General features: G+C 46.9%; 44 protein-coding genes, 1 tRNA gene and 1 pseudogene. 29 read left to right on the top strand and 17 right to left on the bottom strand.

Annotated elements, in window-relative coordinates; all coding sequences use genetic code 11:
- The 3 genes from Q0200_RS06675 to Q0200_RS06665 form a co-directional block, all read left to right on the top strand.
- On the top strand, nt 1-384 hold a 384-nt coding region (locus tag Q0200_RS06675; RefSeq protein ID WP_297939315.1), incomplete at its 5' end, for an SMI1/KNR4 family protein.
- Nucleotides 385-590: 206 nt separating this feature from the next.
- Nucleotides 591-1,493: a 1,4-dihydroxy-2-naphthoate octaprenyltransferase gene (menA, locus tag Q0200_RS06670; RefSeq protein ID WP_297939312.1), complete on the top strand. Its 903-nt coding sequence runs from the start codon at nt 591-593 to the stop codon at nt 1,491-1,493.
- 135 nt (nt 1,494-1,628) lie between these two features.
- A complete protein-coding gene (locus Q0200_RS06665; protein ID WP_297939308.1) occupies nt 1,629-2,198 on the top strand; it encodes a YceI family protein in 570 nt (189 codons plus the stop codon).
- Nucleotides 2,199-2,461: 263 nt separating this feature from the next.
- On the opposite strand, the gene Q0200_RS06660 is transcribed toward Q0200_RS06665, so the two are convergent.
- From Q0200_RS06660 to miaA, 15 genes are all read right to left on the bottom strand, one after another.
- The gene (locus Q0200_RS06660) at nt 2,462-3,604 is read right to left on the bottom strand and encodes a glycerate kinase (protein WP_297939305.1); all 1,143 of its coding nucleotides are present in this window, start codon (nt 3,602-3,604) and stop codon (nt 2,462-2,464) included.
- Between the two features lie 136 nt (nt 3,605-3,740).
- Nucleotides 3,741-3,872 (bottom strand): hypothetical protein, encoded by a 132-nt coding sequence (locus Q0200_RS06655; RefSeq protein ID WP_297939302.1) that lies wholly within the window; start codon nt 3,870-3,872, stop codon nt 3,741-3,743.
- Nucleotides 3,845-5,311 carry a GntP family permease gene (locus Q0200_RS06650; protein ID WP_297939299.1) on the bottom strand — a complete coding sequence of 489 codons (1,467 nt, stop codon included), beginning with the start codon at nt 5,309-5,311 and terminating at the stop codon, nt 3,845-3,847. Before Q0200_RS06650 ends, Q0200_RS06655 begins: the two co-directional genes overlap by 28 nt.
- Nucleotides 5,312-5,720: 409 nt before the next feature.
- Nucleotides 5,721-6,143, bottom strand: a complete 423-nt coding sequence (locus tag Q0200_RS06645; protein WP_297939296.1) for a Sua5 YciO YrdC YwlC family protein — start codon at nt 6,141-6,143, stop codon at nt 5,721-5,723.
- A gap of 13 nt (nt 6,144-6,156) precedes the next feature.
- The gene (locus tag Q0200_RS06640) at nt 6,157-7,062 is read right to left on the bottom strand and encodes a DMT family transporter (RefSeq protein ID WP_297939294.1); all 906 of its coding nucleotides are present in this window, start codon (nt 7,060-7,062) and stop codon (nt 6,157-6,159) included.
- 52 nt (nt 7,063-7,114) lie between these two features.
- Entirely contained in the window at nt 7,115-7,633 is a 519-nt protein-coding gene (locus Q0200_RS06635; RefSeq protein WP_297939292.1) for a hypothetical protein, read from the bottom strand.
- Nucleotides 7,623-8,897 carry an AAA family ATPase gene (locus tag Q0200_RS06630; RefSeq protein WP_297939289.1) on the bottom strand — a complete coding sequence of 425 codons (1,275 nt, stop codon included), beginning with the start codon at nt 8,895-8,897 and terminating at the stop codon, nt 7,623-7,625. Before Q0200_RS06630 ends, Q0200_RS06635 begins: the two co-directional genes overlap by 11 nt.
- A gap of 41 nt (nt 8,898-8,938) precedes the next feature.
- On the bottom strand, nt 8,939-12,226 hold the full coding sequence (carB, locus tag Q0200_RS06625) for a carbamoyl-phosphate synthase large subunit (protein ID WP_297939286.1): 3,288 nt from the start codon (nt 12,224-12,226) through the stop codon (nt 8,939-8,941).
- The gene (mreC, locus tag Q0200_RS06620) at nt 12,226-12,981 is read right to left on the bottom strand and encodes a rod shape-determining protein MreC (RefSeq protein ID WP_297939284.1); all 756 of its coding nucleotides are present in this window, start codon (nt 12,979-12,981) and stop codon (nt 12,226-12,228) included. The genes carB and mreC overlap by 1 nt, the downstream gene beginning before the upstream one ends.
- On the bottom strand, nt 12,971-14,008 hold the full coding sequence (locus Q0200_RS06615; RefSeq protein WP_002947212.1) for a rod shape-determining protein: 1,038 nt from the start codon (nt 14,006-14,008) through the stop codon (nt 12,971-12,973). Before Q0200_RS06615 ends, mreC begins: the two co-directional genes overlap by 11 nt.
- A gap of 8 nt (nt 14,009-14,016) precedes the next feature.
- A complete protein-coding gene (gene clpX, locus Q0200_RS06610; RefSeq protein ID WP_297939280.1) occupies nt 14,017-15,249 on the bottom strand; it encodes an ATP-dependent Clp protease ATP-binding subunit ClpX in 1,233 nt (410 codons plus the stop codon).
- Nucleotides 15,249-16,037, bottom strand: a complete 789-nt coding sequence (gene lpxA / locus Q0200_RS06605; protein WP_297939278.1) for an acyl-ACP--UDP-N-acetylglucosamine O-acyltransferase — start codon at nt 16,035-16,037, stop codon at nt 15,249-15,251. The genes clpX and lpxA overlap by 1 nt, the downstream gene beginning before the upstream one ends.
- An 8-nt stretch (nt 16,038-16,045) precedes the next feature.
- A complete protein-coding gene (gene fabZ / locus Q0200_RS06600) occupies nt 16,046-16,492 on the bottom strand; it encodes a 3-hydroxyacyl-ACP dehydratase FabZ (protein ID WP_297939275.1) in 447 nt (148 codons plus the stop codon).
- 137 nt (nt 16,493-16,629) lie between these two features.
- Nucleotides 16,630-17,706, bottom strand: coding sequence for an epoxyqueuosine reductase QueH (locus Q0200_RS06595; protein ID WP_297939273.1), 1,077 nt, complete (start codon nt 17,704-17,706; stop codon nt 16,630-16,632).
- Between the two features lie 412 nt (nt 17,707-18,118).
- Nucleotides 18,119-19,009 carry a tRNA (adenosine(37)-N6)-dimethylallyltransferase MiaA gene (gene miaA / locus Q0200_RS06590; RefSeq protein ID WP_297939270.1) on the bottom strand — a complete coding sequence of 297 codons (891 nt, stop codon included), beginning with the start codon at nt 19,007-19,009 and terminating at the stop codon, nt 18,119-18,121.
- A gap of 90 nt (nt 19,010-19,099) precedes the next feature.
- Here miaA and mqnP point away from each other — a divergent pair, with 90 nt between their 5' ends.
- From mqnP to Q0200_RS06485, 21 genes are all read left to right on the top strand, one after another.
- Nucleotides 19,100-19,966, top strand: coding sequence for a menaquinone biosynthesis prenyltransferase MqnP (gene mqnP, locus Q0200_RS06585; RefSeq protein WP_297939268.1), 867 nt, complete (start codon nt 19,100-19,102; stop codon nt 19,964-19,966).
- A complete protein-coding gene (locus Q0200_RS06580) occupies nt 19,963-20,481 on the top strand; it encodes a hypothetical protein (protein WP_297939266.1) in 519 nt (172 codons plus the stop codon). Before mqnP ends, Q0200_RS06580 begins: the two co-directional genes overlap by 4 nt.
- Nucleotides 20,474-20,986: a hypothetical protein gene (locus Q0200_RS06575; RefSeq protein WP_297939264.1), complete on the top strand. Its 513-nt coding sequence runs from the start codon at nt 20,474-20,476 to the stop codon at nt 20,984-20,986. Before Q0200_RS06580 ends, Q0200_RS06575 begins: the two co-directional genes overlap by 8 nt.
- A gap of 140 nt (nt 20,987-21,126) precedes the next feature.
- Nucleotides 21,127-22,095, top strand: a complete 969-nt coding sequence (gene moaA, locus Q0200_RS06570; protein ID WP_297939261.1) for a GTP 3',8-cyclase MoaA — start codon at nt 21,127-21,129, stop codon at nt 22,093-22,095.
- 205 nt (nt 22,096-22,300) lie between these two features.
- A complete protein-coding gene (locus tag Q0200_RS06565) occupies nt 22,301-23,065 on the top strand; it encodes a 7-carboxy-7-deazaguanine synthase QueE (protein WP_297939259.1) in 765 nt (254 codons plus the stop codon).
- A gap of 61 nt (nt 23,066-23,126) precedes the next feature.
- On the top strand, nt 23,127-23,708 hold the full coding sequence (locus Q0200_RS06560) for a 6-carboxytetrahydropterin synthase (RefSeq protein ID WP_297939256.1): 582 nt from the start codon (nt 23,127-23,129) through the stop codon (nt 23,706-23,708).
- A gap of 5 nt (nt 23,709-23,713) precedes the next feature.
- Nucleotides 23,714-23,896: a hypothetical protein gene (locus Q0200_RS06555; RefSeq protein ID WP_122872841.1), complete on the top strand. Its 183-nt coding sequence runs from the start codon at nt 23,714-23,716 to the stop codon at nt 23,894-23,896.
- The gene (locus Q0200_RS06550) at nt 23,893-24,306 is read left to right on the top strand and encodes a hypothetical protein (RefSeq protein ID WP_297939252.1); all 414 of its coding nucleotides are present in this window, start codon (nt 23,893-23,895) and stop codon (nt 24,304-24,306) included. Before Q0200_RS06555 ends, Q0200_RS06550 begins: the two co-directional genes overlap by 4 nt.
- Entirely contained in the window at nt 24,303-24,959 is a 657-nt protein-coding gene (locus Q0200_RS06545; RefSeq protein ID WP_297939249.1) for a 16S rRNA (uracil(1498)-N(3))-methyltransferase, read from the top strand. Before Q0200_RS06550 ends, Q0200_RS06545 begins: the two co-directional genes overlap by 4 nt.
- 83 nt (nt 24,960-25,042) lie before the next feature.
- A complete protein-coding gene (gene rpmE, locus Q0200_RS06540; protein ID WP_002947184.1) occupies nt 25,043-25,243 on the top strand; it encodes a 50S ribosomal protein L31 in 201 nt (66 codons plus the stop codon).
- 4 nt (nt 25,244-25,247) lie between these two features.
- A complete protein-coding gene (rsmI, locus tag Q0200_RS06535; protein WP_297939245.1) occupies nt 25,248-26,060 on the top strand; it encodes a 16S rRNA (cytidine(1402)-2'-O)-methyltransferase in 813 nt (270 codons plus the stop codon).
- A gap of 82 nt (nt 26,061-26,142) precedes the next feature.
- The gene (gene rlmB / locus Q0200_RS06530; RefSeq protein ID WP_297939242.1) at nt 26,143-26,823 is read left to right on the top strand and encodes a 23S rRNA (guanosine(2251)-2'-O)-methyltransferase RlmB; all 681 of its coding nucleotides are present in this window, start codon (nt 26,143-26,145) and stop codon (nt 26,821-26,823) included.
- Nucleotides 26,816-27,841 (top strand): phosphatidylglycerophosphate synthase, encoded by a 1,026-nt coding sequence (locus Q0200_RS06525; protein ID WP_297939240.1) that lies wholly within the window; start codon nt 26,816-26,818, stop codon nt 27,839-27,841. Before rlmB ends, Q0200_RS06525 begins: the two co-directional genes overlap by 8 nt.
- A complete protein-coding gene (locus Q0200_RS06520; RefSeq protein ID WP_297939237.1) occupies nt 27,835-28,632 on the top strand; it encodes a hypothetical protein in 798 nt (265 codons plus the stop codon). The genes Q0200_RS06525 and Q0200_RS06520 overlap by 7 nt, the downstream gene beginning before the upstream one ends.
- 10 nt (nt 28,633-28,642) lie before the next feature.
- Nucleotides 28,643-29,851, top strand: coding sequence for an LL-diaminopimelate aminotransferase (locus tag Q0200_RS06515; RefSeq protein ID WP_297939234.1), 1,209 nt, complete (start codon nt 28,643-28,645; stop codon nt 29,849-29,851).
- Nucleotides 29,848-31,110 carry a homoserine dehydrogenase gene (locus tag Q0200_RS06510; RefSeq protein ID WP_297939232.1) on the top strand — a complete coding sequence of 421 codons (1,263 nt, stop codon included), beginning with the start codon at nt 29,848-29,850 and terminating at the stop codon, nt 31,108-31,110. Before Q0200_RS06515 ends, Q0200_RS06510 begins: the two co-directional genes overlap by 4 nt.
- Nucleotides 31,111-31,113: 3 nt before the next feature.
- Nucleotides 31,114-31,452, top strand: a complete 339-nt coding sequence (locus Q0200_RS06505) for a YraN family protein (RefSeq protein WP_297939229.1) — start codon at nt 31,114-31,116, stop codon at nt 31,450-31,452.
- 70 nt (nt 31,453-31,522) lie between these two features.
- Nucleotides 31,523-31,837, top strand: a complete 315-nt coding sequence (trxA, locus tag Q0200_RS06500; protein WP_295147737.1) for a thioredoxin — start codon at nt 31,523-31,525, stop codon at nt 31,835-31,837.
- Entirely contained in the window at nt 31,837-32,286 is a 450-nt protein-coding gene (locus Q0200_RS06495) for a hypothetical protein (RefSeq protein WP_297939225.1), read from the top strand. The genes trxA and Q0200_RS06495 overlap by 1 nt, the downstream gene beginning before the upstream one ends.
- Nucleotides 32,287-32,297: 11 nt before the next feature.
- The gene (locus Q0200_RS06490; RefSeq protein ID WP_297939223.1) at nt 32,298-33,236 is read left to right on the top strand and encodes an FAD-dependent oxidoreductase; all 939 of its coding nucleotides are present in this window, start codon (nt 32,298-32,300) and stop codon (nt 33,234-33,236) included.
- A gap of 196 nt (nt 33,237-33,432) precedes the next feature.
- A complete protein-coding gene (locus Q0200_RS06485; RefSeq protein ID WP_297939220.1) occupies nt 33,433-34,638 on the top strand; it encodes an ankyrin repeat domain-containing protein in 1,206 nt (401 codons plus the stop codon).
- A gap of 176 nt (nt 34,639-34,814) precedes the next feature.
- Here the strand turns inward: Q0200_RS06485 and Q0200_RS06480 are convergent, their stop codons facing one another.
- Nucleotides 34,815-37,658 carry a M16 family metallopeptidase gene (locus Q0200_RS06480; protein ID WP_297939216.1) on the bottom strand — a complete coding sequence of 948 codons (2,844 nt, stop codon included), beginning with the start codon at nt 37,656-37,658 and terminating at the stop codon, nt 34,815-34,817.
- 141 nt (nt 37,659-37,799) lie between these two features.
- Here Q0200_RS06480 and dapB point away from each other — a divergent pair, with 141 nt between their 5' ends.
- The 5 genes from dapB to Q0200_RS06455 all read left to right on the top strand — a co-directional run bounded on the left by dapB (nt 37,800) and on the right by Q0200_RS06455 (nt 45,435).
- Nucleotides 37,800-38,567, top strand: coding sequence for a 4-hydroxy-tetrahydrodipicolinate reductase (gene dapB, locus Q0200_RS06475; protein ID WP_297939213.1), 768 nt, complete (start codon nt 37,800-37,802; stop codon nt 38,565-38,567).
- Nucleotides 38,568-38,876: 309 nt separating this feature from the next.
- Nucleotides 38,877-40,214 carry an amidophosphoribosyltransferase gene (gene purF / locus Q0200_RS06470; protein WP_297939211.1) on the top strand — a complete coding sequence of 446 codons (1,338 nt, stop codon included), beginning with the start codon at nt 38,877-38,879 and terminating at the stop codon, nt 40,212-40,214.
- A gap of 271 nt (nt 40,215-40,485) precedes the next feature.
- A tRNA-Met gene (locus Q0200_RS06465) sits at nt 40,486-40,562 on the top strand.
- A 370-nt stretch (nt 40,563-40,932) separates the two neighbouring features.
- Complete coding sequence (locus Q0200_RS06460) at nt 40,933-43,032, top strand: TonB-dependent receptor (RefSeq protein WP_297939208.1); 2,100 nt, start codon at nt 40,933-40,935, stop codon at nt 43,030-43,032.
- Between the two features lie 312 nt (nt 43,033-43,344).
- On the top strand, nt 43,345-45,435 hold the full coding sequence (locus Q0200_RS06455) for a TonB-dependent receptor (RefSeq protein WP_297939205.1): 2,091 nt from the start codon (nt 43,345-43,347) through the stop codon (nt 45,433-45,435).
- Nucleotides 45,436-45,526: 91 nt separating this feature from the next.
- Here the strand turns inward: Q0200_RS06455 and Q0200_RS06450 are convergent.
- Nucleotides 45,527-45,751, bottom strand: a pseudogene (locus Q0200_RS06450) (DNA helicase RecQ); the annotation flags it as partial.

Genomic DNA, 45,751 nt, shown 5'->3' with positions numbered 1-45,751 from the left:
TTTGAAATTTGCAATATCAGTTTTGGCTCTAGAGGCGACTACGCGAGCGAGTTAGTGCGCCTAAACAGCGTAGATGAGTTTGGTGGCAAATGGTGGCAGGGTGAAGCTCGCCCAGCAAATTTGATAGTTTTTGCCGTGGGCGATCCGTGGATTTTTTTGCTTGATTGCGCGGACGGCGCGATTTATGCGTGGCTGCTCGGAGACGAAGAGCTTTGCGGTAGGCGCGTTGCGAGCGATTTTGAGAGATTTTTTAGAGCGCTTGCCAGTATCGGTATCGCGCGACTAAGCAAAAAGGGCGTACCGAGCGCGGAAGAAATCGTCAAATTCGTCCAAGCTGGCGATGATAAAGCGCTTGAGTTTTGGCGAGAAATGGCGGAAATTTGATAAATTTAAGCATAGACGGCTTTGGCGGCAAATTTAACTAACCTTAAAACTCTAAATACGGCTATAACCGCTGCAAATTTTAACTCCTAATTTACAAATTTTACCCATAAACCAGCTCAAATTTATATTATTTTTTGCATTCGGGTGCTAAATTTGAGCTCAAATTTGTCGTAAATTCGGCTCTAAAAATCAACAAAAGGCAAAAAATGATAACCGCAAAGGCTCTTTACGCATCAGCTCGCCTTAGATCGCTGCCGCTTAGCGTCTCGGGCGTACTGCTCGGTAGCGGCGCGGCATACGGCGCGGGCGCGTTTAGAGCGGATATTTTCGCGCTGGCGCTGCTTACGACGCTTCTGTTTCAGGTACTAAGCGACTACGCTAACGACTACGGCGACGCGGTAAAAGGCACCGACGACGATGGCAGGCTGGGGCCGCGTCGCGCGATCCAAACGGGACAGATGAGCGCCGCCGAGATGAAACGCGTCATAGTCGTTACGGCGCTGCTTTCGGCACTTTCGAGCCTCGCGCTAAGCGTTTTGGCGTTTGGCGAGCGGTTTTATCTCGTACTACTGTTTTTAGCGCTAGGCGGTGCGTCGATATACGCTGCGATCCGCTACACCGTGGGCGCCGGCGCATACGGATACCTGGGGCTTGGCGACGTTTTCGTGTTTTTGTTTTTTGGACTTTTGAGCGTGCTGGGTTCGTACTTTTTATACGCGCGTTCGCTCGATGCGGCGCTACTGCTGCCTGCGTGCGCGTGCGGGATGCTAAGCGCCGCCGTGCTAAATCTAAATAACATGCGAGATATCCAAAACGATGCACTCAAGGGCAAGCGCACGATCCCCGTTCGTATCGGGCTGCGCGCGGCCAAGCGCTACCACTACACGCTGATAGCGGGCGGAGCGGGATTAATGCTTTGCTACTCGCTTTTGCGCGGAGACTCAGGCGTAAAACTACTCTACATAACTAGCTTTGTGCCGCTTATTTGGCATCTCTTTTTCGTTTCGAAAGTTCGGGAATGTCGCGACTTCGACGGACAGCTAAAGGTAGTCGCGCTCTGCACGTTTGCGATGTCTGCGCTGTTTTTCGTCGGGGAGATTTTGGGCTAAATTTAACCTGATTTTTTATCGTACGATCTTAAAGCGGCAAGCCAAGTAACTCAAATTTTTCTCAAAATATTGCGAAAAAGTTATATATTTACTTTTTTAAAATACACTTTCAAACCAAAATCGTAAGGAGTAAAAATGAAAAAACTAATCAAATTTTCGCTAGTCGCAGCGCTAGCAGCGAGCTTCGCAAACGCCGCAGTTTACGAGATCGACCCGGCGCACAGCAGCGTCGGCTTTAAGGTCAAGCACCTAAGCATCTCGAAAGTGAACGGAAATTTCGGCAAATTTGACGCCGTGATCGACTACGACAAAAACGCCAAGGAGCTAAAAACGCTCGAGGCCACCATCGAGACCGCCTCGGTAAATACGCAAAACGAGAAGCGCGACGAACACCTGCGAAGCGCGGATTTTTTCAACGCGGCAAAATTCGACAAAATCACCTACAAAATGGTCAAATTTGAGAAAGAAAGCGACACGGAAGGCAAGGTCGTGGGCACGCTCACGATGCACGGCGTAACTAAGCCCGTGGTGCTAAAATTCGAGCTTGGCGGCTTTACTGCAGATAAAAACGGTAAGGAAAAAATCGGCTTTAGCCTAGAGGGCGAAACCAAACGCAAGCTCTTTGAGATCGGGTTAGATACCCCGGAGATCACGCTATCTGACAAAGTCGAGCTAGAGATCGAAGTCGAAGCCAAAGAAAAATAAACCCAAAATAAGCCTAAAGCCTTTTTTCGGGCTTTAGGCTTATTTTTAAATTTTAAGTTTTCGTAAATTTGATAAACCGCGTGGCATAAAAACCTGAACGGCAAAAACCAAAACTAAAAGACGCGTCAAAGCATGATGTCAAAATTCGAAAAATCCGCCAAACTGCCGCACTGAAAGGCAAATTTGCGGCAAAATACAAAGCACCCGCTCAAGCCGGCAAACCGATAAACTCGCCAACCAAATCACCGCAACAAAGAGTAAATTTACCCCTTGCGCCCTAGCAAATATAGCCTCAATGCCTGCTCTGCCGTCATTTTGAGGTTGCGCATCGCGGTTTGCTTATCCATCGCCTCTTCTAGGCTCACGGGCTCGTTTAATACGCTAAAAAACGCATCGATGCCGTTCTCGTTACAGCCGCCCACGCACGGCGACACGCTACCGGCTAGCGCGATGACGGGTTTGCCGTATTTTTTGGCGATTTTTGCCACTCCGGTCGGTGTCTTACCCATCGAGCTTTGAAAGTCCAGTCGCCCCTCGCCGGTTATGATCAGATCGGCGTTTTTCACGTCCTCTTCGAGGCGGATTTCCTCCATGATGATGTCGATGCCGGGCTTTAGTTTGGCGTTTAGGTAGCTAACAAACCCGTATCCTAGCCCGCCTGCCGCGCCCGCGCCCTTAAAGTTCCAAAATTCGCTCGAAAAGTGCTCGCTCGTGGCGCTCGCAAAGCTTATAAGCCCAGCGTCTAGATCCTTTACCATCTGCTCGTCCGCACCCTTTTGCGGGCCGTAGACGTAGGCCGCGCCGTTTTTGCCAAAGAGCGGATTATCCACGTCGCAAGCTACGAGGAATTCGCACTCTTGCAGCTCGGGCGCCACGTTTTTGTTTGAGATTTTGGTGATTTTTATGAGGTTTTCGCCTTTGCCCTCGAGCAGCTCGCCGTTTTCGTCAAAAAACTCGTATCCCAGCGCGCTTAGCATACCCGTGCCCGCGTCGTTCGTCGCGCTACCGCCGATACCGACGATAAATTTACGCGCACCCTTGCTAATAGCATGCAAAATCATCTGCCCAAAGCCGTAAGTGCTCGTCTTCATCGGGTTTCGGCGCTCTTTTTCCACCAGCATGAGCCCGCTAGAAGACGCCATCTCGAGGATGCCCAGCTCGCCTGCTAGCGCGTATCTGGCGGGGATCTTTTCGCCGAGAGGATTTTGCACGATGACGTCGATAAACTCGCCATCTAGCGCGTCTGCTAGCGCCACCACGCTACCCTCGCCGCCGTCCGCGATGGGCTTAACCGTCACCTCATCGGTCTCACCGGCTAGGGCTTCGATGCCCTCTTTTACGGCGTTGCCGGCCTCGAGAGAGCTCAGAGAGCCTTTAAATGAGTCGATTGCTATTAGTATTTTCATCTGTTTTCCTTTTTGAGAGCTCGCGTCTTGGACGATTTTGACGGAGCTAGTAAAAATTTCGCTCGATAGACCAAGCGTCTTATCTTCGCTCATTTTTACGTCGCAACCCTCAAACTCGCCTCAAGCCGCTTTGTATCTACTTTTCTATTTTACGAGCGCTAAATTTAACCAAATCAAATTTAGCATTTTGCGGCACAGGTCTCGCCGTACCGAAACCACACTCAAATTTAGCCGTCAAATTTACAGTAAAATAAGCGACGCTACCCAAACCGTCACCATGCCTACGATACCCATTATAAATGTAAGCATCGTCTGAGTCTTGTAGCCCTGCTCCGGCGACATCTTGCTAAAGTTCGTAACGACCCAGAAATAGCTATCGTTAGCGTGCGAAACCGTCATCGCGCCCGCAGCGATCGCCATCACCGTTAGCACCGCGCCCATCTCGCTAGTTAGCCCCAGCGCGCTCATCATCGAGCCACTATCGGTGAAAAGCCCCATGATAGAGGCCGTCGTCGTAAGCGCCACGGTCGAGCTGCCCTGAGCGGTCTTAATGATAGCCGAGATAACAAACGGGAAAAATATACCAACGGTGCCGATAAGATGGGCGTTTGCCTTCATAAACTCGACAAAGCCCGCTTTAGCGATGACGTTGCCTAGCACGCCGCCCGCAGCCGTGATGAAAAGGATCGGTCCGACGATCTTTAGCGTTTCATTGGTCATGAGGTTAAATTCGCCCAGCTTGCCCGTTTTAGCCAGCAATATAACAGCAAATAGCACACCCACGCCAAGCGCGATTACGGGATCTCCCATAAATAATATAACCTTTACGAACCATGCCGTCGCCGATGGATCTTTTTCTAAAATGTCCGGAGCGACGAAGGCGACGAAAAACCCCTTTTTATTTAAAATATTAAAAAGAGAACCGCAAGCCATCAGCAAAATCGGCATAAAAATCGGCGCCAAGCTCAAGAACGCGCAAGGCAGCTTGCCGTGCTCTTTGATGATCTCGTCGTAGCTCTTGCCGACGTCTGCGAGATCCTCTTTTAGGCTCACTTTTGCGCCGATAGTCTTAGCAAAAAGATAGCCCGCGATGAGAACCGGTATCGAAACTACCGCGCCCACGGCGATGACTAGCAGCAGATTGTGCCCTACGCCCACGAGTCCGGCGGCCGCTATCGGGCCCGGCGTCGGCGGTATAAACACGTGCGAGGTGTATAGGCCGCACGAGAGCGCGACGGCCATAGCTACGGGGTTGGCGCCGATTTTTTCCTTTATCGCGCGGCGGATCGGATCTAGCACCACAAAGCCGCTATCGCAAAAGACCGGGATACCCACGATCCAACCCATGATGAGCATGGCTAGCTCGGGGCGCTTGTCTCCTACGCAGCGCACGACCATATCGGCCAGCTTTAGCGCCGCGCCCGTCTTTTCTAGCGCCATACCGATGAGCGCGCCCAGGATGATGACGATGCCTATGCTTTTAAATATCCCGCTAAATCCCTCTCCGATGATCGCGGGAACCTTGACCAGATCGATACCCGCATTGACGACGCCTTCGATTTCGACCGGCTTAATGCTCGCGATCACGGCTAGAGCGAGCGAGACGAACATGATCGCTATAAAGGGGTGAACCCCCAACTTTGAAATCAGCACGATCATAACGACGACCGCGACGACGAAGCAGACGATGAGAGCAATACCGCTCATAACAGCTCCTTTCGGATAAAATTTTTGCCTAACGCAATATTACCGAAATTTGTTTTTAAAATATCTAAATTAGATTTGAAATTTTAGTTTTATTTTATATAACAAAGACCGAATTTGACGACTCGGCAGCGATTGATTTGAGTAAATCTAAGGAAGGTATTTGTATGGCTTTTACTGCTGTCTGCTACAGCAATAAAAACTAAAATTTAGCAAACAAGCCGTACTTATCGGCCAAAAGATAAAGTCCTAAAAATAGAGCGGCGTATAAAACGGTTTTAAATATTTTTAGCAAGACATGCAAATTTGATCCTTTTTGCTTCGTTAAATTTGCGAAATATTAGCCAAAGGGCGGTTAAATTTGAGTGAATTTGGGGCGGAGAGTTGAAAAATGAGAGTAAATTCGGGCGGGTTACCTCAATCTTTTTAGTCGAGTTTTTGAAATTTTATAAATTTTCGAGCTTGCGTTTTGGCTGAAATTTTGATCTACGACCTCGTCCGCCGCTGCTTTCGCCCAGGCTTCGTCGAAGTTTTGCCCGTTTAAATTTGCGCTGCTGGAGTAGAGCCAGTCAAATTGCCTCAAAAACTCCTCGTGAGCACACCCTTTTACGACGCGCACGGCGGTGCCGTTCGGATATAAAAAGGTTGTTTTCCTCGCGCGGCGCACTAAATTTTTAAATTTAGCGGGCACGCGAGCGAGATTTTTTAGCTCGCTAAGCTTTGCCGTCGTTATGAGGCAGGGTTTGTCCGCCGCTCGGCGTTTGAGTGCGTTTATCTCGCGAAAATCCTTACTCAAAAATCCCGCCGTCGTATCGGTCTGCGCCAAATAGATCATCTCTCCTCCAAATTTACGCCTTTTTCCTATCTTTGGCCAGCAAAAATATGCACGAGATAATGAGCGTAAAGCCCGCAAAATCAAGAAATACGAACTCCGTCCCCAGCCAAAAATAGGCAAACGCCGCCGCGCTCACCGGCTCGATGCACGCTATCATGCTCGCCCTGCTCGCGCCTATTATCTTTAGCCCAGTCATATAAAAGCTAAACGCGCATATCGTGCCTAAAATCACCACCGCGACAAGCGCCGCAAAGCCGTCTGCGTCGCTCACGCCGCCCAGCTGCCAAACCCGCGTGTAAAGCGCAAGCGCGCCGCCGCCGATGACCATGCCCCAGCCTAAATTTAACGCGACGGGGTATTTTTGATTTAGCTTCGTGGGGGTGAGGCTGTAAACCACGACGCCAAGCGCGCTAATGAGGCACCAAACCAGCGCCTCTGCGCTGATAACGAGCGAGCCAAGATCGCCGTGAGTGGCGAGCAACACGACGCCCAGCACCGCGAAAATGAGCGCGATGAGCTCGACCTTTTTAGGCACGCGTCGTTCTAAAAAGCAAACGACGGCAAGGATGAGCGCGGGCGCGGAGTACTGGATCACGGTCGCGACGGCGGCGTTTGAGAGCTCGACACCGCAAAAGTACGAATACTGTGTCATCATAAGCCCAAAAAACGCGTAGATGAGCAGCTGCGGCAAAAGCACGCGATCTTTTAGCGGAGCGAGGGCTAGGCGCGGCGAGCGAGCGATGTAATACGCTACCATCGCAAGCCCGGCGAGGCCTAGGCGGTAGGGCACGAGCCAGTCGGCGCTGACGCCCTTTTGCGTGAACAGATACTGCCCGCAAACACTGCTAAATCCCCATAATACGCCGCCAAGAAGCGTGATGAGCACACCGAACGAGTTAGTTTGCAAATTTGGTTTCATTTGGTTTTAAAGATAAATTCCCTCTAAATTTCACGTAATTTTATTAGAAAAATTATTTTAAGAAGGTCTCAAATTCATTTTTGTTAAAAAGATCAGTTTTGCTAAAGAATACATTATTATATCCTGATAAATCAAAAGATTTATTTTGCTGTTTTGCATCTTTATTCAAATTTATAGACAGGTTAATATCTCCATTTTTTTCCTGATTATAAACCAAAATAAACTGACAAATATTTTTTAGATATGATATTTTATTGTCGGTAATAGCTGATAATATCAAAACGCTATTTAGCATTTTACATCGTATGTCCCGTTTTGCTTTGGATGTTATCTCACCATTTTTAAATTCTATGAAAATAATATTGTTATCTTTATGCTGGCATCCATCTGCTGACTTTGGCTTATTGTCGTCTGCGATACCATGTTTTTTAGCAAAATTATCTTTTACTTTATCGAAATTAAAGATCTCTAACTTGGAATTTGACATATACTCTTTGTTTTCTTTATCGTATGATATATTTTCTATGGTATCTTTTATGTTTTTAAATTCATCAAACTCATCAAGCTTCATCAATTTTATTTTCCGTTTCATGAAGGGCGTTATAAGGCTCAGCAAGAAGTTTATAAATTTCATAAGTTTTATCCGTTACATTTTCTACTTCTATACTCTTTTTTTCATTATCAAGACTTTTTGTTAAATAATACTTGCATTTATCAGAAATTTCATGTTTTTTAGAATAAACTTCGATAGCCTTAAGAAAATACGGACTGTGAGTACTAAGCAAGATATGTAAATTAAATTCTTTTTGTAAAAGCACTATAAGCTCAGCAAAAACAAGTTGTAGTTTTGGGTGCAAGTGTATTTCTGGCTCGTCAAGTATTAGAATGCCGTTTTCTTTAATATAACCGTTTAAGAAAAGTGTTTTTATTATGATAAATGTCTTTAATCCAGCCGATACATTTGTCATGCTTAGAGTTATGCCATCTTTATTTTTATAGACACAATTGTCGTCATCATTTATATCAAGTTTTCCTGAAACAACAGAATTCATTAGTTCATATATATCTTGAAACTGCTCAGTAAGTATAATGCTTCTTGCAATATTATCATTTTTGTTTAGTAACATCATCTCTAGCATATCTTTATGATCTTTTTGATAGGTATTCTCCATAAAATATGCACCTATATTATCCACTATAAGACTATTGTCTATATATATAGCATTTGCAAAAATATTTGGCTCTGCTTTTTTTACATTTACAACATTATTTTTGACATAAATTTCAATAAGCATTGCTTTTAGATTAAGTTGTAAAATTCCAGGGTCATCAGAATATGCATTATTGATTTCACCTGAAAATTCTAAATCAAACTGTTTTTTCACAGTTTCATTTTGCATTTCTTTATTCGATATTGACATAATCTGATTTATCTTTTTTATATATTTATCTACAATTTCACTATTTGCCTCTATACCATTTTCTAGCGATTTATCAACAATGATATTCTTTAGTGTATTAATATTTTTTATATTTTTTGAAAAATCTTTTTTTAAAGCCTGATATATTGCTCTATGGGCTAAAATACGCCTTCGTGTCGTGCTTGGCAAGCCACTAAGTAATTCATAAGACATTTCTCTTACAACTTCGTCTAAAATATCGAATTTATCCTGTTGTATTTTCTCATCTATGTCATAAAAAGCATTAATAATAGAATATAGGCTTTTGGCGATTGTGCTTTTGCCAGTATCATTTTCGCCTGCTATTACGGCTATACCGCCTATCTCTATATCTGCGCTCTTTATCTTTCCTATATTATTTAAAGATATTTTCATAACAAAGCCCTTTTTGTTTTGCAAAATTTTCTATCTAGCATTTACCCCAAAAACTCCTGCAAGCTTTTGACTTCGAGCGCGCTGCCGTCCTGCACGCTTTTTAGCGATTTAGCCGCCGCTAGAGCCGCCGACATCGTCGTGAAATACGGGATCTTAAATCGCATGATGTTTTGCCTGATTTTCTTGCCATCCTCGCTGTTTGATTTGCTGTCGCTGGTGTTGATCACAAGCGCGATATCGCCGTTTTTGAGCCTATCCTCGACGTTTGGTCGACCTTCGCTGATCTTATAGACGAACTCGCTCTCTACGCCCGCGTCATTTAAAATTTTATACGTTCCGCCCGTGGCGATGATTTTAAAGCCGAGATTTATGAGCTCGCGCGCCAAATTTGCGGCGTATTTCTTGTCTGCATCAGCTAGTGTTAAAAAGACTAGGCCACTAGTAGGAAGCGAGTTGCTCGCGGCGATCTGGCTTTTTGCAAAGCTCTTTGCAAAATCGCTTGATATGCCCATGACCTCGCCCGTACTTTTCATCTCAGGCCCCAGGATTAGATCCGCGCCAGAGAGCTTGTTAAACGGAAAGACCGCTTCTTTGACGCAGACGTGGTTTTTCACGCGAGGCTTGAGTATGCCGCGCTCCTCGTAAACCGCGCCGTAGTTATCGTAAAATTTAAGCGCTTCGCGCAAATTTCCTTGCCACATCACGCGCGTGGCGACCTTTGCCATCGGCACGCCGGTGGCCTTGCTAACAAACGGCACGGTGCGGCTGGCGCGCGGGTTTACCTCTATTATAAACAGCTCGTCCTCGTAGATGGCAAACTGGATATTCATAAGCCCCACGACGCCCAAATTTAGCGCGATGTCGCGGGTTTGATTTTCTACCTTTTCGATCATCTGCGCGGTCAAATTTAGCGGAGGCAGTATGCATGCGCTGTCGCCGCTGTGGATGCCCGCCTCCTCGATGTGCTGCATCACGGCGCCGATATAGACGTCCTTGCCGTCGCTGATCGCGTCCACGTCAAGCTCCACGGCGTCTTGTAAAAATTTATCGATTAGCACGGGCGAGCGGTTGCTGACCTTGACCGCTTCGCTCATGTAGAGGCGTAGCTCCTCATCGCTATGCACCCGTCTCATCGCGCGGCCGCCTAGCACGTAGCTAGGGCGCACTAGCACAGGATAGCCGATAGCGGCGGCCTTTTCTAGCGCCTCTTTTTCGCTTGTCGCAGTGTCGTTTCGCGGCTGTTTGACGCCTATTTTTGAGATAAATTCGCTAAATTTCTTTCTATCCTCGGCGACGTCGATCGTGCGTGCGCTGGTGCCGATGATTTTCGCGCCCGCTATGCTTAGGCGTTTAGCAAATTTTAGCGGAGTCTGGCCGCCAAAATGCACTATCACGCCGTCCGGGTTTTCGTGCTCGATCACGGCTCTAACGTGCTCAAAATCGATCGGCTCAAAGTACAAAATATCGCTCGTATCGTAGTCGGTGCTGACGGTTTCTGGGTTGCAGTTGTACATTATGGTTTTGACACCCATGTCGCGTAGCGCGTAGCTGGCGTGCACGCAACAGTAGTCAAACTCTATGCCCTGGCCTATGCGGTTTGGACCGCCGCCGATGATCATCACTTTTTTCTCTTTTTGCGCCGAATTTGCGTTTACATTCGGCTCCGCGAAATTTGACGAAAGATGCGGTAGCTTCGTGATATTCGTCGTCGAGTAGAGGTACGGCGTGAGCGCCTTAAACTCGCCCGCGCAAGTATCAACCTCGTTGTATTCGAGGTTTATGCCCATTTTCTCGCGTGCGAAATATATATCGTTTTGACCCAGATCGAGATTGTCTTTTAAATTTATCAGATGCGCGATCATCTTGTCCGAAAAGCCCATCGTTTTGGCCTCTCTTAGCAGCGGCTCGTCGTTTAGGATGTCCATGTCGATGCGCTCTTCAAATTTAACTATCTGCCAAATTTGATCCAAAAACCACGGGTCGATCTTGCTCATCTCGTGCACTTCGGCCACGCTAAGCCCGTCGCGAAATGCCTGCGCGACGTATAAAATGCGGCTTTCGTTCGCGTTTCTAAGGCCGTAAACTAACGCGTTTTTCTCCAAATTTACGAAATTAAATCCGTAATAGTCCTTTTCCATCGAGCAAAGCGCCTTTTGGATACTTTCCTTAAACGTCCTACCGATCGCCATCACCTCGCCCACGCTCTTCATCGCGGTGCCTAGATACGGGTTCGCGCCCGGGAATTTCTCAAACGTAAAGCGCGGGATCTTAGTCACGATGTAGTCGATGACGGGCTCAAAGCTAGCAGGCGTGCCAGTGATGTCGTTTTTGATCTCATCTAGGCTAAAACCAACCGCTAGCAGCGTCGCAACCTTGGCGATCGGGTAGCCAGTAGCCTTTGAGGCGAGCGCCGAGCTGCGGCTCACGCGCGGGTTCATCTCGATCACGATCATGCGGCCTGTTTTTGGATTTATGGCAAACTGTACGTTGCTGCCGCCCGTATCCACGCCGATCTCGCGTAAAATTTTAAAGCTAGCGTCGCGCATCGCCTGATACTCTTTATCAGTTAGCGTAAGAGCCGGCGCAACCGTAATGCTATCGCCCGTATGCACGCCCATAGGATCGAGGTTTTCGATCGAGCAGACGATGATACAGTTGTCGTTGCGGTCGCGGATGACCTCCATCTCGTACTCTTTCCAGCCTAGCAAGCTCTCCTCGACCAAAATTTCATGTATCGGGCTGGCGTCCAGGCCGGTTTGGGCTAGTTCTTTAAATTCATCGATATTATACGCTACGCCGCTGCCTGCACCGCCAAGCGTATAGCTAGCGCGGATGATGAGCGGAAAGCCTATGTTTGCGGCTGCGGCTAGCGCCTCGTCCATGTCGTAGGCGTACTGGCTTTGCGGCAGATCCATGCCGATCTTTTGCATCGCCTTTTTAAACTCCTGCCTATCCTCGCCCTTTTTAATCGCTTGCGGGTTCGCGCCTAGAAATTTGACGCCGCCAAGCATGTCTGCTTCGTATAGCTGCATAGCGACGTTTAGCGCGACCTGGCCGCCCATCGTAGGCAGTATGGCATCGACTTTTTCCTTATCTATGATGCGCTTAATGCTCTCTTTGGTTATCGGTTCGACGTAGGTCGCGTCGGCGAAATCGGGATCGGTCATGATGGTCGCCGGATTTGAGTTTATGAGCACGACGCGGTAGCCTAGCTGCTTTAGCGTCTTTGCGGCTTGCGTGCCGCTGTAGTCGAATTCGCACGCTTGGCCTATGACGATAGGGCCGCTGCCGATGAGTAAAACGGTGTTGATGTCGGTTCTTTTTGGCATTATTTTTCCTTTGTTACGACGTATAGATACGAGGGGATGGTTATGCTTGCGTAGGGCTTTACGGCCGCGCTTTTATATAGGCTCTCTTGGATCACGCCCGTGACCTTGCCCACTGAAATCCCGCTGAAAAATATCCCGTCAAGCCCGCTAGTTACGACCTCGTCGCCCTCTTTGGGACTCAGCCACTGGGGGATAAATTTCACCGTTATTCCGTCTTTGCTCCCGTGCGCTATGCCCGGGATTTTTTCCTCGCCGATTGATACGGCAAATATACTTTTTGGATCGTTTTGTAGCAAGGCCATTGGATTTCCGTCCTTGCTCACGACGATACCCGCGCTCTTACCTTGGTAAATCAGCCCGTAAATTTTAGACTCGTCGTAGCCGTCAAATTTATCTAGCCACACCTTGTCGTAGTCGCTGATATTTACGTAGCTTAGCGCCCGCACGAGCTGTACTCTAGGCTCGTAGGCGGTCGAGTTTTTGTCAAGCAAAATTTCATTTAGCTCCTTTGCGAAGCTTGAAAGCAAAGCCGCCGATTTTTCCAACTCGGCATTTTGAACTCGGAGTTGCTTTATCTCCTCGCGCTGCCTAAAATGCTCGTTTACGGTATCTTTTATAAATTTGACAGCGTCGTCGTAGGCGGCGACTATGCGACTGTTTAAATTTACGACGTATCCCGAGATGAGCGCGCCCCTATCAAGCGAAAAAAATACCAGCGCGCCTATAAGAGCGACGAATAAAATTTTACTCTTCATTTACGAGTTGTTGTAAAAATTTAATCTCCTCAAGAGCCTTGCCGGTACCTCTAGCCACGGCTAGCAACGGATCGTCCGCGACGAAAACGGGAAGTTTAACGATATCGCTTAGATATTTATCAAGGCCGCGGATCAGCGCTCCGCCTCCGGTTAGCACGATGCCGTTTTCCACGATATCTCCGGCAAGATCGGGCGGCATCATCTCAAGCACGGTTTTTAGGGCGTCTGCGATCTCTTTTAGCGGTTCGCGCATAGCCTCGCGTACGTCCTCGCTCGTTAGCTCCACGCGGCTTAGTAGGCCGCTGATTTGGTCGCGACCTTTTACTACGATGCTAAGCTCCTCAGGAAGCTGAATCGCCGAGCCGACGGAGATTTTGATATCCTCGCCCGCGCGCTCGCCGATTAGGAGGTTATATTTTTCTTTTATGTAGTTTACGATGCTCATATCGATTTTATCGCCCGCAGTGCGGATAGACTTGCTGATAACTAGACCGCCTAGAGACACTACGCCGATCTCGGTCGTACCGCCGCCTATATCGACGACTAGGTTTCCTTGCGGTTCTCGTACCGGCAAATTTGCTCCGATAGCCGCGGCCATAGGCTCCTCGATCAAAAACACCTCTCTAGCTCCCGCGCTTAGCGCACTCTCTCGCACGGCTTTTCGCTCGACTTGAGTTAGGCCGTAAGGCACGGAGATAATGATACGAGGGCGTAGGAAGCTCTTTCTGCGGTGAGTCTTTTCGATGAAATAGCGGATCATCTTTTCCGTCATATCAAAATCCGCGATAACGCCGTCTCTCATCGGACGGATCGCCTCGATGTCGCCCGGAGTTTTACCCACCATCTCTTTTGCTTCGTGGCCGACGGCTAATATTTTTTGCTTGCCGTATTTTTCGCGTTGCACCGCGACGACGGAGGGCTCGTTTATGATGATGCCTTTATCTTTTACCAAAACTAGCGTATTTGCCGTGCCTAGGTCGATACCCATATCGCTTGAAAAAAATCCTATTAACTGGTCTAAAATCATCTGTATCCTTATGCGCTTATTTTATTGTTTTTTACGAAAATCGGCTTTTCTTTGCCGCTTACGACCTCTTTTGTTATCACCACGTCGTAGCCCGCAAGCTCCGGTAGCTCATACATTATATCGGTCATTACCTCTTCCATTATGCTTCGCAGTCCCCTAGCTCCCGTTTTTCGCTCGATAGCTAGTCTTGCGACCTCTTTTAGAGCTTCGTCGTCAAATTTTAAATTTGCCCTATCTATCGCGAAAAGCTTTTGGTATTGCTTTAGTATCGCATTTTTAGGCTCGGTTAAAATTCGCACCATATCGTCTTCGGTGATTTTATTTAACGTAGCGACCACGTGAAGTCTGCCGATTAGCTCCGGGATTAGTCCAAAATGCACCAAATCGTCGCTCTCAAGCGCATCTAGCAAATTTTCCCTATCGTCTTTAGAGCGTTTATCTTGACCAAAACCCAGCACGTTTTTACCGATCCTGCGCTCGATGATGTCGGCCAGACCGTCAAACGCGCCGCCGCAGACAAAGAGGATGTTTGAAGTATCTATCTGGATAAATTCCTGATTAGGGTGCTTTCTGCCGCCTTTTGGAGGGATATTTACGAGGCTTCCCTCGATAATTTTTAAAAGTGCCTGCTGTACACCCTCGCCGCTCACGTCGCGCGTGATCGAGCGGTTTTCGCTCATCCTGGCGATCTTATCTATCTCATCGACGAAAACTATGCCCTGCTCGGCGCGCTTTACGTCGCCGTCTGCGGCCTGTAAAAGACGAGTCAGGATATTTTCCACGTCTTCTCCGACGTAGCCGGCCTCCGTTAGACTCGTAGCGTCGCAGATGGCGATAGGCACGTCTAGAAATTTAGCCAGCGTCTGTGCCATCAGCGTCTTGCCGCTACCGGTAGGGCCGACGAGCAAGATATTTGATTTTGATATCTCCGTATCGTCCTCGATCTCGCCTTTTCTAAAAATTCTTTTGTAGTGGTTATAAACGCCGACGCTAAAGACCTTTTTGGCCTTATCTTGACCGATGACGTAGTTATCTAGCACCGCCTTTAGCTCTTTTGGCGTCAAATTTTGATAGTCTCTAGTTCGCTCTTCTTTTTCCTGCTCGCGGTTTTCTTCGCCGTAAAGCACCTTGTAAGCGGCAGTGATGCAGTGCTCGCATATAAACGCAGTCCCGTTTATATCGGCCAGTAGCCTCCTATCGGCAGACTCTACCTCGCTGCAAAAATTACATTTTCTCGCCATTATTCTCTTCCTTTTGCTAATGGGATACCGCGCTTGGTGCTTAGGATAAATTCACACATTTTTCGCACCTGTTCGTTCACTGCGCCAGCTAAAAGCTCGCTAGCTGCGGCCTTTAGATCCCCGCTTTTTCTAAATAAAAATTTATACGCTCTGTTTATCTCTTCGACCGTGTCTTTATCGAACCTGCGCCTGATACCGACCAAATTTAAGCTTCTGATATAGGCTCGGTTGCCTTCTGCTAGGCAAAACGGCACGACGTCCTGAGATAGCGCGCTAGCACCCGCGATCATGCAGCTCTCGCCGACTCTCACGAACTGATGTATCGGCGTCATACCGCCCACGACGCTGTAGTCTCCTAGCTCCACGTGACCGGCTAGTGTCGCGTTGTTTGCCAGGATGACGTTATTTCCTATGACGCAGTCGTGCGCGACGTGGCAGTAGGCCATGATAAATGCGTTATCGCCGATACGCGTGATCCCGTCGCCTTTGTGCGTACCCGAGTTTATCGTGCAAAACTCGCGGATCGTCGCGTTTTTGCCGATACGAACGCCCGTATTTTCCTCGGCGCGGTAGCTCACGTCCTGCGGGATATCGCCCACGATGGCGTAGCTGTAAATTTTACCGCTCTCGCCAATATGCGTGTCGCCCACGATCCTAGCGCCTTGTTTTACGAGTACGCCGTCGCCTAGCACGGCGTCTTTGCTGACGTAGGCGTAGGCCTCGATCGTTACGTCCTCGCCGATCTTCGCGCCGTCCTCGACGACGGCTTGCGGATGGATATTTCTCATTTTCGCGCCTACTTATCGACGATCATAGCTTTTAGCTCAGCCTCGCACGCTAGTGCGCCGTCCACGTAGGCTTCGCCTTTTAGCACCCAGATATTACCCTTGTGCTTTAGCACCTCGAGGCGGTATTCGAGCCTGTCGCCGGGGCGTATAGGATGGCGAAATTTAGCTCCGTCGATGCTCATAAAATAAACGACTTTATTTTCGATACCCGCTTGATGTTCGTCGCTCATGCTCTTAAATGCGAGTACGCCGCCTGCTTGCGCCATACCCTCGATGATCATGACGCCGGGATATATCGGGTGGCCCGGGAAATGCCCCTGAAACACGGGCTCGCCGATAGTTACGTTTTTATACGCGACGATGTGTTTGGCGGGCTCGAGCTCGGTTACTCGGTCGATTAGCAGAAATGGATATCTGTGTGGGAGTATTTTTTGGATTTCAACGATGTCGATCACTTTAAACCTTGTGAGTAAAATTTAGAGCCGATTTTAGCCAAATTTTGCTAAGAAAAAGATTATTGATTTGGCCGGGGGCAAAATTTAGCCTCTAAATTTCCACGCCCGTTTTTTATCTCGAGCACGCTAAATTTGGCTCAAATTTGCTCCACCAAAACCTCGCGACTATCGTTATAAAGCTCGTCTTTAGCGTAGATCTCGTATCTGCCGGCGCGAATTTCGTCCAGCACGATTATGGGGTTTTGGCTAAATTCTCCGCACAGCTCGCGGCGGATTTCCAGCTCGCGAGATACGGCGATAGGAGCGCGGCAAAGCTCGTTTACGCTAGCGAATTTTTCACCCGAGAGCTCGTTAAATTTAGCTAAATTTAATAGCGTCACGCCGTCTCGCAACTCGTCGCAAATTTGAGCCGCCTCGCTCACGCTAAATTTGACGTTTTCGCGCTTAAAATGCGAGTAGAGCAAAAAATACGACGGCAGGGCGGCACCGCCAAATTTGACGTAGGCGCGCAGCAAGCGGTAGTTTAAAAAATACTTGCGCGATAGATGAAACGGCGCGCCCGCAGCCTCGCACTCTCGAACCTTTTCATAAAGCTCCAGCCGCTCCTCGATTCCGCCCGGCATCACGCGCCCGCTAACCTCGCTCATAAGCTCGCTAAGCGGCAGTTTTTGCGCCTCGCGCTGCTTGCTAAGCCCGAAAATGCAACCGCAGTAGTTTTGATGATAGAGTTTATCTTTTTTAGCAAGCTCAAACTGCACGTTAGTACCACCGCCAGCGCGGTAGTCCACGGCAAATGTTTCAAGGCCGTATTTGCCGGCTGCTTTATCCAGCGCGCTTTTTAGCTGCGAGAAGTCCTTTTTAGGGCTCATCAGCAGCGTCGTGGTGATGGATTTTTCGCCTAGTTCGCGCGCTTTTTGGGCCGAATTTCCCACGCGAAAATCAAAGCAATACGCGCAGCGCTTGCCCTTTTCAGGCTCGTTTTCAAGGCCCTTTGCGCCCTCTAGCCACGCCTCGTATTCGTATTCGCCGCAGATGAGCTCGACGCCTAGCTTTTCGCAGCTCCTTTTTACGTCGCGAAACCTCATCAAAAACTCGCTGTACGGGTGGATATTGGGGTCGTAAAAATAGCCGATGAGACGTTCGTGCGGGCGGTCGGCGCGCAGGCGTTGCAGAAAGTAGTGGCTGTCGACCGAGCAGCAGATATGAACTAACATTATAATTCCCCATAAACGACGGATTTTAGAATAAATTTTTCTATACCCGCCGCAGTCACGGACGACCGGTCCGCTCCTTTGCGGGCAAGAAAAATTTATTTAAACTACGCCTATTTTGTCTTGAATATTTTTGCCGATTTTACTAAATTTAACTGCAAATTTTATTAAAGCTAGCAGCGTGCTAAATTTGACTAGACCAAAATTTAGCGCCGTCAAGATGCAGGTCTCGGTGCGTAAAATTTAGAGTTAAATTTGCAAATTTAAGCGTAAAAAGTCAAGGCAAAGTATTTTGAGATGATTTTTGGGGTTGCGTAGATAAAATTTAGCGCAGGCTGGACAGGTAGTCCGCTGGGCTAAATTTTAGCAAGCTCCGCAAAAAGCACTCAAAAGACGAGCCACCAAATTTGCAAATTTATCCCTTTAAAAATTCTATTATTTTTCCTTCACACCCTTTAACCGAACCGCTAAATTTACTCTCAAACTGCGATCTATTAAACGTCCGCTGACGCTTGGCTAGCTGCGCCGTATGCGTGCAGATGAGCTCCTCCAGCTCGGTCTGGGTTTTGATCTCGCCTCGCAAAAACTCGCCGCACTCTTTTAGACCGACCGAGTTTAGCGGCTTTGGTCGCTGCGGATACCGAGCAAATAGCTCCCGCGCCTCGTCCAGCAAACCCTGCTCAAACATTGCTCGCGTGCGCTCTTTGATGCGCGCTCTTAGCTCGTCACGATCCCAGCTAAGCTCGAAAATCGCCAAATTTGACGCGACGGGAGCTAGAGTGTTTTCGCGCAGATACGCGCTCACGGCCTCGTCTCGCCCGCTAGAGCGCAAAAACGAGTAGATATCAAACCACTTTTGCAAGCGGTAGGTATCGTTTGCGCTAAATTTGGCGGCAAATTCGGGATCGAGGCTTGAAACGAGCTCATAAATTTGAGCGTTGCTTAGGCCGCTTTCTACGCGCTCAAATTTAGGCGTGAGACCCGACAGCAGCGCCTTTAGATAAAATCCGCTGCCACCGGTTATAAATAAATTTTTTCCGTTTTTTTGCGCAAATTCGCGAGCCGTTTTATAAACATCAAAAAACATCCCGACGTCAAAATGCTCGTCAGGCATCAGCAAATTTACCCCAAAATGCGGCACCAAGGCTAGCTCGTCCGCACTGGGTTTAGCGCTTGCGATATCGATAAATTTATAAACGCAAAGCGAATCAAGACTCAGAATCACTCCGTTAAATTCGCTTGCAAGCTTTAGCGCGAGCGCCGTTTTTCCACTAGCGGTGGTGCCGATGATGGCGAGTTCTTTCATAAAAATGCCTTAAAATTCGTGAATCTGCTCAAATTTTATCACAATTTACGCTTTTATAAGATAAAATAAAGCAAAAATTTCAGGAAGATTATGCAAAAATTTATAAATATTTTAAAAGATATTAACGAACTGATCGTCTTTAAGCACTCGATTTTCGCGCTGCCTTTTATATTCACCGCGATGATAACGGCGAGCGCGCAGGTAAACGGCACGTCTTGGTTTGGCTGGAAGTTGCTTATTTTGGGCATTCTTTGCGCGGTTTCGGCGCGAAATTTCGCGATGGCTTTTAACCGCTACAAGGACGAGGACATCGACAAACTAAACCCGCGCACGGCAAATCGACCGAGCGTGGACGGGCGTATCGGCAGGACGAATTTGCAAATTTTTATCGTAGCAAACGCCGTCATCTTCGTGCTAGTCGCCTATCTCGTAAACGAGCTTGCGTTTTGGCTGAGCTTTCCGATCCTAGCCGTGCTTGGCGGATATTCACTTTTTAAACGTTTTAGCGAGCTAGCGCACTTAGTCCTTGGCCTCTCGCTAGGCCTTGCGCCCATCGCCGGAGCCGTCGCGGTCACCGGCGAGATACCGCTTTTTAGCGTGTTGCTCTGCCTTGGCGTGATGTTTTGGGTGGCGGGATTTGACCTGCTTTATTCGCTCCAAGATATCGAATTTGACCGCGAGCACGGGCTTTTTAGCATCCCTAGCGTTTACGGCGAAAAGGCTACGATGTTTATCTCGGCGATCTTTCACGCCACGGCCGTGATCTTTTGGCTACTTTTTGCGTGGGCGGGAGGGCTCGGCACGGCGGCATATGTGGGCATTTTGCTCTGCGGGGGTATCTTAGTGGCCGAACACCGCATCGTTAGGCGAGATTTTAGCAAGATCGACCGTGCGTTTTTCACGCTAAACGGCTATCTTGGCATACTTTTTTTCATTTTTGTTTGGGTTAGCTTATGAGACTGGTTCCGGCAAATTTAGACATAGTTTTTGAGGAAGTCGGCGACCGCGAGAGCGAGTTTTTGCGCGAATTTGACAAGCTAAGCGGCAACGAGGACGATCCGTTAGGAGCGTGGATAAAGCGCGCCAAAGCAAAGGGCGACACGAAAGAAAGCGATCAGGTGATACTAACGCTGCTTGTCGAGCTTCACCGTAAATTTGACGAGCTAAACGCCTACATAAAAAATGAAAAATTCGTAAAACTCGAGCTTGCGCAATCTAGCGTGCTAGACGGGATAAATTTTGAAAATTTTAGGATAAAAGAGGCTAAATTTAAAAATGGCGCCAGGTACTACGGACGCATTTTTATGCCCATTTTTCCGAAGCGAGACGTGGCGATATTTTTTGAAGCGCTAGATGAGAAAACCGCCAAAATCACGCACATAAACGAGAGCGACGAGAGCGACTACAACGGCTACGTGACGGCCAGAGAGCGCGCCATGATAAGAGAACTAAAGGAGATGAACGATGAGTAACGATTTGATAATATTTGTAATTTTCGGGCTGATTTTGACGGTGCTTTTCGTGCTGGTTTTTATAAAAGATCTAGAGGCGGCAAGGAAATTTTCAAGATACGAAAAGGCGATCGAAAGCCTAATACAAGAGCTTCACGCCGTAAAAAAACAGGTTGCAAATTTTAGCCAAAGCGAGCCTGCCGAATTTGACGTAGTGCAGCTAGAAAGCAACCTCGAACAGCGCTTAAATGAAAAAATCAATCAAAAAATAACTCCGATAATAAACACGCTCCAAGGCATCGAAAGCTCGATAGATAGCTTCCAAAGCCAGCAGCAAGATAGGCTATTTACACTTGAAGAGCGCACCAAAAGCATCAGTAAAATCTCCGCTCCAAACGGCGAGGACGACGAAAAGCGCATCGTGCAAATGTATAGCGAAGGCAAAAGCGTCGAAAGCATCGCAAAAGAGCTGTGCGTGGGACTTGGCAAGGTAGAGCTGACGCTAAAACTGCGGGAGCTGATTTAGTGTTAAAATGCAGGCACGAAATATAAAAAAATAACATTATTTTCATACGCGAATTTTAAAAAAATTTAAAGCTTAAATTCCTATAATGCCTTTTAACCAAATCAAAATTAGATGGTTTTGATAAAATTTAGGGGCGAAAAATGTTAATAGACGGGCACGGACGGACGGTTGATTATCTGCGTATTTCGGTCACGCAAAGATGCAACTTTAGATGCAAATACTGCATGCCTAAAACTCCGTTTAGCTGGGAACCGAGAGAAAATTTACTGAGCTTTGAGGAGCTGTTTTTATTTGTCAAAGTCTGCCTAGACGAAGGCGTAAAAAAGATCCGCATAACGGGCGGTGAACCGCTACTGCGCAAGGACTTGGACAAATTTATCGCGATGATAAACGAGCACAGCCCGGACGTCGATCTAGCTATCACGACAAACGGCTTTATGCTCAAACACTACGCAAAAGCCCTAAAAAACGCGGGTTTAAAGCGCATAAATATGTCGCTTGATAGCTTAAAAACCGAAAAGGCTAAATTTCTCGCGCAAAAAAGCGTCCTACACGAGGTTTTAGCGGGCCTTGACGCTGCGCTTGAAGCCGGGTTAAAAGTCAAGCTAAACACCGTCGCGCTAAGAGGCGTAAACGATGATGAGATTGTCTCTTTGCTAGAGTTTGCGCGCTCTATGGGTTGCCAAATTCGCTTCATCGAATACATGGAAAATATCCACGCAAACGACGAACTAAAAGGCATGAAATCGGCTGAAATTTTGGACGTTATAGCAAAAAAATATCGCTTTGAAGCGGCCGAAAAGATCCCGACCGGCCCAGCCAGCATCTACAGACTAGAGGACGGCTATACTTTTGGTATCATCGACCCGCACAAACACGACTTTTGCGAGAGCTGCAACCGCATACGCCTCACGGCCGAGGGACATCTCATCCCGTGCTTATATTTCGAGGATGCGATGAGTATAAAAGATGCCGTTAGAAAGGGCGATATCGCGGGCGCTAGCGAGATCTTGCGACAAGTGTTGCAAAACAAGCCCAAAGAAAACAAATGGGCTATCGGCGCTCAAAACGAGACCTCAAGCCGCGCCTTTTACCAAACGGGCGGCTGAAATCAGGGCTAAATTTACGTCAAATTTGGCGTAGGTTTAGCCCGCTTTTTATCAAATTTAACCGCGCTTGATTTATACATTTTTATCCGTAAATTTGCCGCCGTTTTCTAACAAAACCCGCTCAAATTTGACGTAAAATCCGCCTAACTCCGTAAAACCACCCTTCAAATTTTGCTATAATCGACCAAAATTTAAAAGGTGAAATTTGAGTTTAAACCTAGTCGAGAGTTTTTTAAGCATCCAAGGCGAAGGCGCAAGTAGCGGCCGTTTGGCGATTTTCCTGCGGTTTGCGGGTTGCAATCTAAACTGCGCTGGCTTTGGAGTGCGAACCGTCTCGCCCAAAACCGGCGAAACGCTAGTGGGCTGCGACACGATCCGCGCGGTTTTTACGAGGCATTTTTCGTATCAAAAAATCTCGCGCGCGGACGAACTCGTAAAAATCACGCAAAGCTTGAGCGCAAATTTGCGCCGCAAACCTATCGTCGTCATCACGGGCGGCGAACCGCTACTACATCACAAAAACCCAATTTTGCTAGATTTTTTAGACTTTGCAACTAGCGAGGGCTACGAGCCGCATTTTGAGACGAACGGTACGATCGAGGTAGATTTCGCCAAATTTGAAATTTATAAAAAGTGCTGTTTCGCCGTCAGCGTCAAGCTCGAAAATAGCGGCGAAAGCGAAGCTAAGCGCATAAATCCCGCCGCGCTAAAAGCGATAAAACAAAACGCCGCGGGAAGTTTTTATAAATTCGTCCTTGATAAAAAAAGCGTAGAAAACGGCTCGGCGATAGCGCAAATTTCGCGTATTTTAGAGCTTTGCGACGCGGAAGTTTTTTGTATGCCGCAAGGTTATGATAAAATAAGCCTCGAGCAAAACGCTAGAGCCGTCGCGCAGTTTGCGATCACGCAGGGCTTTAACTACTCCGATCGCCTGCATATCAGGCTTTGGGGCGCGAAAGAAGGGGTTTAGGGGGCAAATTTAGCCTCCAACTTTACGGCGCAAAAGGTAAAATTTAATAAACGGAGCTAAGATGATAATAAGAAAAATGTTTAAATTTGAAAACGCCCACATCGTTAGATTTTGTAGCTCGAAACGCTGCAAAACGAGCATCCACGGGCACTCTTACAGGGCTGAAATTTTACTCGAGTCAAATTTTCTCGATAACGCAGGGATGGTGTATGATTTTGGTCTGATGAAGCAGGGTATCGGCTGCATTATCGATAGCTTTGATCACTGCACGACGATATTTAGCGGAGATGGTGCCGAGTATAAAAACGATCTCAAAAAGCACTCTGCGCGTTGGATCGAGATCCCGCTAAATCCATCCGCAGAGCAGTTTTGTAGGATATTTTTCGTGATGATCGATAGGCTTTTAAAAACTACGCAGATGCAAAACGGCGAGCGCGAAGTGAAGCTTCACAGCGTCATCGTCCACGAGACCGACACGGGCTACGCGCAGTGCTTCAGAAAGGATGCGTATAACGCCAAAATGGGCGAGGTAAATTTAAACGAGATCGTCTTCTCCGAGGGCGTGAGAGCCGAGTGGGAGGACGCGGAGCTGTTTGAGAAGATCAAGCTAGGCAAAAAAATAGTAAATCCAAAGGAGGTCTAGCGCAAATGAGGAAAATTTTTGCAATTTTGACGCTGGCGGCGCTGTTTTTTAGCGGCTGCGAGGAGAAAAAGGAGCCCGCGTCGCTAGATCTAGGGGGCACCGTGCCTAGCGACGTGCCTATCGCGCAGAGCGACGCAAACGTAAGTATCGACGAAAATATGCCGCCAGAGCCGGTGCCCGAAAAATGAAATTTAACGAGCATCTCTCGGAGCTCTACGAGCTAGCGCGCTCCATCCACATCGGGCTTGCCTTTGCGCTTTTGGCCTTAGTCGCGGCGCACTTTTGCCTGATAAATTTCGGTATAAATTCGCCAGCCTACGCTAAACGCATCAGGCTGTTTTTGCCTACCTACTACGCATTTTTGGCCGCAATGATGCTTACGGGGCTACTTTTGATGAGCGTTTTTTACTTTTATCCGAGCTTCAAAGCTCTCGTGATGATCGCGGTTTGGGCGCTGCTTATCGGACTTGGAGCTATTGAGTTTAAGCGGCTAAAAAAGGCGATAATAACTAAAAATTTTGCCGATTTTAGAGCCAAAATGCGCCTAAAAATCGCGGCAGATTTTGTTTTGATACTTATCGCAAGCGGGGTGAGATGAAATTTTTATATTCAAAAGAGGTCAAAAACGAGCAAATTAGGCTTGATGGCGAGGCGTTTTTACACCTGAAAGCGCGGCGCGCTAAGGTAGGCGAGCGCATCGACGTGCGAAATTTGACCGACGGACAAAACCACATCTATGAAATCGTAAATTTAGACAAAAGAGGCGCGGAGCTAAATTTGATATTTTCGCACGACGTGGAAGCACGAAATAGCGATCTAACGCTAGCCTGGGCCGTCGTCGATCCAAAAACGATCGAAAAAACGCTGCCTGGCCTAAATGAAATGGGTGTAGCTAAAATCGTCTTTTTTTACGGCAAATTTTCGCAAAAAAACTTTAAGCTTGATTTTTTGCGCCTAGAGCGCATTTTGATAAGCTCGTGCGAGCAGTGCGGACGAAACGATTTGATGAAATTTGAAATTTATAAAAGCCTGGACGAGCTGGTCAAATTTTATCCAAACGTCGCTCTTGTCGACTTTGAGGGCGAAAATCTAGACGGCTATTCGAGCAAGGAAATTTTAGCGATCGGACCTGAGGGCGGATTTAGCCAGAGCGAGCGAGAAGCCGTCGCGAAAAAATACGGGCTGAGAGCAAAAAATATTTTGCGCTCGCAAACGGCGATTTTAGGCATAGCGGCTAAAATTTTAATTTAAATTTGATTTTTTACGAAGTTTTTTGTATAATCTCGCCTTACTTTAAATGAAAATTAAAAAATCAGACGATAAAAGGACAAAAAATGAAAAAAGAAATTCATCCGGAATTTGTTGAGTGCAAAGTAACTTGCGCTTGCGGCAACACCTTCACTACGAAGTCAAACAAAAACGAGATCAGAGTGGACATCTGCTCAGAGTGCCATCCGTTTTTCACGGGCAGCGAAAAGATCGTAGATAGCGCGGGCCGCGTCGATAAATTTAAGAAAAAATATAACTTAAAATAATCCTTTGTTATATTTCATTCCTACTCCGATAGGAAATTTAAGCGATATCTCGCTTCGCGCTTTGAGCGTTTTGCGCGAATGCGAGGTACTCTTTTGCGAAGATACTAGAGTCGCAAAATCCCTCATAAATCTGCTAAATACGCGTTTTGACGCAAATATAAATATCCAAAAATTTATCCCGCTACACACGCATAACGAAGATGAAATTTTATCTAAAATCGAGCTTGAGATTTTTGATAAAAACGTCGCGTTTTTAAGCGATGCGGGTATGCCCGGTATCAGCGACCCTGGAGCTGAGCTCGTAAATTTTGCGATAAAAAACGACATCACATACGAAGTACTAAGCGGTTCAAACGCCGCGCTTTTGGCCGTCGTCGCTAGCGGACTTTGCGAGAAGGAATTTTGCTTTTTAGGATTTTTACCCAATAACGGCAAAGAGCGAGCCGCAGCGGTGCAAAATGCGCTAAATTCGCCGTTTCCCGCAGTCATCTACGAAAGCCCAAAACGCATACTTTCACTTATTTTAGACTTTGCCAAGCTTGAACCAGATAGAGAAATCTTTGCCATAAAAGAAGCTACGAAAAAATTTGAAACCAAATTTAGAGCCACGGCAAGCGAACTCGCACAAAAGCTACAAGAGGCAAATCTAAGCGGCGAGTGGTGCGTCGTCGTGCAAAAAAATCCTAATTTTACCTTTGAGAAAATCACTCAAAACGATATTTTAGAGCTTGAAATTTCGCCCAAAGCCAAGGCCAAACTCCTAGCCAAAATCACCGGCAGAAATGCCAAAGAAATTTACTCCGAACTCACGCGCTAAAACTTGCACGCAAACTTAAGTAAGCGGCGAATTTATCCGAAAATTTAGCTAAATTTTACCGATTTTTAGCTATTATCAGGCGATGATAATATACGGAAAACAGCTATTTTTGCACATCATAAAAAACTATAAAAAAAGTGTCAAAACGGTCTATCTCGCCAAAGAGTGCGACAAGGCGCTATTTTCGCAGATCGTAGGCGTCGGCGCGCCGATAAAACGCGTGGATAATCAAAAAGCTCAAGCTCTCGCGCACGGCGGCAATCACCAAGGTTTTTTGGCCGAGGTCGAGGAGTTTGAGTTTAAGAGTATCGACGAGATAAAAAAACAAAATTTTATAGCGATCTTATACGGACTTAGCGACGTGGGAAACATCGGCGCCATCGTCCGAACGGCGCATGCACTCGGCTGCGGAGGCATCATAATCGTTGCTAAAAATTTAGCCATGGAAGGCGTACTGCGAGCTAGCAGCGGAGCGGCCTACGAGGCAAATATCGCTCTCGTAGAGGATGGACTTAGCTTGCTAAACGAGCTAAAACAAGTCGGATTTAAAATTTACGCCACGGCAAGCGGCGGCAAAAACGCTCATGAGGTCAAATTTAACCAAAAAGTCGCGCTCGTTATGGGTAGCGAGGGCGAAGGCTTGCACAAAAAAGTCCTTGCCAAAAGCGACGAAATAGTAGGAATAAAAATGAAAAACGACTGGGACAGCCTAAACGTCTCGGCTGCGTTTGCCATACTTTGCGATAGGATTATAAATGAATGATATAAGTTTACTAAAAGAGCTAGGACTTAGCGAAGTTGCAAGAAAAACACACATCGAAATAGAATACTTAGGCTACATAGCCGATAAAAATTTTGAAAAATTGGCGCGCTTTAACGTTAAAGGTTTTATTAAAATTTTAGAACGCGAGCTGGATATCGACTTTACGTCGTGGATGCGAGAATACGAGACGTTCATGGTCGAGCACGAGAGCGAGTTAAAGCACAAAACCATAACCATATCGCCTAAAATTCCGGCCTATACCGCAAATGATAAATCGTCCTATGGCGGTATGCTCGGCGGTATCGTTACCATTTGCGCAATCGGTGCTTTAATATATTTTTTCGAACCTCAAAAATACATCGGCGACCTCTCGAGTTTCTTTGAGGACAAAAACAAAAGCGTGACTTACTCCGATACGAATGTAGTACAAAAGGCGACTAAAAATTTAGACTCCATCAAAGATGCAAATATCACCGTAAGCATATCCTCTACGCCGAAACAAGAAGACGAGTTAAACAAAATCGAAGAAAACGCTTCAAATTTTGCCGTTACCCAAGCAGAGCAACCTTTGCCCGAGTTTAACGTGACGGTTTCTACGGGCACGCAATCAAAATCCGCAGAGCAAAACGTCAGTAAAAATTTACAAAATGAACAGGCTTCAAATTTGACCGACGAAAATGCATCTGCCGCAATCCAAGTAACGCCCAAAAGCGGCGATGTATACCAACTAAACGGACTAAGCGAGATAAAAGTCGTTCCGCGCAGAAAAGTTTGGCTCGGCGTGATAAATTTGGACGACAATAAAAAACGATCGCAAAATGCTTCAAATGCCGTTTCTATCGAGATAGGCAAAAAACAACTCATCGTCACCGGACACGGAGAGATAAATTTAGAAATCGGCGATCAAAACATCAAATTTAGCGGCGATAATCCAAAGCGATTTTTGGTAGAAAAAGATAAAGTTACTCCGCTAACATACGACGAATTTCTAGCTCTAAATAAGGGCAAATCGTGGTAAAAAAACTCGTAATTTTAGCCGTTAGCGCGGTCTTTTGCCTTGCTGGTAGCGTGGTGGATATAGCAGGTGGCCTGCTCGGTCAAAATAGCGCAAAAGCGACTCAGCTCTTTGGCGACGGCTCGGCATATCTAAACGCAAACGGCAAGCCCGATATCGCTAAAATTTCAAACGTTTTAAAGTCAAATTCGCTCCTGCGTCTATCCTACAAGCAAAACGTCAAGGTAGATATCAAATTTATCTCGCGCCAAAACAACCCGCTGCTTATCATGAAGATCGCAAAAGACGCCCTAAACGGACTAGGCTACAACAATATCCTAACGAGCGAATTTTCTAACGCCGGCGGCGCTCTTTGGGGCGTGACGATCGATACCAAATTTATCCCAGATCCAGGCTCACTCTACGCCGCGCTTAAAGAAAGCGGCACCGAGATAACGGACATAAATAGACCCAGCGAGCTATCCTACGAGTACGTCATCGACGCGTCAAATTCCTCTATAAACCAAACTCCGGTGCAGTTTTCGCAAGAAGTTCAGCTCTCAAAGCCGCTAGAGCCCTATCTCATCGACGTTAGCGGCGCAAAAAGCGCGACGATAAGCTCTAGCTCGGAGGATCGTTGGTCCGCCGTCGTGAGAATTTTGGATAAAAATTTAAATTTGCTTGACGAAAAGCAAACTAGCAAGCCCGTAAATAGCCTAAAAGTCTCGCTCCCTCAAAATGCAAAATATATAATGATCGACGACGCGGTCAGTCTAGAAAATATCAAACGGGGACTCAAAATCTACCTGGAGTAAGGAGAAATTTATGTTTGACGAGATTAGATTTAATACTATAGAACGACTTCCAAACTACGTATTTGCCGAGGTAAACGCCATAAAAATGGCCGCGCGCCGAGCGGGCGAAGATATCATCGACTTTTCGATGGGAAACCCGGAGGGTCGCACGCCTCAGCACATCGTCGATAAGCTCTGCGAAAGCGCGCAAAAAGACAAAACCCACGGCTACTCGGCGAGCGCAGGCATATACAAACTGCGCCTAGCCATCTGTAACTGGTACAAGCGCAAATACGGCGTAAATTTAGACCCCGACACCGAAGCCGTCGCTGTTATGGGCAGCAAAGAGGGCTTCGTACACCTAGCCCAAGCCGTGATAAACCCAGGCGACGTCGCCGTAGTGCCCGATCCTGCATATCCGATCCACACGCAGGCGTTTTTGTTCGCGGGCGGTAGCGTGGCGAAGATGCCGCTAAAGTACAACGACAAATTTGAGCTTGACGAAAATAAATTTTTCGAAGACCTACTTCACACTATTCGCTCAAGCTCGCCGAAACCTAAATACGTCGTCGTAAATTTCCCGCACAATCCAACTACCGTAACCGTGCAAAAAAGCTTCTACGAGCGATTAGTGGCGATGAGTAAACAAGAGCGCTTTTACGTAATCTCGGATATCGCCTACGCAGACCTTACTTTTGACGGCTACAAGACGCCGAGCATATTTGAAGTAGAAGGTGCAAAAGACGTCGCAGTCGAGTGCTATACGTTATCAAAAAGCTACAATATGGCCGGCTGGCGCGTCGGATTTTTATGCGGAAACAAGCGACTTTGCGCCGCTCTTAAAAAGATAAAATCATGGATCGATTACGGCATGTTTACCCCGATCCAAGTCTCAGCTACCGTCGCGCTAGACGGCGATCAAAGCTGCGTCGAGGAGATCCGTCAAATTTACGAAAAACGCCGCGACGTGATGCTAGAAGCCTTTGCAAGCGCAGGCTGGGAGATGCATAAGCCAAGCTCGAGTATGTTTATCTGGGCAAAAATCCCACCGCAAGTCGGAAACATCGGTAGCCTCGAGTTTTCTAAACAGCTGCTTACCAAAGCAAGCGTCGCGGTGAGCCCCGGCATCGGTTTTGGGGAGGGAGGCAACGACTACGTGCGCCTTGCTCTCATCGAAAACGAAAATCGCATCCGCCAAGCGGCGCGAAACGTCAAAAAATATCTGAAAGAATTTGCATGAATATAGCCATTTTAGGCGTCGGCACGGTCGGAGAAGCCGTAGCTAAAATTTTACTCCAAAACAAAAAACTGATCGCGGCAAGATGCGGCGAGGAGATAGTTCCCCTCATCGGCGTCGTTAGAAATTTAAGCAAAAAAAGAGACGTCGCCATCCCTCTCACGGACGATATAGATAGCGTCATAAAGCGCGACGATATCGACGTTTTCGTCGAGCTTATGGGCGGCGTCGAGGAGCCCTTTAGGGTCGTTAGCAAAATTTTAGAGCGCAAAAAAGCCGTCGTAACGGCAAACAAAGCGCTACTCGCCTATCACCGCTACGCCTTGCAAAATTTGGCGCAAAATACTCCGTTTGGATTCGAGGCTAGCGTCGCGGGCGGCATACCTATCATCAGAGCCCTTCGCGAGGGCCTTAGCGCAAACCACATCCTAAGCATCAACGGGATTTTAAACGGTACGAGCAACTATATCTTAACCTCGATGATGAGCAAGGGGTCAAATTTCGCGGACGCGCTAAAAAAAGCACAAGAGCTAGGCTACGCCGAAGCCGACCCGACCTTTGACGTAGGCGGCTTTGACGCGGCGCATAAGCTACTGATCCTAGCCAGTATCGCATACGGCGTGCACGGTAACCCTGAGGACATCCTGATAGAAGGCATCGAAGGCATCACGCCCGAGGATATATTTTTCGCCAACGACTTTGAGTACGTTATCAAACTGCTCGCCATCGCCAAAAAAACCGGCGACAAAGTCGAGCTGCGAGTACATCCCGCACTCGTACCAAAAGATAAAATGATAGCCAAAACCGACGGTGTGACAAATGCGGTAAGCGTAGTGGGCGACGCGGTCGGCGAGACGATGTTTTACGGTCCGGGCGCGGGCGGTCCTGCGACGGCTAGCTCGGTTATCAGCGATCTCATCGATATCGCCAGAGACGGCAAATCTCCGATGCTAGGCTACAAAGCGCCGTTTGAGCTAAACGCGCTTGAGCTTTTAGATCCGAGCGAAATTCGCACGAAATATTATTTTAGACTCAGGGTCGAGGATAAGGTCGGCGTGCTAGCTAAAATCACGAATTTAATGAGCGAAAACAACCTCTCTATCGATAGCCTGCTGCAAAAACCAAAGGACGAAAGTCCGTATGCGACGCTATTTTTCACAACGCACACGAGCGTGGAAAAGGACGTGAGGCGCACTATGGAAATTTTGCAAGAGCAAGAGTTCGTAAAAGAAAAACCTTTTATGATGAGGATAGAAGAGTAAAATTTGGGACTTAAGGCGTATCTTTTCGGCAAGAGCTCGGAGGATCTGGCTTGCGAGTTTTTGCTAAAAAACGGCTGCGAGATACTCGCTAGAAATTTTAGCTCCAAATTTGGTGAGATCGACGTCATCGCTAAAAAAGACGGCATTTTGCGCTTCGTTGAAATCAAAGCTACGCAGGGCGACTACGAGGCAGAGTATCGCCTCATGCCCACTAAATTTAATAAAATTTTAAAAACTATCGATTTTTATCTGCTGCAAAACAGCGCAAATGCCGATTTTCAGGTCGATTTGATCGCGATAAAAAAGGGCGAAGTAAAGTGGATAGAAAATATTAGTTTATAAAAATTCTTATTTAGCAAAAATTTAAATACTTTCGTGTATAATTACAACTATCTTTAAAAAGGAGAATAAAATGGGAAAATACATAGAACTAACAACTGCGAATTTCGACGTCGCTAAAGAGGGCGTTGCGCTAGTAGATTTTTGGGCGCCTTGGTGCGGACCTTGCCGTATGCTTGCTCCGGTCATCGACGAGCTAGCTGAGGAGTTTGAGGGCAAAGCTAAAATTTGCAAAGTAAACACCGACGAGGTGCAAGATCTAGCCGTAGAATTCGGCATCCGCTCGATCCCTACGATTTTGTTTTTCAAAAACGGAGAGCTAGTCGATCAGCTAGTAGGCGCGCAATCCAAGCAAGTCCTATCCGATAAGCTAAATTCGCTGCTTTAATGGTTTTTAGACGAGGAGGAAGCCTGCTTCCTCTCACCTCCGTTTTTGCGTCTTTTATCGGTGCAGCGCTGGTAGCAGGCGTATTTGCTTACAATAATTACAGATTTTCGCAGTATAAATTCGTAAATTTTAACGAGCTGGTTTTTTACGAGCAGGCTCAAATTTTCGCACCGCAAGACGATAAATTTTTACTCGTGGTTTTTAGCTCCAACCAATCAAACTGGAGAGAAATTTTAAAAACTTCGACTAAGGATTTAAAAATCGTCGCCGTGGACTTGCTCCAAAAACGCGCGCCCAGCGAGGGAAATATAAATTTCGTCGCTTCGGATATAAATACGATTTTAAAGCTGATGAACGTCCTAAATATCACGTCTTTGCCCGCTAGCGTGGAGCTAAAGGCGCAAAAGGGTGGCGTTTATAAACAAGATTCAAAAATAAATAAAATTTAAAAGGAAGAAATATGTTAGATTTAGCAATAATCGGAGGCGGTCCTGCAGGACTTAGCGCAGGCCTTTACGCCACTCGCGGCGGACTAAAAAACGTCGTAATGTTTGAAAAAGGAATGCCCGGCGGCCAGATTACGAGCAGCTCGGAGATAGAAAACTATCCCGGTCAAAAAGCGCCCGGCGAGAGTGGCATCGACTTCATGAGTACGTGGGTCGCGCAGTGCACGCATTTTGGCCTAAAGCACGAGATGGCGGGCGTTGAGCGCGTGGTAAAAAATTCAGACGGCAGCTTCACGGTCAAGCTTGAAGGCGGCAAAGAAGAGCAGGCCAAAGCAGTCATCGTAGCCACCGGCTCTACTCCGCGCCGCGCGGGCTTTGCGGGCGAGGACGAGTTTTTCGGCAGAGGCGTGAGCACCTGCGCGACCTGCGACGGATTTTTCTATAAAAACAAAGAAGTCGCGGTTCTAGGCGGCGGCGACACGGCGATCGAGGAGGCCCTGTATTTAGCCAAAATCTGCTCGCGCGTCTACATCATCCACCGCAGAGACGAGTTTCGCGCCGCTCCCGTCACGCTAGAAAAGGCTCGCGCTAACGCCAAAATCGAGTTTATCACGAGCGCCACGATCAAGCAGGCCTACGGCGACAAAGCAGGTCTTGCAGGCCTCATCATAAACACGAAAGATGGCGAGCGCGACCTAAAAGTGCCGGGCATTTTCGTATTTGTCGGACTTAACGTAAACAACGACGTCCTCCGCCAAGAAAATGGCGAATTCGTATGCCAAACCGAAGCGGGCGGTCAAGTGAGCGTCGATCTAAAGATGCAAACTAGCGTGCCGGGACTATTTGCCGCGGGCGACATCAGAAAAGACGCGCCAAAGCAAGTCATCGTAGCCGCAGGAGACGGCGCGGTAGCGGCCCTTAGCGCACTTAGCTACATCGAGAGCTTACACTAAGATTTCTCAAATTTAGCCGAGTTTTTCGGCTAAATTTTTTCTTTTACTTCAAATTTTTCCCAAATTTATCGAATTTAGCCGAATTTGCCTTGATATAAATTTCCCCGCATTTTTCAAATCCCCACCCCAAATTCACTCAAATTTAACCGCCCTTTGGCTAAGATTTTGCAAATTTAAGAAAGCAAAAGGATCGAATTTGCACGACTTGCTAAAACTATTTAAAACTATTTTATACGCCGCGCTGTTTTTAGGACTTTATCTTTTGGCGGATAAGTACGGACTGTTTTCTAAATTTAGCTCGCCTACCCGCTTCGTCGTTACCGCCGATACTAAAATAATCCCAGGCTCAGAGCTAAGCAAATACGTAACGCAAGAGGAGATAGACGACTTTGCTTTTAGATACTGGGATATAGATAAGCAGATAAAGGACGACGCATTTGCGGAAAATTTCCGCAAGCTTTTAAAATCAAAGCAAACGGATCAAATTTTAAAATTTATGCAAGATAATAACATTAGTATAGACTCTCCACTAATAGACGGCGTTACTCCTTTGATGTACGCTAGCTTTTACGACGACGAAGCCACGGCAAAAAGACTTATAGATATGGGCGCAAACGCTCGCGCGCAAGATAACTACAAACTCTCGCCCCTGGCCTACGCCATAGAAAATAACTCTACAAAGACCGTTAAGCTGCTGCTTGATAGCGGGGTTAAATTTGATGAAGTAAAGGCGGTGCAGTACTACATATATCCTCCGTTTTATAACAACATCGAAAAGCTTATCATAGACGGGGACGACGTAAAGATAATATTTGAAGACAACTATCAAGTTAATACGGAATCAAAAGACGCATACGACCCTATGGGATATATAGTAAGTCATAACTATGTAGAGATGACCGAGCTTGCCCTTGCTAGCGGGTATAAACCGAAACTAGACGATCATCATAATACGTTTTTTCACGGACTAAGAGACGATTCCGAATTTATGCGATCTTTATATATCTCGCTAGATAGCCACCCGAACTACGAACCCATGCTAGAGCTTCTTTTAAAATACGACATCGTAGGGCAACCTACTAAAGAGGAGCTAAAGAAGGCGTATGAGGAGTGCTATAAAAGCTATAGATGGCACATTGATAATTGGAAAGAGGAAATAGATAAAAATCAGACCATACCCATACTAATACGTATGTCCATAAAAAATGGAGAGAGGTATTGCCCAGATAAAGATGGGGCATTTAGTGATACCTATACGTTTATACGATGGGCAAACGAAAAAAAGAAACTAAAAAGTATGATAAGTTTTTGGGATACATTAAAAGGCGACCCAACCAAGGTAATTTACGTAGATAGCAACAGAAGTAAATCAGACTTAAACTCAAATTTACAAAGCAAATAGATAAAAGGAGATAAAGCGTCAGCGAAAATTTGAGTTAAATTTGAGCGAGTTTAACTCAAATTTCGTTTGGCGAGAGGCAAATTTAGCTTCAATTTTAACAGTCCTTAGTCAAATCTAAAGCCAAATTTTACTCATCGCCCGGGCAGCAAATCAAATTTACCGCCGAGGCTCAAATTTTACTTCGCCAAAGCGGGATTATTTACGCTTATCACGACGTTTTTCTCGTCCAGATAGAGTTTCGCCGCGTCTCTTACGTCTTGCTCGGTGAGCGCATTTACCGCCTTTTCGTACTCGTCCAGGCTCAAAACCTCATCGCCAAAAACCAGCTCGCGCATGAGCGCGCGCGTCCAAAACTCGCCCTGAACGTAGGATTGGCGCATTTTTACGAGCGCTGATTTTTTGAAATTTTGCAGATAGCGTTTGACGTCCGCGCCGCCTTTTAGCTCGGCGACATTCGATTTTATCTCGCCCAGCACGGCGTTTACGTTATCAGGCGCAGCCGTAAAGCCAAAATGCGCGGTGAAGCTTCCGTACGGATATTTTGCGAGATTCATATGCACGCCCAGGCCGTAGACCTGCCCGCGGTCCTCGCGCACGTCCTCGCGCAGCATCATCGAAAGCACCGCAGATAGGGCGTTTACGCGCAGTAACTCTGGGCGCGAATACTTCACGTTTTCATTTTTCATTATCATCGCGGCGTCGCTTCGCTGCGTGGTTTGGTAGCTTCGCTTAAACTCCCGCTCGCCAGAAATCGTCCTCACGCCGTCATCGACGAAATTTTCGCGTTCCCCGCGCGCGGGTAAATTTGCCAGATATTTTTGTAAAAGCGGCTCGGCTGCGGTCAAATTTAGATCGCCGACCACGATAAAATCATACGACGCCGCGTTAGTAAATTTCTCTTTCACTATCTTTTTTACGTCGTTCATCTGCAGCTCGTTTATGTCCGCGGCCTCGAGCGGGTTTGTTCGCGGGTTGTTTTCGTAGAAAAATCTCGCAAATTCGTCGCGAAATTTGCGCTCGGGCAGGTTTTTGGTTTTTTCCAGCTTTTCAAGCTCGTTGATTTTTGTCTTTTTTAGCGCATTTTCGTCAAATCTAGGCTCGCTAAACTCCAAAAACAGCGCGCGCAAAAGCCACTCGAAGTCCGCACTAGCCGAGCTTGCGCTGTATCCTTGCGAAAGCTGATCGATAAATTTGCTATAGCTTAGCTGCTTGCCGCTTAGGATTTTAGCCAGGTCGTAGTTGCTAAACTCCCCCGCCCCGCTCTCGTTTGAGACCTCTACAGCTAGCGCGCCCTGCTTTGGTTTTGGCAAATTCGACGTGCCGCCGCGACTAACCGCGCTTAGCCAGACGACGTCTTTTTTGGTTTTTACTTCTTTAAATGCGACGCGCGCGCCGTTTGGCAGCTCGTAAAGGTAAAAATCAAGCTTTTCGTTATGCTTTTTCGAGACGAAATTTTTAGGTTTTAGCGTGCCGTAGTCGAAAAGCTCGCTCTTTGCCTGCTTTGCGGCTAGCGTGTCGTACGGCTTTGCCTCCGCCCAAATTTGATCAAATTTAGCCTCGTTTAGCTTTGCTCCTTTGGCGCTAATTACGTTTAGATTTTTTGCGTTTATGCCAAGTATCCGCCTAAATTCTGCGTTTACCTCCTCAAGGCTAATGCTCTCAAGCAGCGCCAAGGTAACGTCGCGCAGGTCCTTTTCGCCTAGCAGCACGCCGCCGATCCTAGTCGTATCCTCGATATTTGCCGCGACCGCGCTTGAGCGCTTGTTCCCCGCTTGCAAATAGGCATTTTTAGCCGAGTTTATAAAATCTTTTTTTGCGCTTTCAAAGTCAGCCCGGCTAAAGCCAAATTTCTCCACACCCTTTAAAACGCCCGCCAGATCGCTAAGCGCGCCGCTAAAATCATCCTCGACGGCATTTATCTCAAAAGCGTAAAGCACGTTTTGATCCTCGATGATCGGCGAGTAAAATCGCCCGCGCAGGGCCAAATTTCGCTGCTCGTATATCATCGCGACTAGGTCTGAGATGTAGTTTGCGAGCAAATTTTGCCTGAGCCTTTGGATCTCGTCGTCAAATTTATATTTTTGCGTGAAGATCAAATTTAGCGAGTTTAGCCCGATCTCTGCGGAGTCGTAGTTGTTTACGCTAAAGCCGCTTTTTATCTGGATAGTTTTATCGGGGCTTGCATAGTCGTTCGTGTTTTTTGCCGAGCTAAAGCTTTGCTTTATCATCTCCTCGATGCGCTTTTTATCAAAGTCGCCGACCGCGATAAATTTCATAAATCTAGGCTGATACGTCCTCTCGTAAAAGCCCTTTATGGTCGCCACGTCGACGTTTTTTATGATATTCATATCGCCGATAGGCGACCTTTTGGCGTAGATGCTATCGCCGTATAGCTCTGGCACGCGGTTTTTGATGTAAAATCTATACGCGGGCGTGTTTCTAGCGCGCTCTTCTTCGACGATGATACCCCGCTCTTTATCCAGCTCGGCCGCGTCAAAGCTCACGCCGTCGATCCAGTCGCGAAAAACGCGAAAAACGTCCTTTAAATTTTGCTCGTTTACGTGAATTTCTAGCAGATAGCCCGTCTGATCGTAGCTCGTCTGCGCGTTTAGATCCGCGCCAAAGGCCACTCCGAGGCTCTCTAGCTTTTTCACCAGCTCGTTTTTGCTAAACTCGCGGCTGCCGTTAAACGCCATGTGCTCGGTAAAGTGCGCCAGCCCCAGCTCGTTCTCGCGCTCGTCGGTCGAGCCTATGTTTACGACTAGATAAAAATAGGCCGAATTTGCGGGCTGCTTGTTCTCTTTGACGTAGTATTTTAGACCGTTTGCTAGCTCGCCGCTGACGATGGCGGGGTCTTGGGTCAAATTTAGCTTTTGCGAGTTTTTATCGTTCTCCGTTAAATTTAACGCGCTCAAATTTGCGTCCGCCTGCCGCGTTTTGGTAGCCTCTGGGGTCGGCACTTGTTTAGCTAAAACGCTCGCCGCAAAAACAGCTAGAAATAAAAACAAAATTTTCCTCATCGTCGTCCTTTAAATTTAAAAAGCCGATTATATAGCGCGATTTTTAATATTTTTGCCCGCGCGCAGCGAATATGGCGGCCGTGCTAAATTTATTTTTATGAAATTTATGCTAAATTTAGCCCAAATTTTAAAGGATAAATTTTGGTAAAAATAGGAATCCACGGCGCAAGCGGCAAAATGGGACGCATGATCATCGAGTGCCTAAAAAACGAGCCAAACGCGAAACTCAGCGCGGCTTATACGATAGAGCCGCTTGACTTTGCATTGCCCCAGGGCGTCATCCTCACGGACAAATTTGACGAGCTTTTCGCAAACTGCGACGTCGTTATCGACTTTACGATCAAAGATGGCGCGATAAACCTGCTAAACTACGCTCGCACCGACCCAAAACCGCTAGTCATCGGCACGACGGGTCTTGGCGAGGACGGCGCGAACCTGCTAAAGCTAGCAAGCGCGGCGATGCCGATACTTTACGCCACCAACATGAGCCTTGGAGTCGCAGTTTTAAACCGCTTGGCGGCGCTTGCCTCAAAGGCTTTGCGCGAATTTGACGCCGAGATCGTCGAGCAGCACCACAGACACAAAAAAGACGCTCCAAGCGGCACGGCACTGACTCTAGGCGAGCGCGTAGCAGCAGCTAGAGGGTTAAATCTAAAAGATATTTTAGTAACGGGCAGAGACGGCATGGTCGGGGCTCGCAGCAAGGACGAGATCGCGATCCTAGCCGTGCGAGGCGGCGATGTCGTAGGCAGGCATACGGTCGGATTTTACAACGAGGGCGAGTTTATCGAACTAAATCACACCGCAACTAGCCGCGCGACTTTTGCCAAGGGTGCTATAAAGGCGGCTATTTGGGTGGCAGGACAAGGTAGCGGGCTGTACGGGATAGATGATTGCCTGGGGCTGTGATATTTAACGGCTTATCTCGCGAGCGCCTTTGAAAGAGCTTGAAAATTCGGGCTTGCGGCAGACCGAGCGTCTAGCCTCGCCCAAATTTTCTGCGCAACTTTCAAATTCGTTTCGCGATATTTTGCCTTATTTTTTATGTTAAATTTTGATATTTTTTAAAATTGCGGAAAATCGGCGGCGATATTTTTGACTTAGGCGAGGCGAAATTTAAATTTTAAGCATAGGCTAGACACGAAGTCTACCGAGCTTGAAATTTAAATTTTAACGAAGCATAAGGTAAAAAGATAACACCCCTAAAAAAGGATAAAAATGTGTGCGATAGTTGGAGTAATAAATTCTAAAGATGCGGCAAAAACGGCATATTATGCGCTATTTGCCATGCAACACCGAGGCCAAGAAGCAAGCGGCATCAGCGCATGCGAAAACGGCCGTATAGAAACCGTCAAAGGCCGCGGGCTAGTTACCGAAGTCTTTGATAAGACGAACCTCGAGAGCCTAAAAGGCGATATGGCGATCGGCCACAACCGCTACGCCACCGCAGGCAAAAACTCTGCCGCCGATGCCCAGCCCATCGCCGCAAACTACTCGCTAGGCCAAGTCTCTATCGTGCACAACGGCAACCTCGTAAACAAAGACGAAGTCCGAGAAGCTCTGATCGCCGAGGGCGCGATATTTCAGAGCAACATGGACACCGAAAACATCGTCCACCTCATAGCTAGAAGCCACAGCGAACACCTACAAGACCGCATCGTCGCCGCTCTAAAACAGATCAAAGGCGCCTACTGCCTACTCATCCAGTCGCGCCATAAAATTTTCGCCATACGCGACCGCTGGGGCGTGAGACCGCTCTCGCTGGGACGCCTAAAAGACGGCGGCTACATCGTAGCTAGCGAGACGTGCGCGTTTGATTTGGTGGGCGCGAGCTTCGTTCGCGACGTGGAGCCGGGCGAGATGCTGGTTTTTGAACAGGGCAAAAGCGAGTTTGAGAGCGTGCGCCTTTTTGAGCCAGAGCCTAGGGTTTGCGCGTTTGAGTATATTTATTTCGCGCGCCCCGATAGCGTCATAGAGGGCAAAAGCGTCTACGAAGTACGCAAAAAAATGGGCGAAACGCTAGCCAAAAAGAGCAAGATTGGCGCGGACTTCGTCGTACCGGTACCTGATAGCGGCGTGCCGGCGGCGCTGGGATACGCAAACGCCAGCGGGATACCGTTTGAGCTAGCCATCGTGCGAAATCACTACGTCGGCCGCACCTTCATCGAGCCGACTCAAGAGATGCGCAACCTCAAAGTCAAACTCAAGCTAAATCCGATGGCAAGCCTGCTCAAAGGCAAAAGCGTAGTCGTAGTGGACGACAGCATCGTGCGCGGCACGACATCCAAAAAGATCGTCGAATTACTGCGTCACGCGGGCGCGAGAGAGATACACTTTAAGGTCGCTTGCCCCGAGTTAAAATACCCCGAACGCTACGGCATCGATACTCCGAGCTTCGATGAGCTAATCAGCGCAAACAAAACGCCTGAAGAAGTATGCAAATATATCGGCGCGGACAGCCTCGAGTTTTTGGACGTGGACGAGCTAGTTAGCAGTATCGGCAGCGAGCGCAAATACTCGTTAGTTAGCTTTGACGGGGATTATTTTATCAAGTAAATTCGGCCTTTGCCGTTTCAAATTTGACCTATTTTGGCAAATTTGAACTCGCCAAATTTAAGCGGCAAAACCCGCATCTTGAAAATGCGAATTTTTGTTTTTGGCGGTTTTGCTTCAAATTTGGGTTTTTACAGATTTAAATTTGATGAAATTTGTGCTCAAAATTTGGCGAATCAAATTTTAAAATTTGATTTCGAGCGCCATACTGCGCAAAAATGAAAATATTTTATCAATATATAAGCAAACGTTGAATATAATTGCGAACTTTAACGTCACGGTAGCTCAGCTGGTTAGAGCGCTGGTCTCATAAGCCGGAGGTCGGGAGTTCAAGTCTCCCCCGTGACACCATAAAGCTCTAAAATACGGGTTTTCTACGATTTTATATCGCATTTTCCTTTCATGAAATATAGCTTAAAGTTTGTAGCAAATTTAAATTTATGTAGCAAAAATTTAAGCCGTTTGTAATTCCAACACATTTTTATAAAATTATTGTTCTCTCGCAAATATCACAAGCATTAAAAAATAATAATAGTGTCGTTAAGTTTTAAGATCACAAATTTAAAATGCATTACTTTTCAAATTTTAAAAATTAACCTCTGCTCAAGCGATAAAAACACGCTATACGCAATGGCTAGTATATTATAAAATAATTTATAAATAATTATTTAAGCATTATTGATATATACTCTTGTTTTTATTTTAAAATCAAGGGAGAATAATGAGACTTAGTATTTTTGCTTCAGTCGCTGTTTTAGCTACTTTTGCCGTTGCAGACACAAAGACGGACGGCTACTCGGTGATGCTTCCAAGCGTAGAAGTCGAAGGCATTTCCGAGCAAGATAACCTAAAGGGCTACGTCGCCTACGATAGCGCGGAAGTAAATAGAAACGGACTTAGCAACAAGCAAACACCTCAAACTATCGAAACTATCGATATACAAAAAAATCGCAACTACGGCACGAACGATCTTTCAAGCATCCTAGAAGGAAACGCAGGCATTGACGCAGGCTACGATATGCGCGGCGAGAGTATAAAAATAAGAGGCTTTAGCGTAGACGGCGGAGATATATACAGAGACGGCGTGAGAGACTCGGGTCAGATCAGGCGTAGTACGGCAAACGTCGAGCGCGTCGAGATTTTAAAAGGACCGGCTTCTATCCTATACGGCAGGAGCAACGGCGGCGCGGTCGTAAATTTAGTAAGCAAAAAGGCAAATTTTACCCCCGTTTATAAGGTCTCGGGTAGATACGGCAGCTGGAGCAGATGGGGGCTTGGCGCAGACGTAAACCACGCGGTAAATAATCAACTGGCCGTACGCCTAACTACCGACGGCGAGCGCGGTAAATCGTGGCGCGAAGGCATAAAATATAAAAATTTTATGATAAGCCCTAGCGTCATCGTAACAAACCAAAGCGGCGACGTAAGCTTTGAAGCGCAGTATACGTACGACAACGCCTGGCGAGTGCCCGATAGAACTCCAACCAAAGCCGTATACGACAAACTAGGTATCGACTACGAAAAGGGCTTTTCTCACGAGGGCGACTTCGTGGAGGACAGACTGCACTTTTTTCGCACGGAATTAAATGCCGAGCTAGCAAAAGAGCTAAATTTAAAATGGGTTTTTGGATACAGAAAAGCTAGCCAAAATTTTGATCACTTTTTTGCGGGCAGTATCGTTAGTGGCAACAGACTAAGGCAAAACTACGCAAAGCAAGAGACAGATAACGAAACTATCTCAAACGCCTTTACGCTTACCAAGGAGCTAAATTTCGAGAGATTTAAGCACAACATCGCAGTCGGCTACGATAACAGCATCGAAACTCGCCATCCAAGGCTCTGGTATAGCAGAACCCATACGCAAGATATCGACCCATACGCATCTAGGGGCAGCTGGACGTCAAACAGAAACGTCCCGCTCACGACCGATAACAAACACCGCGCGATCAATCACGGCGTGTTTTTCGAGGATCTCATTAGCCTTGACGACACGTATAGATTAATGCTCGGCGGTAGGTTTGATTTTTACAAATTTAAAACCAGAAACATAAGAGGCCAAACAAACAGCTACACCGGCGACTCGTTTAGCCCGAGGGTCGGCTTTTTATGGGACTTTGCGACCGATCACACCGCTTACGTCTCGTATTCTCAGAGCTTTGCGCCCTACGGCGGTAGAGGCAATATCGGCATCAGCACCGAAGATACGTCAAAGCTTGATCTAAAACCGCAAAACAACGTCCAATACGAAATCGGACTAAAAAGCACTTGGGCGGATAATAAATTTAGCTCAAACATCGCGGTGTTTCAGATCGAACATAAAAATATCCGCTATCAGCCAGACCCTACAAACGACCCATATACTTGGGCGGTTCGCGGCAAGGAGCGTAGCCGAGGCATCGAGCTAAACGTGCTAGGACAAATTTATGAGAATTTATACCTGCGCAGCTCGCTTGGCTACACAAACGCCAAGGTTACTAAAGACAACTCAAACCCGCTAAACGAAGGGCTTAATCTAAATGAAACCACGCGCTGGCAGGGCAATGTCTTTTTACGCTACGTAAATGCCGACAAATGGTACGTAGAAAGCGGCGTTACCGGCTACTCCAAACGCTACTTTTACTCTACTAGCGGCGGTAGAATCCAAGAACAACACTTGCCGGGCTTTGCTAGAGTTGACGTGAGCGCGGGATATAGCTTCACCGAGCATGCGCAAATGACGCTAGCTATAAACAATCTCTTTGATAAAAAATACTGGCGCTCAAGCTCGAGGCTAGGCGACGAGAGATCGTTTATGGTGAATTTCCACTATAATTTTAATTAAAATATAAAAACGATAGGTTATCCTATCGTTTTTATCGGTTATAAAACCGCTTCATCTATCGCGGCCCAAAAATTAAAAACTTAGTGCCAATGACTTGGCTTTGACTGCGGGATAGATAAAATTTCAAATTTAACATATCTTATAAGCTTTAAAAATTGCCTCAAACCCATCTTATTAGATTGGCCATCTAGTCTTTGGCGGCAAATTCTATCTGTATACGATAATTAATATTAAATTTATTCCATATTAGTTATTATTCGCAAAGAAAGATTGATAACTTAAATCAATCTTAAGTATTCTAAAGGATTTTATATGATTGTTTTAAAAAATAAAGCTTTTGCGCCTATCGTTTCTCTAGTATGCGCAATAAATTTACAAGCCGCAGATAATATAAATTTAGAAGAGGTCGTAGTCACGGCTAGCGGTTTTTCGCAAAGTATTAAAAACGCACCCGCCAGCATATCAATCGTTAAAAATGACGACCTGGCAAAAGATAGCTTCACCTCGCTTCACTCTATCGCCTCAAAAGCTCCGGGAGTTAGCGTTATAGGCGGCGAGGACGGACCTGCCAGCGGTATCTCGATCCGAGGCATGGAACGTTCGCAAACGCTAGTTCTCATAGACGGCAAAAGAGTAAATTCAAGCGCGGCCAATCCAAAAGGCGGTGCTGGCGATATGAACTCAAATTTTATCCCGCCGGTTGAGGCGATAGAACGCATCGAGATCATCAGAGGACCGATGAGCTCGCTTTACGGTAGCGATGCGGTGGGCGGAGTCATAAATATCATCACGAAGAAAAACTTCGATAAATTTAGCGGCTCCGTGAGTATATCCGGTACCGCGCAGGCTCATAGCGGCATCGGCTCGCAGCGCCAAGCGGACTTTTATCTTAACTTCCCGCTTCTTAACAAATACCTCGGCCTTCAGCTCTGGGGCTACAAAAAATTACGCGACGAGGATAGCTATCCGGGCGGCTATCAAGAAAGCGATAAGAAAAACTTTAGCGCCAAACTATGGATCACGCCGAATGAATACAATAAATTTTATCTCCTAGCCTCCCAAGAACGCCACGAATACTCAAGGACCGTCGGCAAGACGGCAACCGTAAGGACAAACAGGCTACTAAATAGCTACGACTACAAAAAAGATAGCTACGGAGTAGGATACCTGGGAAATTTTGAAAATTTAAATGCCGACGTAAGTTACATTTATGACGAGACGAAGCGAACGAGCCTCTTTGATAGCTTAACGCCGGCTGATGTCAAGAACCACAACTTTAACTCCAAATTTAGCACCTTCCTAGATTCGCATACGCTAACTTTCGGCTATGATTTCAGCAAACAGACGGTTAAAACCACATTTATCGTATCAAATTCGAGCAGAAGCGTACTGCGAAACCCGAAAGCCTACTCTATGAAAGAGCATGCGGCATTTTTAGAAGACGAGTGGGAGATTTTAGACGACAAGCTTTATTTGACGCTGGGCGGCCGCTTCACTCATAACGAATTTTTCGACGATCATCTCTCGCCGCGTGCGTATCTAGTTTATAATCTAACCGACAACTGGACGCTAAAAGGCGGCGTAGCGACAGGATATAAAACGCCGAACGTCAATCAGATCTCGCCGGAAGTCGGCACCATACAAGGCGGCTGGAGGATCGTAGACTTTGGTAACGCAGACCTAAAACCCGAAAAGAGCCTAACTTATGAAATCGGCGCTTACTACGATAGCGGCGACGATTTTAGAGGTTCGGTTACTCTATTTAGAAACGAGTTTAAAGATAAAATCCTAGATACCGACGGCAGTAGCATCAACCGTATTCCGGCATTTGGCTCGTGCGCTACGGCTCCGCACGTAAATTGCCCGGGCTGGGGAACTTACTTTAACATCGACGGTGCAGACGTCTGGGGCATCGAGCTTAGCGCAGACTACGACATACTAAAAAATCTAAATTTGCGCGGCAACTACACATACAACAACTCCAAAATCAAAACCGGCGATCCGACGATCAATACCCCAAACGGTCCGGTTAAATTTAGCCAGACCAATCTTGGCCGACTAGACGGCAAATCTCTGACTGCAACGCCCGAGCACGCGGCGAATTTGACGCTTACGTATAAGCCTATCGCAAGCGTGAGCACCTTTATCGGGGCAAACTACGCGAGCGAGCTAACCAGCGTCAAATTCGGCCCCGGCAATAAAGTAAGCGAAAACGACAAAAAGCTTTTTACCGTCGATTTGGGTGCTAGCTGGGAAGTAAATAAAAATTTAAGCCTAAATTTGACCGCCTACAATATCTTTGATAATATCCGCTACGACGAGGGAATGGCCGATGACGGCAACTACTACTGGTATCCTGAAGAGGGTAGGAGATTTTGGTTTAAGGTAAGCGCGAAGTGGTAAGGATTGTTAAATTATTTTTGGGAGCTTTGATTATGATTGGTGTAGCCAGCGCAAAGCCTACTCAGTACATAGAGCCGATAGATGAAAGCGTTTATCGGCTTTTTGACGTTAAATACTCTATACTAGAAAACGCGGACGGAGAAATATATAAAATTTTTAACTCGCCCTTTAAAAGTGAATCTATAATATTCTGCTCCTCATGTTTTTCTAAATTACCATGTAAACATTGTGCTGGAATACCTAAAACTTTAAGTTCCTCTACCTGATCTTTCATTAGTGAAATCAAAGGCGAAATAACCAAAGCTGTTCCTTCTAG

Source organism: uncultured Campylobacter sp., from assembly GCF_938045225.1.
Taxonomy (GTDB): domain Bacteria; phylum Campylobacterota; class Campylobacteria; order Campylobacterales; family Campylobacteraceae; genus Campylobacter_A.
This window is presented reverse-complemented; position numbering and strand designations above follow the sequence as displayed.

What these genes read in the sequence shown, in the direction of transcription:
- menA (WP_297939312.1), top strand. Translation starts at nt 591, where the DNA reads ATGATAACCGCAAAGGCTCTTTACGCATCAGCTCGCCTTAGATCGCTG.
- Q0200_RS06665 (WP_297939308.1), top strand. Translation starts at nt 1,629, where the DNA reads ATGAAAAAACTAATCAAATTTTCGCTAGTCGCAGCGCTAGCAGCGAGC.
- Q0200_RS06660 (WP_297939305.1), bottom strand. Translation starts at nt 3,604, where the DNA reads ATGAAAATACTAATAGCAATCGACTCATTTAAAGGCTCTCTGAGCTCT.
- Q0200_RS06650 (WP_297939299.1), bottom strand. Translation starts at nt 5,311, where the DNA reads ATGAGCGGTATTGCTCTCATCGTCTGCTTCGTCGTCGCGGTCGTCGTT.
- Q0200_RS06645 (WP_297939296.1), bottom strand. Translation starts at nt 6,143, where the DNA reads ATGATCTATTTGGCGCAGACCGATACGACGGCGGGATTTTTGAGTAAG.
- Q0200_RS06640 (WP_297939294.1), bottom strand. Translation starts at nt 7,062, where the DNA reads ATGAAACCAAATTTGCAAACTAACTCGTTCGGTGTGCTCATCACGCTT.
- Q0200_RS06635 (WP_297939292.1), bottom strand. Translation starts at nt 7,633, where the DNA reads ATGAAGCTTGATGAGTTTGATGAATTTAAAAACATAAAAGATACCATA.
- Q0200_RS06630 (WP_297939289.1), bottom strand. Translation starts at nt 8,897, where the DNA reads ATGAAAATATCTTTAAATAATATAGGAAAGATAAAGAGCGCAGATATA.
- carB (WP_297939286.1), bottom strand. Translation starts at nt 12,226, where the DNA reads ATGCCAAAAAGAACCGACATCAACACCGTTTTACTCATCGGCAGCGGC.
- mreC (WP_297939284.1), bottom strand. Translation starts at nt 12,981, where the DNA reads ATGAAGAGTAAAATTTTATTCGTCGCTCTTATAGGCGCGCTGGTATTT.
- Q0200_RS06615 (WP_002947212.1), bottom strand. Translation starts at nt 14,008, where the DNA reads ATGATTTTAGACCAGTTAATAGGATTTTTTTCAAGCGATATGGGTATC.
- clpX (WP_297939280.1), bottom strand. Translation starts at nt 15,249, where the DNA reads ATGGCGAGAAAATGTAATTTTTGCAGCGAGGTAGAGTCTGCCGATAGG.
- lpxA (WP_297939278.1), bottom strand. Translation starts at nt 16,037, where the DNA reads ATGAGAAATATCCATCCGCAAGCCGTCGTCGAGGACGGCGCGAAGATC.
- Q0200_RS06595 (WP_297939273.1), bottom strand. Translation starts at nt 17,706, where the DNA reads ATGTTAGTTCATATCTGCTGCTCGGTCGACAGCCACTACTTTCTGCAA.
- miaA (WP_297939270.1), bottom strand. Translation starts at nt 19,009, where the DNA reads ATGAAAGAACTCGCCATCATCGGCACCACCGCTAGTGGAAAAACGGCG.
- mqnP (WP_297939268.1), top strand. Translation starts at nt 19,100, where the DNA reads ATGCAAAAATTTATAAATATTTTAAAAGATATTAACGAACTGATCGTC.
- Q0200_RS06580 (WP_297939266.1), top strand. Translation starts at nt 19,963, where the DNA reads ATGAGACTGGTTCCGGCAAATTTAGACATAGTTTTTGAGGAAGTCGGC.
- Q0200_RS06575 (WP_297939264.1), top strand. Translation starts at nt 20,474, where the DNA reads ATGAGTAACGATTTGATAATATTTGTAATTTTCGGGCTGATTTTGACG.
- moaA (WP_297939261.1), top strand. Translation starts at nt 21,127, where the DNA reads ATGTTAATAGACGGGCACGGACGGACGGTTGATTATCTGCGTATTTCG.
- Q0200_RS06560 (WP_297939256.1), top strand. Translation starts at nt 23,127, where the DNA reads ATGATAATAAGAAAAATGTTTAAATTTGAAAACGCCCACATCGTTAGA.
- Q0200_RS06555 (WP_122872841.1), top strand. Translation starts at nt 23,714, where the DNA reads ATGAGGAAAATTTTTGCAATTTTGACGCTGGCGGCGCTGTTTTTTAGC.
- Q0200_RS06550 (WP_297939252.1), top strand. Translation starts at nt 23,893, where the DNA reads ATGAAATTTAACGAGCATCTCTCGGAGCTCTACGAGCTAGCGCGCTCC.
- Q0200_RS06545 (WP_297939249.1), top strand. Translation starts at nt 24,303, where the DNA reads ATGAAATTTTTATATTCAAAAGAGGTCAAAAACGAGCAAATTAGGCTT.
- rpmE (WP_002947184.1), top strand. Translation starts at nt 25,043, where the DNA reads ATGAAAAAAGAAATTCATCCGGAATTTGTTGAGTGCAAAGTAACTTGC.
- rlmB (WP_297939242.1), top strand. Translation starts at nt 26,143, where the DNA reads ATGATAATATACGGAAAACAGCTATTTTTGCACATCATAAAAAACTAT.
- Q0200_RS06525 (WP_297939240.1), top strand. Translation starts at nt 26,816, where the DNA reads ATGAATGATATAAGTTTACTAAAAGAGCTAGGACTTAGCGAAGTTGCA.
- Q0200_RS06515 (WP_297939234.1), top strand. Translation starts at nt 28,643, where the DNA reads ATGTTTGACGAGATTAGATTTAATACTATAGAACGACTTCCAAACTAC.
- Q0200_RS06510 (WP_297939232.1), top strand. Translation starts at nt 29,848, where the DNA reads ATGAATATAGCCATTTTAGGCGTCGGCACGGTCGGAGAAGCCGTAGCT.
- trxA (WP_295147737.1), top strand. Translation starts at nt 31,523, where the DNA reads ATGGGAAAATACATAGAACTAACAACTGCGAATTTCGACGTCGCTAAA.
- Q0200_RS06495 (WP_297939225.1), top strand. Translation starts at nt 31,837, where the DNA reads ATGGTTTTTAGACGAGGAGGAAGCCTGCTTCCTCTCACCTCCGTTTTT.
- Q0200_RS06490 (WP_297939223.1), top strand. Translation starts at nt 32,298, where the DNA reads ATGTTAGATTTAGCAATAATCGGAGGCGGTCCTGCAGGACTTAGCGCA.
- Q0200_RS06480 (WP_297939216.1), bottom strand. Translation starts at nt 37,658, where the DNA reads ATGAGGAAAATTTTGTTTTTATTTCTAGCTGTTTTTGCGGCGAGCGTT.
- purF (WP_297939211.1), top strand. Translation starts at nt 38,877, where the DNA reads ATGTGTGCGATAGTTGGAGTAATAAATTCTAAAGATGCGGCAAAAACG.
- Q0200_RS06460 (WP_297939208.1), top strand. Translation starts at nt 40,933, where the DNA reads ATGAGACTTAGTATTTTTGCTTCAGTCGCTGTTTTAGCTACTTTTGCC.
- Q0200_RS06455 (WP_297939205.1), top strand. Translation starts at nt 43,345, where the DNA reads ATGATTGTTTTAAAAAATAAAGCTTTTGCGCCTATCGTTTCTCTAGTA.